We start from the raw sequence: 57,671 nt of genomic DNA on the forward strand, positions 1-57,671 counted from the left end.
GCGCGGTGTCCATGCCCGTTTTGCCGCCGCCGACGATGTAGACCGGCGCGCGCGTGTCGAACACCCCGTCGGCGCTGAGGCGCTGCGGCGTCGTCGACAGGACGTAGTTGCTCTGTAGCGGCAGCGGCTCCAGCGCCGGGATGTCGAACCCGATGGCGCGGATCACCTTCTTCGCCGTGATGATGCGCCGCCGCTCCGGCGCGTCGTTCGGGTGGATCTCGACGCGCACGGCGGTCCGCCCCTCGCCGACCGACACCTCGTCGCACCGCGTGGCGGTGTGCGCGAAGTAGTCGACGAGGTTCACCTTGTCGCGAAGCTGCGTGAAGCAGGCGGCGAGGTGCGCGGCCACCTCCGCCCCGGTCGACAGGTAGTGGGCCGGGCGCGACCAGCCCCAGGACATGTCGCCGACGGTGAAGGCGGGGTGCGGCTGATGGAGGCGCGCGTAGTCGTAGATCTCCGTCCACATCCCGCCCGGCCCGCCCTTGCGGTCGATGAGGATCACCTTGTCGGTGCTGGCGAGATACTGCGCGGCCACGAACAGCGCGTTGAGGCCCGCGATCCCGGCTCCGATGATGCAGAGATCACAGGTTTCGACTTCGACGGTCCCGTTTGAAACGTCGGCCACGGCGCCCCACTCCCATCATTTGAAATCGTGAGGGCGTTCAACCACTCCGGCGTGGCACGGACCGTGGTGCTGAGCGTGGTATTTTCGTTTGAAGCGCGTTGAATTTCGTCTGTGGCGGTTGACCGTTGTCACCACCGTTGGATCATTCCGCCCTGATCATGGGGCGAGGAACCGCCGAATCGCCGCAACGAGGGTCGCCGTCGCAGGTTCGCGGCCGAGCAGCAGGTGATTTTCGCTCTCGAGGCCGACGAACTCGGCGCACGGGATCTCCGCCGCCAGCGCCCGCCCGGCCGACACCGGCACGAACGCGTCGTTGCGGCTGTGTACGACCAGCGTCGGCGCCGCGACGTGGCGCAGGCGTTCGCGCACGTCGATCCGCGCCATGACGTCGAGAATCCGTGCCGCGTTCGCCGGCGAAGTGGAGCAGGACTGCACCTCGTCGAAGCGCTTCAGCTCCGCCGCGCTCGCGCCCGGGATGCGTTCCTGCGAGAGGATGTGGCGGAGGTACGGGTTGGCCCGGCTCCAGCCTCGCTCGGTCAGGAGCATCACCGCCTCGCGCTCGCGGATCTCCTCGGCGCTGGCCGTATGGCGCCAACCGGCCGCATACCCGCCGACGAGGATGAGGTGCGAGACACGCTCCGGATGGCGGGCCGCGAACTCGATCGACACCGCCGCGCCATGACTGATCCCGAGCAGCGGGACGCGTTCGAACCCGGCCGCGTCGACCACGCGCTCCAGGTCGGCGACCGACCGCTCGAAGCTGATCTCCGGCACGGTCCAGTCGGAGAGGCCGGTGCCGCGCTCGTCGTATCGGACGAAGCGGAAGTCGTCGGCGAGCGAACGGTAGAGATCACCCCACACGGGGGTGCCCCAGTCGAGCTCGAGGTGCGAGGGCCAGCAGCCGGACTTCACCAGCGGCATGCACCCGGGCCGGCCGAGCGCGGTCCAGGCGAGCGTCACGGCGTCGTCGCTCTGCGTGAAGCGGATGGTCTGGTGTGGCGCCGGGTTGTCCTCGCCGACGCATAACGCATCCTTCGGCGCGCCGGCGACCTCGTAGACCGGAGGGGAGAAATCCGGCGGTTGCAGCCCGGCCTCGCGGAAGCTGCGGTCCATCGCGTCCGCCATCGTCGTCGCCTCGTGCTCGCGCCCCAGCTTGCGGCGGGCGAGGACCGACTGCTGCGCGGCCGAGGGGTCGAAGGGCGCGTCGGCGCGCCAGCGCTCGGCCCACTTGTCCGCCTCGTCCGGGGTCAGTTCGGTCGACGTGGCGAGGCGCCGGGCGATGCGGATCCGCAGGCGAACCATCTCGGTGCGCTTCTGCTCGAGCCAGGCGGAGAAGGCGGGCTGGTTGGTGAGCTCGCAGTTTTCCAGCAGTAGCCGGCTGGCGCTCTCCCATGCCTCCTCGAGCCTCGTGACCGGGATGTCCTCGCGCGTGGCGCAGGTGTCGATCCGGTGCGCATCCACGCTGATCGGCGCGGTATCGATCGAGACCTGATCGCGGTCGGAGATGAGGAGCGTCTCGCCGGCCGCGTTGACCAAAGGGCGGAGCTTGCTGAGCGACCAGCGCAGCGCCGCGCGCGGGTCGTCCGGAATTTCCCAGAAGAGCTCGCAGAGCCTCTCGCGCCGCTGCGGCCGCCCGCACAGGACGAGGTAGCCGAGGAGCGCTCGCGTCTTGCGTGACGCCGGCAGCGCGAGGATCTCGCCGTCCAGCGCGATCTCCACCGGGCCGCACGTCTGGACCGTGAGGGTCCTGGGCGGCTCGCTCACCGGCTGGGGGCGCCATGCGGGGCGCCGCTGCCGCTCGCGGGGGCGTCGCCCTCCGGTCGTGACACCACCGCCGGCGATGTCTCTCACGCAAATGACCTGGCTCATGGCGCTCGGCCTCTCCGCCCCGCTCAAAGCAGATCGACGCCCCGCCGGGGTGTTCACGGTGCCTGGGCTCGCGAACGCACGGGTCTGTGGTGCGGCCACAATTACGGTCGATCGGGCAGCGTTCGCTGCCCGAGGCACAGGTGGCAGGCACGAAAGGAAAGTGCTGTGCTGACGAGCACGGACCGTTGGCGCGCCGGCGTGCGATCCGATCCGGCCGACGTGCCGGACCGGACCGCGCCGCCTCAGGCCGAGGCGGCGTCGCGGGCGAGGACGATGCCGAGGAGCGCGGGAATGTCGTCGATCCGGTAGGTCGGCGGGCCGGCCATCTCGAAGGTGTCGTGGTAGCCGGCGGTGTGGAGCGCGAACGGGCAGCCGACCGCTTCGGCCGTGAGGGCGTCGATCTCGCTGTCGCCGACGTAGAGCGTATGGCGTGCCGTCCCGCCGAGCGCCTCGATCGCGGCCATCAGCGGCTCGGGCGCCGGCTTGTTCTGCGGCAGTGTATCTCCGGTGACGACGACGTCGAACGACAGCCCGAACGCCTCCAGGACCACATGTGTCGGCGCCTCGGGCTTGTTGGTGCAGAGCCCGATGGCGATCCCCGCCTCCCGCAGGCGCGACAGCGCTTCCGGGACGCCGGGAAAGAGCACGTTGTCCGATGCCGGCGCTGCGGAATAGATCTTCAGAAAGCGGACATAGTGCGCGTCGACGGCATCGTCGTCGGACGGAAACCCCCGCGATTCCAGCGCGCGCTGGCAGAAGCGCCAGCCGCCGTTGCCGATGAAGGAGCGCGTCTCCTCGATCGTCAGCGGCGCGGCGTCGAGCTCGGCGAGGAAGCGGCTGGCGATGCCCTGCAGGGCCGGGGCGCTGTCGATGAGGGTGCCGTCGAGGTCGAAGACGACGGTCCCGAACGTGCGCGGCTCAGGCTGCATCGGAACGCACCACGCGGTTCGCGGCCTCGCGGATGGCGCGGATGTTGGCGCCGTAGGGAGCCGGGTTCGCGACCGACCCGCCCTTGAAGACGGCCGAACCGGCGACGAGCACGTCCGCCCCCGCAGCGACGACGAGCGGCGCGGTCTCCGGCGTCACGCCGCCGTCGATCTCGATGTGGATCGGCCGGTCGCCGATCATCTCGCGCAGGCGGGCGATCTTGGCGAGCATCGGATGGATGAAGCTCTGGCCGCCGAAGCCGGGATTGACCGTCATCACGCAGACGAGATCGATCCGGTCCATGACGTACGCGATCACCTCGGCCGGGGTCGCGGGGTTGAGCGCGACGCCCGCCTTGCAGCCCGCCGCGCGGATCGCCTGAAGGGTGCGGTCGAGGTGCGGGCCGGCCTCGGCGTGCGCGGTGATGACGTCGGCGCCCGCGTCGGCGAAGGCGTCAATGTACGGATCGACCGGCGCGATCATGAGGTGGACGTCCATGACCGTCTTGATATGCCGGCGGATCGCCTTCACCAGCGGCGGGCCGAAGGTGATGTTGGGGACGAAGTGGCCGTCCATGACGTCGACGTGGACCCAGTCGGCCCCCTGCGCTTCGATCGCCTCGCACTCGCGACCGAAGTCCGCGAAGTCGGCGGACAGGATCGACGGTGCGATCTTCGGCGTGCGGTCCATCTTGGGGGTGCGGTCCATGCCTTTGCTTTCGTTGTGGGCGGTCACGTTGGCCGTCCGCGCGTCGAGACCGTCCCAGACGATGCGCGGGGCGAGGCTGTCCCCGTGGTGAATTCTGGTACCGCCGGGCCGGGCGGCCGGACGGTGCGTTGCGGTGCACTCCGCCGATGTCGCGGAGATTGCGGAGCGTGATGGCGTCGACGCGGCGTCCGACCAGATGGCCTACGGTTGGGGTCGCCGGGTTCTCGCGTTGATATAGTCGCCATGGCCCGTGGCGCACCCCCCGGTCAAGGCGCGCGGCCGGCCTCCGCCTCACTTTTCTGTCGCAGGCAGCCGTGCCGGGACCCGGCGCACTCCCGAATCGCCGGGGCCGCGCGCGGGCGACCTGAAGCGACCGTGCCGCGACGCGCCAGGCGCCCGGCGGCGGGCGGTCACGAGGTCAGACGTGGTCCTTGGGGTTCCGGCCGGCGACGGGGGCCGGCGGGGCCGGTTCGGGTTCGGGTCCGACCGCGGCGGCGCCGACACCTGACGCGGCCTGGAGAGCTATGACCGCTCGCATCGCCTTTTGCTGGTTCTGCCAGTAGATGGCGCGGCGCCGTATCGCGCCCGGCGATGTCGGATACAGTATCATCGTCCCTCCCACGAGCGCGATCCGGCGGGTTCTCCTGTCCCGGCCGGACCTCTCCGCGCCCTTCCCCAGTCACCGTCCTGTCCGGCCCGCGAGCCTCCCGGAGGCCCGCGGCTATGAACGCAACCGCACGGTGCGGCCGGTGAAGTTCCACCGGCAGCGCCACGGCGCGATCAATCGAACCCACGCTCAGTGGTCGGGCCGATCGGCCCTCGACGGTGCGCGGCCCGATCAGGATAAAGGTTCGCCGGGCAAGTTCAACTTACGATTGCTTCTTTGCTCGAGGATTTTCCGTCCCGTGCGTGACGCGAGGTCAGCCCCGGCGCAGCTCCGGCAGGATGACGTCGAGGAAGGCCGCCGGGTCGGTCTGTGACACGGCGTGGCCGCCCCACTCGAGGAGCGCAAGCCGCGCACCGGGGATCCCGGCGGCCATCGCCTCGGAACAGTGCGGCGGCGTCAGGATGTCGTCCCTCGCGCAGACGATCAGCGGTTCGCCCCCGGTCAGCGCCAGCCGGTCGCGCCGGTCGAACCTCACGATCATGTCGATCCGCGCCAGCATCGTCTCGACCGGCGGGCTGAGGGCGATCAGCCCGTCCACCACGGCCCGGCACATCTCGATGTTCTCGGCGATCCAGCGCGGCGGGTAGAGGAAGATAGGGGTGCTGCGCTGGTAGGGCTCCATCCCGCTGTCGGCCAGCATGTGCCGGCGCATCTCGAAGCACATGTCGAACACCGGATCCGGTCCCGGCCAGCCGGCGAAGAGGATCAGCCGCCGGAGCCGCTCCGGCGCGGTCTCGCCGAGGACCTGTCCGACCGCCGCGCCGGTGGAGTGCCCGAGGACGTGGGCGGCATCGATCTTCAGGTGGTCCATCAGCGCGACGACATCCTCCGCCAGCGCCTCGACGGTGTGGGCGGTGCGACGGGAGATCGTCTCGCCGGTGCCCATGTGGTCGTGCGTGACCACGGTGAACTCGGCCGTCAGCGCCGGGAGGAGATTGTCCCAGTAGCGCCGCGAGCCGCCGAGGCCGGAGACGAGGAAGAGTGGCGGCCCCTCCCCGGCGACGTCGTAAACCAGGGTGCCGTCGGGACGTTCGAGCGTGGCCATTGTTCGGTCTCTCGCTGTCTGCAGGGCCGCGCGGGGTGGTCCGGTGGTCCACCCCGGCGCGAGCACACTGCACCCTGACCGCGCTTTACAGGAAGATAAAGTGCAGTCGGGGCGAGGCGAGCGTCAGGCGTTCTCGTATTCGGGCACCGGCGGCGGCTTGGGGAGCGGCAGGTCGTCCAGCGTGATGCCGCTGTTGAGGACGAGATAGACGGCGATGAAGACCAGAACCGAGATCACGGTGGTGACGATCACGCGCCGCCGCAGCCCCGTCCGGGCCGGCGCGCCGGGGTCGGCCCCGGCGACGAGGTCCTCGTCCGCCACAGTGCGGCGGTCCCCGAAGGTCAGCACCGGGAAGAAGACCAGCCACCAGATGATGAAGAAGATGGCGATGGCGCTGACGGGATCCATCAGACCTGTTCGAGCTCGGTCAGAACGCCGGACACGTCCTTGGGGTGGATGAAGACCACGGGCTTGCCGTGCGCACCGATCTTCGGCGGGCCGAGCACGCGTGCGCCGCCGGCGGCCACCTGCGCGGCGGCGGCCTCGATGTCCTCGACCTCGTAGCAGACGTGGTGCAGGCCGCCGGCGGGGTTCTTGGCGAGGAAGGCGGCGATGGGCGAGTTCTCGCCGAGCGGCTCCAGCAACTCGACCTTGGTGTTCGGCAGCTCGACGAAGACGACGCGCACGCCGTGCTCGGGAAGGTCCTGCGGCTCGGTGACCTTCGCCCCCATCGCGCCGCGGTACACCTCGGAGGCCGCCGCGACGTCCTGCGTCGCGATCGCCACGTGATTGAGCCGACCGATCATCTCACCCTCCCGTCTGATGGGCCGCGGGGGACGAGCCGAGCCCGCCATACGCCTGTCCCATGGGTCATTTTCCATCGGACTTAGAGAGAAACCGGCCGGACCGGAAGAGGCAGGTCCCTAGGGCGCGCTCACCACGAACACGTGACACAGCGGCTTCTTGCCCCAGTGCTGCGACATGTGGGACCGGATCGCCCGGCGCGCGGCCTGGACGACGGTGTCCCGGTCGCGCCGGCGGTGACGCGGGATCGACTCGACCGCGCCAGCGATCTCGTCGACGAGCTGCTCGCGGAAGGTTTCGCCCTCGTCGTCGCGCGCGGGAATCCCCATCAGCACCACCAGCGGGTCGTCGTCGAGCTCGTAGCGGTCGTCCAGCGTGACGACGGCGGTGACGACGCCGGCGAAGGCGAGCGCCCGCCGCTCGCGCACGTTCGCCTCCTCCGGCGTACGCAGAAGGCGCCCGTCCATGAGAAGGATGTTGGGCTCGATCTCGTCGACCACGGCCGCCGGCGCCGGGTCGAGGCGCGCCATCTTGCCGTTGGAGATCATCACCACGTTGTCGATTCCGTTCGCCTTGGCGAGGCGCTCGTGCGCGGCGAGATGCACCGGCTCGCCGTGGACGGGGATCAGGACCTTCGGCTTCAGCCAGCCGTAGAGCTCGACCAGCTCGTCGCGGCGGGGGTGGCCGGAGGTGTGGACGAGGCCCTGCGAGTCCGTCACCACCTCGATCCCCTGCAGGGCGAGGCCGTTCATCACCTCGTTCACCGCCTTCTCGTTGCCCGGGATCGTGCGGGACGAGAAGATCACGCGGTCCCCGGCCGAGAGCGCGACGCGGGGGTGGTTGTCGCTGGCGATGCGGGCGAGCGCGGCGCGCTCCTCGCCCTGGCTGCCGGTCAGGAGCACCAGCACCTTGTCGCGCGGGAGATGGCCGACGTCATCCTCGCTGAGGAACTTCGGCAGTCCGTCCATGAAGCCGCACTCGGTGGCGACCTCGATCACGCGGCGCATCGCCCGGCCCATCACCACCACGTGCCGGTCGGTGGCGGCGGCCGCCTCGCACACCGCGCGGATGCGCGCGACGTTGGACGAGAAGGCCGTGACGGCGACGCGGTGTGGCGCGCTCGCGATGAACGACTTCAGCCCCTCGGCGACATCGTGTTCCGACGGCGAGCGTCCCGGGCGCTGGGCGTTGGTGGAATCGCACATCAGCGCGATCACCCCCTCCTCCCCCAGCTCCTTGAGGCGCTCCACCCCGATGGGGATGCCGACGCCCGGCTCGGGGTCGATCTTCCAGTCGCCGGTGTGGACGATGAGGCCGTGGTCGGTGCGGATCGCGAGCGCGTTCGGCTCCGGGATCGAGTGCGACACCGGCACGAACTCGACCGAGAACGGGCCGATCTGCAGCGTCTCGCCCTGCGTCACCACGTTGACGTCCGGGGTGACCAGCTTGCCGTTCTCGATCGCCTTGGCCCTGAGGAGCCCGGTGGTGAACTGCGTCGCGTACACCGGCGCCTGAAGGCGTGGCCACAGGTCGAGGAGCGCGCCGTAGTGGTCCTCGTGCGCGTGGGTGATGACGATGCCGACGAGGTCCCGCCGTTCCTCCTCGATGAAGGAGATGTCCGGCAGGATGAGGTCGACGCCGGGGAACCAGCGCCCTTCCGCGAAGGTGACGCCGCAGTCCACCATCAGCCACTTGCGCGCGTGGGGCGGCCCCACGCCGTAGAGGCCGAGGTTCATGCCGATCTCGCCGACGCCGCCCAGCGGAAGGAAGACGAGTTCAGATCCCGGTGCCGTCATGATGCCGCCCGCAGAAAGACGTCACCCGCGGCGATCCGCTCGGACGTGTCGTCGGCGTGGCGAAGGATGAGATGCCCGTCCGCGTCGAGCCCTTCGAAGACGCCCGACCGGGTCTCCGCCTCGAGGCGCACGTCGATCGGCTGGCCGATCCCGGCGGCACGGTCGAGCCAGCGCTGCCGCACGCTCGCGACGCCGTCCGGACGGCCGAGCGCCTCGAGGACGTTCGCGAACGCCGGGAGCAGCGCGCCCTGCATCATCGCCACATCGATATTCGGTTGAAATTCGGCCAGATGCGCCGACGGGGCGGCCGTCGGGTGATGCGTAACGTTCACCCCGAAACCGACCACGACACGCCGCACCGTCCCCACCCATTCGCTCTCGATCAAAATCCCGGACACCTTCAGGCCGTTCACGAGCACATCGTTCGGCCATTTAACGCGCGCGCTGACCCCGAGCGAATCGACCGCATCAGCGAGCGCCACCGCAGCAGCGAGTGGCAGCAGGCCAAACGCGGTCTCAGACCATGTCGGTGAAAACGCGAATGAAGCGTAAAGGTTGCCCGGTTCGGAAACCCATGGGCGTCCCCGACGGCCCCGCCCCGCTACCTGGCGGTCGGCGATGACCCACAATGGCGAGGCGGTGGCGCGCAGGCGTGCCATCGCCTCGTCGTTCGTCGAACCGACGTCGCCGAGATGGACGATCGGCGCCGACTGGGGGTCGGCTCCCATCATCGTCAAAAGAGGCTCTGCGCCGCTGCCGTCGCGGCCGACAGGATCGGCGTCCACACCAGGAAGAAGAGCAGCGAGAACGCGCCGGACACCGCCAGCACCGCCCGCAGCTCACCCGCCATCGGCTCGAAGTGGTCGCGCGGATCGTCGAACATCATGATCTTGATGACCCGCAGGTAGTAGAAGGCCGACACCGCCGAGGCCAGGACACCGATGATGGCGAGCGGGACGAGCCCTGCCTTCACCGCCGCGAGGAACACGTAGAACTTCGCGAAGAAGCCGACCAGCGGCGGGATGCCGGCGAGGGAGAAGAGCAGCAGCGTGAAGGCCGCCGCCATCCACGGCTTGGTGCGCACCAGGCCGGCGAGGTCGGTGATGTCCTCCACCATGCCCTCGTCGGCGCGGCGCATGCCGAGGATGCAGGCGAAGGCGCCGAGCGTCGTGATGAGGTAGATCGTCATGTAGACGACGACGCCGACGACGCCCTCCTCCGACCCCGAGGCCAGGCCGATCAGCGCGTAGCCGATGTGGCCGATGGACGAGTAGGCCATCAGGCGCTTGATGTTGGTCTGGCCGATCGCCGCGAAGGCGCCGAGCAGCATCGACATCACCGAGATCAGGATGAGGATCTGCTGCCACTCCACGAAGGCGGGGCCGAAGGCGCCCATCACCACGCGGGTGAAGAGCGCCATGGCGGCCACCTTCGGCGCGGCGGCCAGGAAGGCCGTGACCGGGCTCGGCGCGCCCTCGTAGACGTCCGGCGTCCACATGTGGAACGGCACGGCCGACACCTTGAAGGCGAGTCCGGCGATGATGAAGACGAGGCCGAAGACCACGCCGAGCGACACGCCGTCCTCGCCGAGGACGCGGGCGATGTCGGGGAACACCGTCGCGCCGGTGAAGCCGTAGACGAGGCTGATGCCGTAGAGCAGCATGCCCGACGACAGCGCGCCGAGGACGAAGTACTTGAGGCCCGCCTCGGTGGAGCGCGTGGAGTCGCGGTTGATCGAGACGGCGCAGTAGATCGCCAGCGACTGCAGCTCGAGGCCGAGGTAGACGCCGATCATGTCGTTGGCCGAGATCATCAGCATCATGCCGACGGTCGAGAGCAGGATCAGCACCGGATACTCGAACCGGGCGAACGACTGGTGCCGCGCGTAGCCGATCGTCATGGCGATGCAGACCCCACCGCCGATGAGCGTCAGGATCTTCAGGTACTGGGCGAAGCCGTCGACGATGAAGGCGCCGTTGAAGGTGACGCTGCCCGCGGAGGTCAGGGCGACGGCGATGATGGCGACGAGCATAGCGACGATCGCCATCACGTTGATCGTCGGGGACGACTCGTCATCCGAGAAGGCACCGGCCATCAGAAGCACGATGGCGGAGACCGCCAGGATGATCTCAGGCAGTAGCGGGGCGAGCGCAGGGAGATCGATATGGTTCATCATTCGCTCGTTTCGGTCTCGTGCGTCTCACCCGTTGAATCGCTGGCGCCGTGGCTCTCGTCCGCGGCACCGTGTTCCGTCCCGGCGGCGCCGTGGGCGGCGGCTTCGCCGTGCCCCTCGCCTGCCGTCGCCATCCCGGCCGCCTCGAGGCCCCGCTCGACCGCCTCGGCCGAGGAGCCTGTGAGGACGGTGAAGGGCGAGGCGTCGATCTTCGGCCCGGCCGGGACGCCGTTGGCGACGGCGACATGGCCGACCAGCTCGTTGATCGAGGCTTCCGTCACGTTCAGCACCGGATTGGGCCAGATACCGAACACGATGGTAAGCACGATCAGCGGCACCATGATGACACGCTCACGCATGTCGAGGTCGACCATGCGGCGCATCGACTCCTTCTCGAGCGGCCCGAGGACCACCCGGCGGTAGAGGTAGAGCGCGTAGGCCGCCGAGAGGATCACGCCGGTGGCGGCGACGACGGCCGTCACGACGGAGGTCTTGTAGGTCCCGACCATCGTCAGGAACTCGCCGACGAAGCCGGACGTGCCGGGCAGGCCGACGTTCGCCATGGTGAACACCATGAAGGCTGTCGCGTACCACGGCATCCGCTGGATCAGGCCGCCGTAGGCCGAGATCTCGCGGGTGTGGGCCCGGTCGTAGACGACGCCGACGCAGAGGAAGAGCGCGGCCGAGACGATGCCGTGGGACAGCATCAGGTAGACGGCGCCCTGGATGCCCTGCGTGTTCATCGCGAAGATGCCCATGGTCACGAAGCCCATGTGCGCCACGGACGAGTACGCGATCAGCTTCTTCATGTCCTGCTGGGCGAGCGCGGTGAGCGAGGTCACCACGATGGCGATGCAGGACAGGGTGAAGACCAGCCACGCGAGTTCCGCCGAGGCGATGGGGAACATCGGCAGCGAGAAGCGCAGGAAGCCGTACCCGCCCATCTTCAGCAGGATGCCCGCCAGCAGCACCGAGCCCGCCGTCGGCGCCTCGACGTGCGCGTCGGGGAGCCAGGTGTGCACCGGCCACATCGGCATCTTCACCGCGAAGGAGGCGAAGAAGGCGAGCCACAGCCAGATCTGCATGCCGGCCGGGAAGTCGTGCTGCATGAGCGCGGGGATCGAGGTCGTCCCGGCGTTCCAGTACATCGCGATGATCGCGATGAGCATCAGCAGCGAGCCCGTCAGCGTGTAGAGGAAGAACTTGAAGCTCGCGTAGATCTTCCGGGCACCGCCCCACACGCCGATGATGATGAACATCGGGATCAGGCCACCTTCGAAGAAGATGTAGAAGATCACGATGTCGAGCGAGCAGAACACGCCGATCATCAGCGTCTCGAGGACGAGGAACGCCACCATGTACTCGCGCACACGGTCGGTGATCGACTTCCACGAGGCGAGGATACAGAACGGCATCAGGAAGGCCGTCAGCACCACGAACGGCATCGCGATACCGTCGACGCCGAGGTGGTAGGAGATCAGCCCCGGGATCCAGTCCGACTTCTCGACGAACTGGAAGCCGCCGTCGGTCGGGTCGAAGCCGAACCACAGTCCCAGCGACAGGACGAAGTTGAAGACCGTCGTGATCAGCGCGACGCGGCGGATGTTCTCCAGCGAGGCGGCGTCGTCACCGCGCACGGCCAGGATGAAGACCACACCTACCAGCGGCAGGAAGATCAGGATCGAAAGGAGCGGCCAGTCAGTCATCGGTCAGCCTCGGCCCGGAACCCAAGCGACGGGCGGATCATAGGTAGCCCCTGTCGAAAGCGATCATGACGGTCACGAACACGGCAATCCCGGTCAGCATCACGAAGGCGTAGTGGTAGAGGTAGCCGGACTGGAAGCGGTGGGCGAGACCGGCGAGGTCCTTCACCCGGGACGCGATGCCGTCCGGTCCGACATTGTCGATCACCCGCGTGTCGTTCTGCCAGAAGATCCGGCCGAGCCAGCGTGCGGGGCGCACGAAGATGACCTCGTAGAGCTCGTCGATGTACCACTTGTTCAGGAAGAACCGGTGGAACCCCGGGGCGCTCTCGATGAACTTCTTCGGCAACGAGGGTTGCAGCACGTAGAACACCACGGCGACCAAGAGGCCCAGCACCATCGCCACCGTCGGCGACAGCACCACCCAGGTGCCGACCTCGTGCATGGCGTGCAGCACGTGGTTGGCAGCCGACTGGAACAGCGCGCCGTTCCAGAACGCGCCGGTCGGCGCGGTCAGGAAGTCGTGCACGAAGATGTAGCCGGCGCCGAGCGCCCCCAGCGACAGGACGGCGAGCGGGATCAGCATCACCAGCCCGGACTCGTGGGCGTGCTTGAAGGTGTCCGCCGGCGCGCGGGTCTGACCGTGGAAGGTCATGAACACCAGGCGCCAGGAGTAGAAGGACGTCAGTGCCGCGGCACCCACCAGCATCCAGAAGCCGTAGAGCGCGAAGGCGTTCTCGCCCACGAACGAGGCCTCGATGATGGCGTCCTTGGAGAAGTAGCCGGCCGTCATTGGGAAGCCGGTCAGCGCCAGCGTGCCGATCATCATCGCCGCGTAGGTGTACGGGATCTTCTTCCAGAGGCCGCCCATGTTCCGCATGTCCTGCTCGTCGTGCATCGCGTGGATGACCGAGCCGGCGCCGAGGAACAGGAGCGCCTTGAAGAAGGCGTGCGTGAAGAGGTGGAAGATCGCGATGCCGTACGCGCCGACGCCGAGGGCCACGAACATGTACCCGAGCTGCGAGCAGGTCGAGTAGGCGATCACGCGCTTGATGTCGTTCTGGGCACAGCCGATCGTCGCCGCGAACATCGCCGTGGTGGCGCCGATGAAGGTGACGAAGCCGAGCGCGTGCGGCGCGAACTCGTAGAGCGGCGACATGCGCGCCACCATGAAGACGCCCGCCGTCACCATCGTCGCCGCGTGGATGAGCGCGGAGACCGGGGTCGGGCCTTCCATCGCGTCCGGCAGCCAGGTGTGGAGGCCGAACTGCGCCGACTTACCCATCGCCCCGATGAAGAGGAGGAAGCAGGCGAGCTCCAGCGCCGGCACGTTCATGCCGAGGAAGTTGAAGGTCGTCTGGCTCATCGCCGGTCCGGAGGCGAACACCGCGTCGAGCTGGACGACGCCGCACAGCGCGAAGATGGTGAAGATGCCGAGGAGGAAGGCGAAGTCGCCGACGCGGTTGACCACGAAGGCCTTGATCGCCGCCGCGTTGGCGGATGGCCGGTCCGACCAGAAGCCGATGAGAAGGTAGGAGGCGAGGCCCACCCCTTCCCAGCCGAAGAACATCTGCAGCAGGTTGTCCGACGTTACGAGCATCAGCATCGCGAACGTGAACAGCGACAGGTACGAGAAGAACTTCGCCTTGGCCGGATCGTGGCTCATGTAGCCGAAGGAGTAGAGGTGCACGAGCGCGGAGACCGTGCACACCACGACGAGCATGACCGCGGTCAGCGTGTCGACCCGAAGCGCCCAGGCGACTTCGAAGTCGCCTGAGATCATCCAGTCGGCGAGCATGACGCGCTCGGTCGGAGCGTCGTTGAACCCCCAGGCGATCAGGATGATCCACGCGAGGATCGCGGAGACGAAGAGCAGACCCGTGGTCACCACCTGGGCGGCGGTGGGGCCGAACTTCCGACCCAGCAGGAATGCGAAGAGGAAGCCGAAGAGCGGCAGGAAGACGAGAAGTTGGACCACCGGTCAGCCCTTCAGCGTGTCGATGTCCTCAACCGCGATGGAACCGCGGTTTCGGAAGAAGGCAACGAGGATGGCGAGGCCGATCGCGGCCTCCGCCGCCGCCACCGTCAGGACGAAGAGCGCGAAGACCTGGCCGACCAGGTCGTTGAGCTCCGCCGAGAAGGCGACGAAGTTGATGTTCACGGCGAGGAGGATCAGCTCAATCGACATCAGGATGACGATGACGTTCTTGCGATTGAGAAAAATGCCAAACACACCGATGACGAGAAGGATCGCCGAGACGGTCAGGTAGTTCGAGATGTCAATCACAGTTGCAGCCCCCTGCCGGATGCGACGTCCCGCACCTCGATCGACTCCTCGCGGGTCCGCTGGACCTGCGCACCGATATTCTGCCGCTTTGCAATCTCCCGGTGCCGCAGCGTCAGGACGATGGCTCCGATCATCGCAACCAGCAGGATGAGTCCGCACACCTGGAAGTAGAAGGCGTAGCGCGTGTAGAGCACGAGGCCGAGCGCCTCCGTGTTCGAGATCTCCGTCGGCGGCGGGATGGGCACGACCACCTGATCGGCGACGGTCGGCGCCAGCGTGTAGGCCCCCAGGACGAGGATCAGCTCGACGAGCAGAACCACGCCGACCAGCGCCCCGACGGGCAGGTACTGCATGACGCCCTGCCGCAGTTCGGCAAAGTCGACATCCAGCATCATGACCACGAAGAGGAACAGGACGAGGACCGCGCCGACGTACACCACGATTAGGATCAGCGCGAGGAATTCGGCCCCGGTCATCATGAAGATACCGGCGCCGTTGAGGAATGCGAGGATCAGGAACAGAACAGAGTGAACCGGATTTCGCGACGAGATGACCATCAGCGCCGAGGCCACCATGACCACGGCAAAGAGGTAGAAGAACAGAGATGCAATTGTCATCAGTCTCTCGCGCGGCACGAACGTGACGGAGTGCGGCCTAACAGCGACCCAAGCGGATACGCCCTCTTAGCGGACGCCAAGTAGCGCGTCCACCGCCCCGATCGCTGCGATCCCCTCTTGACCATTATCGCGCCGCTTGCAAGGGGATCTCAACCTTGACGCGAGCACGGTTGCGTAAAACGGTGAGTTGTACCTTGTCCCCCGCCCGGCGGCGGTCGAGGGCGGCGCGCAGATCGGTCGTGTCGTCGAGCGGCTCGTCGTCGAGGGCGACGATCACGTCCCCCGGCACGACCGCGCCGTCGGGGGTCAGCCGGGCCGGCACGAGGCCGGCGTCCGCGGCCGGTGTCCCCGCATCAACGCCCAGGACCAGCACGCCTTTAACCCCCTGACGCGCAAGGATCTCGTCCGCCCTCGGGTCCGACGACACACCGAGGACCGGAGGCCGGTAGCGCCCCGAGGAGAGGATCTGCGGCACCACGCGATTGACGGTGTCGACCGGCACCGAGAAGCCGATCCCTGCATTAGAACCAGAAGGACTATAGATTGCGGTGTTCATGCCGATGAGGCGCCCCGCACTGTCGATCAACGGTCCACCGGAATTTCCGGGGTTGATCGCCGCATCGGTCTGAATCAACCCGCGAATCAGCCCTCCGCTGTCGTTCGGGAGCTCGCGGTCGAGCGCGGAGATGATCCCGGTGGTCAGCGTCCAGTCGAGGCCGAACGGGTTGCCGATGGCCAGAACCGACTGCCCGACCTTGAGATCGCCGCTGGTGCCGATGGGCAGGACCGGCAGGTCCGCGTCCCGGACGTCGATCCGCAGCACCGCGATGTCGTGGGTCGGATCGGCCCCCACCAGGTGCGCGTCGAACACTCGCCCGTCCGCCAGGCGGACCGTCGCCGAGGAGGCGCCCTGGATCACGTGGTTGTTGGTGACGACGTGGCCGGCCTTGTCCCAGATGAAGCCCGACCCGGTGCCGCGCGGCACGTCGTAGGCGTTGCGGGACCAGTAGTCGACGACGCGGCGCGAGGTGGAGATGGAGACGACGCTGTCCCGGCTCCCCTCGAACGCCTCGATCGTCGAGGTCTCCGCGTCGGAGAGAGCGCCGCGCGGGCTGACGACTCGCGGCTCGACGGACGACTGGAGCAGCGCCACGCGAAGCGCCGGACCGAGATGCCAGGCGAGGATGACGACGGCCGCACACGCCGCGATGACGAGCAGCCTGCGGTTAAAGGGATCGTTTTGCATGGACGGATCAACGGTTGGTTCTCGAGACCGAACGGAAGGTCCCGGCCGATTGTCACCGCATCGGCACCGTTCTGTCCCGTTACGTTCCGTCCACGTGCCGCCGGCGGCACTCGCCGGCACGCGGAAATGGCGGCTTCGCCGGGCCGGAGCGTCAGCCGCCCCGACGCTCAGTGGCCTCGCTCCCGGCTGGCGCCGCGTCGCCGGAACGGGGCGGCTTGCCGGCCGGATGGCCATGCTCCGATCCGCCCTCCCCGCCGTCCGAAGCGCCCAGGGCGCCTTGAGGTCCGGCGCCGTGCGGATGCTTGGAGTGGACCTCCTCGGACAGGGCCGTCGCGACGAGCCCGGTCGGCACCGCGATGACGCCGAGGGCGAGGATGAGGACGATGCCGGTGAAGATGCGCCCGCCCACCGTCACCGGATAGACGTCGCCGTAGCCGACCGTCGTCAGCGTCACGATCGCCCACCACATCGCCTGCGGGATCGAGGAGAAGGCCTCCGGCTGCGCGTCGCGCTCCAGATAGTAGATGGCGCTGGCACAGAGATAGAGGACGACGATGGCGATGCCGGCGAAGACGATCAACTCCGCCGAGACCCGCGCCACCGCCCGCCCCAGCCGGTCGAACGCCCGCACGTAACGCATCAGCTTGAAGAGCCGCAGGATGCGGAATGCGCGCAGCGCCCGCAGCGAGCGCACGTCGTAGCCCATGAGAAGGAGTGTCGGCGCCACCGACATGAAGTCGACGATCCCGTAGAATGAGAAGACGTAGCCGAGCCGCCTGGGCGCCGCGTAGACGCGCAGCACGTACTCGACCGAGAACAGCGCGATCACGATCCACTCCTCGATGATGAGCGCCCGGTGCAGCCATGCCGGGATGCCCTTCATCGTCTCCACCGCGATGGAGACGACCGAGATGATGATCAGCGCCTGGATGGCGAAGGCGACGGCCCGTCCGAACACGGGGTCGTAACCGTCGAGGATCGCCTGGATCCGCCGACGTGTCCTGCTCCTGCGGTCGGACTCGACCGCCGGGTCGGTGACTTCCTCCAGATTTTCCTCCTGCCGTTGCGTGCCGACGCCGGACCCGCCCGATCGAGACGGCGCCACCGAATGCGGCGGGCCCCATGTCATTCCGTGGCCCTCGCCGGCGTCAAGCGCGCAGGCGCGCTCCCCCCTCCTTTGCGTGCGTTGCGTCAGGAATAACTACCCCTGCGCGCAAATGCCGAATTTGTGTGCGCCCGTTTCGATGCCCATATGCCAGCAAACCGACCCCCTCACCGAGGTGACTATGCGCTTCTTCAATTCCATGAAGGCCCTGCTGGCCCTGGCCGTGATCGGCATGAGCGTTTCGCTCGTGGCCGTCGATCACGCCGAAGCCCGCCGCGGTGGCTCGTTCGGCAGCAGGGGTGCCCGCACCTACAGCGCGCCCTCGCCGACCACCACCGCGCCCCGGACGACGAGCCCCGTGAACCGCTCCATGACGCCGCAGCAGCAAGGCACCCCCGCCTCGCAGGCCGCGCGCGGCACGCAGGGCGCACAGCAGGGTCGCCGCGGCATGTTCGGCGGTCTCGCCGGCGGCCTCCTGGGCGGCCTCATGCTGGGCGGCCTCATCGGCATGCTGATGGGCAACGGCCTCGGCGGCATGGCCGGCTTCCTCGGCCTCATCCTCCAGGTCGGTATCGCGATTCTCGTGGTGTCGCTCATCATGCGCTGGTTCCGCAGCCGCCAGCAGCCGTCCTACGCCGGCGCGAACGGCCCGCAGCGCTACGACGAGCCGCCCCAGCCGCAGAACGACATGCGCTACAGCGCCAATGAGAGCGCGTCCGCCGGCGGCGGCGCCTCCTACGGCGCAGGCTCCGGCCTCGGCGGCTCGTCGGGTCTGGGCGGCGGCGCGGCCATGCCCCCGTCCGGCGGCGGCGACGAGATCGGCCTCACCGAGCAGGACTACGACGCGTTCGAGCAGCTCCTGACGGAGGTCCAGGCCGCGTTCACCCGCGAGGACTACGCGGGCCTGCGCGACCGCTGCACGCCGGAAATCGTCTCCTTCCTCTCCGAGGAGCTCAGCCAGAACGCGGTGAACGGACTGCGCAACGAGGTGCTGGACGTCAAACTCCTCGAGGGCGACCTCTCGGAAGCCTGGCGCGAGGGCAACGACGAGTACGCCACGGTGGCGATGCGCTACGAGAGCATCGACATCATGCGCGACCGCGAGAGCGGGGAGATTCGCGAGGGCGAATCGCACCCGACCGAGACCGTCGAGCTCTGGACGTTCGTGCGCCCGATGGGCGGTTCCTGGAAGCTGTCGGCCATCCAGGAGGCCTGAGCCCTCCGCCATTTCAGGCCATTCGGCCCTGCTGACACGAAAGCGGCGCTCCGGCGCCGCTTTTTTTTGTCCTCCCCCTCGCCAAGCGACACGCTCTGCGACAGTTTAATGACACTCCCCCGCATAAAAGACGCACACGGTGCGGACACAAGAATGTCATTGCGCATTGAGTGCGCTTTTGCTATATACAGGATCAGCCGCGGGGTTGTCCCGCGGCGGTATCGCAGTGGCGGGGGCGGAGTGAACACGACACCGCCCACGCGACCCCGGTGATCAATGGAGGGCCTCATGTGGAAGTTTCTTTTCCTCGCGAACTACGAGGGCCGTCTGGACCGGAGTTACGCGGACAACGGTTTTGAAGGGGCCCGCCGGGCCAACCGTGCGCGCGAAGACGACGAGCGTCGTGCCCGTCGCCTGACGAGCGCCGGTGGCGGGCGTGCCGCTCACCCGCGAGGACTCACGCTGGTTCGGAGCCCGAACGAGGTTCGCTGAGCGAACCTGAAGCGCGATCCGGCTGGGCCGCACCCCGGCCCGGCCGGATCATTTCCGCCCGCTAAGGCGGGGCATCACGCGGCATAGCGGTGAAGGACGATCCGGCCCCGGAACGACAGTTGGCAGAGGCGCAGGCCTCCCCTCAGGCCGCACCGCAACGCACCCCGCGACCCGGAAGACACTCCCGACCACGACGGCAGCACCCACCGGCCCGGCCATCGCGCCCGAGGTCGTCGTCCCGGCCGTCAGCCCTGCCTCATTCTCAAGTCATTGAATCGGTGGGGGAGCCGGTCCGGCTCTCACGCCTGCGAACGCGCCGCCCGCAGACGCCTCGCTCAACGCGGGGCAGGACGCGCGACCGTGCGCGCTGCGACCCGCAACGGGGCGGAACGCGATGTGGATCGGGCGCGGCGGGCCGTGACCAGCCGCGCCCGGACTGCCAGACGCCTTCAGCGCTGACGGCAGCTGTACTGCACGAGCGTGGAGGTGACGACCGAACTGGTCCTCATCTTCCAGGCCTCGCACTCCGACTCGTCCGGGAAGCAGCCCACGAACGAGACCGGCATGCTGTTGCCAGCGATCCCCTCGGCATTACCGGCGACGCGTCCGATCCAGGGGAAGTTCGGATGCTCGTCGCAGTTGGGCGCGCTGTCCCGGATCCGCGTGAGGTCGGCCGGAGACAGAGCCTCCTGCGCACTGACCGCCGTCACACCGGCGGTCGCCAGCCCGAACGCCAGCGCCGCCACGATCGCTTTCCTAGCCATGGTCCTCAGGTCCTCCATTTGACCGCAGTGTCGCACAAAAACGGCACCGCACCTTATGAAGGAGCACGTTCGCACGGCCTCAAGCACTCAAATCAAAGTTAGAATAATTTAATTTTTGATCACGCGTTCGAAGATGGTCTCCACGTGCCGCGTGTGGGCCTTGTCGTCGAAGGCGCTTGCGAGCGCCTCGGGTGTCAGCGTCCTGACGATGTCCTCGTCCGCCTCGACGAGGTCGCGGAAGACCCCCTCCCCGGCGTGGGCGCGCATCGCGTTGCGCTGGACCCAGCGGTACGCCTCCTCGCGGGCGACTCCGGCGACGGTGAGCGCCAGCAGCACCTGCTGGGAGTGGAAGAGCCCGCCGAGCTGGGCGAGGTTGGCGGCCATCCGGTCGGTCTTGACCACCAGCCCGTCGACGACGCCGGTGAGGCGCGACAGCGCGAAGTCGAGCGTGACAGTCGCGTCCGGGCCGATCATCCGCTCGACGGAGGAGTGCGAGATGTCCCGCTCGTGCCAGAGGGCGACGTTCTCCATCGCCGGCATCGCGTAGGCGCGGACCATGCGGGCGAGACCGGTGAGGTTCTCGGTCAGCACCGGGTTCTTCTTGTGCGGCATTGCGGAGGAGCCCTTCTGGCCCTTGCCGAACGCCTCTTCCGCCTCGCCGACCTCGGTGCGCTGCAGGTGGCGGATCTCGGTGGCAAGCCGCTCCACGCAGGACGCGACGACGCCGAGCGTCGCGAAGTACGCGGCGTGGCGGTCGCGCGGGATCACCTGAGTGGAGATCGGCTCCACGGTGAGGCCCATCTGGGCGGCGACGTGCGCCTCGACGCGCGGATCGATGTGAGCGAACGTTCCGACCGCGCCCGAGATGGCGCAGGTCGCGACCTCGGCCCGCGCCGCGACGAGACGGGTGTGGCAGCGGGAGAACTCGGCGTACGCCTGCGCAAGCTTCAGGCCGAAGGTGGTCGGCTCGGCGTGGATGCCGTGGCTGCGGCCGATGGTGGGGGTGAACTTGTGCTCGATGGCGCGGCGCTTGATCGCCGCGAGGAGCGCCTCGACGTCGCTGATGAGGAGGTCGCTGGCGCGCGCGAGCTGAACCGCGAGCGTGGTGTCGAGAACGTCGGAGGACGTCATGCCCTGATGCACGAACCGCGCGTCGGGCCCGACGATCTCGGCGAGGTGGGTGAGGAAGGCGATGACGTCGTGACGCGTCTCGCGCTCGATCTCGTCGATCCGGTCGACGTCGAAGGTGGCGGCGCCGCCGCGCTCGCGGATGTTGCGCGCCGCCTCCGCCGGAATGGCGCCGAGCTCGGCCATCGCGTCCGCGGCATGCGATTCGATCTCGAACCAGATGCGGAATTTTGTCTCAGGCGACCAGATGTTCGCCATTTCGGGGCGGCTGTATCTCGGGATCATGGGCTCTCCTTGTCCGCCCCTGGGGTTTGGGCCGGGTCAATCAGTTGCCCATCACAAAGAGGGAATGTGCGCTGAGAACAAGACCGCGGAGCTCAATCCACGCCATCCTTTTTTGGATGGCCGATTCCCGCTGCAGCCCCGTCCTCCGCCGATCCGCGACGAATTGCCGGCATGAAAACGGCGGCAAAATGACCGTCGCGCCGGAAATTCTTATTCGCATCAAAAAAAATTATGCAACGACTCCATATATCGGCAGTCTGACGGGCGTATCGTTCATGCTGGCCGGGAGAGGCCGACGCGGCGATTTCTAAAGAAATTCAGGGGCGAACGTGTGAGGTTCGCAACGCACGGTCAGGCGCACGATCGGAAATTCGGCCATAGGTTGCCTGCAAATTTGTCTATGTTAAGATTTCCGAACCTGTTCTGTCACGATAGAGGCTTTCGTTCCCTTGCGCCGATGGCACAATGGCCGAAGCGATGACGAGGACGTAGACTTGCAGAACCAAATCAGCCCCATAGACGTCAGCGACTGGCGGTTGCGATTGCGGAGCTGCCTCGCAGCAAGCGGCAAGACACGATCCCAGGTGTGCAGCGAAGCTGGGCTCAACCCGGCGTATTTAACCCAAATCCTGGAGCAGAAAGGGGCCACGCCCCGCATCGACAACCTCCAGAAGTTGGCCAATGTGCTCCAGACCACGGTCACATATCTGGTCGACGGCGTGGATATGGGTCCGGAGGCGACCGAGTGTCTCTCCCTCTACACGGCGATGACGCCCGAACGTCGGGACGCCGTGATGTGCATCATGCGCGACATGGCAGCCCGCTCGTCCATGATCGACGCTTGAAAGTTGCGCCCGGACGGCCCATCCGTTGCCGGGGCGCCGAATCGATGTTGCTTTTCCTGGACCGGCGGCCTCAAGAGGGGTCATGAAAGCCGCGCCACAAACCGTCGTGTGCATGAAGTGGGGCACCGCTTACGGGTCCGACTATGCCAACACACTCTTCAACATGGTGCGGCGCCACACCGCCCGGCCCCTTCGCTTCATCTGCTTCACCGATGACACGCGCGGTCTCGATCCGGCGATCGAGACCCAGCCGCTGCCGCCGATCGACCTGCCGGCGACCCACATCAAGAAGGCCTGGCGCAAGATCGCGCTGACCCAGAAGGACGTCGGCGGCCTCAGCGGCAACATCCTCTTCCTCGACCTCGACGTCGTCGTCACCGGCAACATCGACGACTTCTTCGACTTCGAGCCGGATGCCACGTACTGCGTCATCGAGAACTGGACCCAGAAGGGCTCGGGGATCGGCAACACGTCCGTGTTCCGCCTCACTGTGGGCGCCCACACCGAGGTCTACGAGACGCTGATGTCGGACCCCGCCGGCACCGTCGCCCGGCACCCCAACAGCCAGACCTACAAGTCGCGCACGATCAGCTCGAAGCTGTTCTGGCCGCGTCCGTGGTGTGTCTCCTTCAAGCACTCGCTGATGCCGCCCTTCCCACTGAATTACGTGGTGACGCCGCGGCTCAGCCCCGGCGCCAAGGTCGTCTGCTTCACCGGCTACCCCAACCCGGACCACGCCAGGGACGGCGTCTGGCCGGAGAAGACCTGGTACAAGCGGATCCACAAGCACGTCCGCCCGGTGCCCTGGATCGCGCAGCATTGGCAGTGACGCGGGTCATCGTTCTGACCGACGGGGTCGCCGGTCACGACCGCACGTCGGCCGGCGTCCTCGCCGCGCTGGCCCGTCACCGCACGCTCGACACCAGGTGGATCGCGATGCGCGAACGGCGGCCGATGTCGCGCCGCCTCCACCGCATCACCGCCGCTATGCGTGCCCCCCAGGCATGGCTGAAGCGCAACGTGGACCTCGCCGAGGCGCCGCCGGAGACGGCCGACATCGTCGTCTCCACCGGCCCGTCGACGGCCGCCACGAACATCGCCCTCGCCCGCCTGCTCGGCGCGAAGAACATCTACTGCGGCTTTGCCAAGCGGCCGCAGTTCGGCGTCACCGCGCTCCTCACGCCGGTCCCGTCCTCGGCCCGCTGCGCCATCCTGACGCCGCGGCCGACCGACATCGACGCCACGGCGCTGCGCCAGCCGACGCCGCTGCGCGAGCCCGGGCCGAAGCGTCTCGCGCTGCTCTTCGGCGGGGAATCGAAGCACTACGCCTACACCGAGCGGGACATGCTGACCCTCGCGCGGGCGCTGCGCGGGATCCTCGACGCGGAGCCCGAGTGGTCGCTGATCGCGTTCGATTCGCGCCGCACGTCGACCGCGCTCTTCGAGACGTTCGCCACCACACTCGCCCCGGACGGCGAGCGGGTGCGCGTCGTACGCTACGCCGAGGCGGGCCTTGCCTCCAACACCGAGGCGTTCGAGGCCGACATCGTCCTCGTCACCGCCGACAGCCTCTCGATGGTCACCGAGGCGGTGGCTTCCGGGCGGCCGACCCTCGTCATCGCCGCCGACGACTACCTCGGCCCGCGGCGCGACCGGAGCGAGCTCGACGCGCTCGAGCAGCAGCGCCTGATCGCCCGCACCCGCTTCGGCGCGCTCGACCGCAAGTCCCTGACTTTGCCGCCGGCTCCGCCGCCGCAGTCGCAGCCGGTCGCCCTCAGCGCCATCCTCGCGTCCCGCGGCCTGTAGCCGCGCGACAGGGGCCTGCCTTGGCCCGCCCCGTGCATCGTTGCTATCCGCGCTCACCGGCTGGTGATTTCAGCCCGCATTCATCTTGTCACGCGATGCTGCAATGCCGTTGCCGGTGTCCCCAAACTGGCGCAATAGTTGATCAAGGTGGCCGAATGGCCCGCCGGGCCGCGCGCTCGGCCTGGAGGCATGCATGAGCGTCTCACGACAACTGGTCCTGCTGCTGTTCCTGGCTGTCGCCGGCGGACTGGGATACATGATGTATCAGGAGCGCCCGGCCGCAACGGAAAGCGCCGACGCCGGAGGCCAGTCGGGAGCGCCCCGGCCCGCCGCCGCGGTCGACGTCGCGACCGCTGCGACGCGCGTCCTGGAGCGCTCGGTCGAGGCGGTCGGCACCACGCGCGCCCTCCAGTCGGTCGACATCGTGCCGCTCACCGACGGCCGCCTCGTCGAGCTCAACATCACGCCGGGCGCCGCGATCGACAGGGGCGACGTGATCGCAAGGCTCGACCCGGGCATCGAGCAGGCGACGCTCGCCGAAGCCGAGGCGACGCTTGCCGAGCGCACCGCCGCGCTCGACCGCTCGACAACGTTGCGCCAGACCAACGCCTCAACGGTGAGCCAGGCGACCCTCGACAGCCTCAAGGCCGAGGTCGCGGCGGCCGAAGCCGCCGTCCAGCGCGCCCGGCACAACCTGCAGGACCGGACGATCTCCGCCCCATTCTCGGGCGTCCTCGGCATGCGCGCGGTCGACCTCGGCGCGCGCGTCGAGACGTCGATGGTCCTGACCACGCTCGACGACCTCTCGGAGGTGGAGATCGAGTTCCGCCTGCCGGAGACGGTCTACGGCCAGATCCACATCGGCCAGCGCATCCACGCCGAGAGCGCCGCCTTTCCGGGCCGCACCTTCAGCGGTTCCGTCGCCGCGATCGACAGCCGCATCGATTCGGTGAGCCGCTCCTTCCGCGTCCACGCCCGCCTTCCCAACGAGGACCGGGTGCTTCCGGTCGGCATGTTCATGCGCCTCGACCTCGCGCTCGACGACCGCCATGCCGTCGTGGTTCCCGAGGAGGCCGTGATGGTCGAGGGCGGCAAGACCGAGATCTTCGTGGTCGTCGACGGCGTGGCCGAGCTGCGCTCGATCGAGACGGGCCTGCGGCGAGCCGGCATCGTCGAGGTGCTCGACGGCGTGGCGGACGGCGACACCGTCGTCAGCCGCGGCATCCAGTCCGTGCGCGACGGCGGCGCGGTGAGGATCATCAGCCGCATTCCCCTCCCCGGCCATTCCACCGAGATCGAGGTGCCGGGGACGGCCGACGCGCCCGCATCGCCCGCCGCCGCGGCCAACCCTGAACCGGCCGGCACGGGGAGCCGCACCTAGTGCTGTCCGACCTCGCCATCCGCCGCCCGGTGCTCGCGGCGGTCGTCAGCCTCCTCATCATGGTCTTCGGCATCGGTGCCCTGACGGGACTGCCGATCCGCGAGCTGCCGGACATCGACACGGCCGTCGTCACCGTGCGCACCGAGTACACCGGTGCCTCGCCGGAGATCATCGACACCGACATCACCGAGATTCTGGAAGCCTCGATCTCCGGGATCTCCGGCATCAAGACGCTCTCGTCGCAGTCCCGCCGCGGCCGGTCGTCCATCACCATCGAGTTCGAGGTCGGCCGCAACATCGACGAGGCCGCCAACGACGTGCGTGACGCCGTCGCCCGCGTGCGCGGCGACCTGCCCGACGACGTGGAGGAGCCGCAGGTCGTCAAGTCCGACGCGGACGGCGACCCGGTCATGCGCCTCGCCGTCACCTCGACGCGCATGACGCCGGCCGAGATCACCGACTATCTCGACCGCTACGTCGTCGACCGCCTCGCCACCGTGAACGGCGTCGCGTCCATCGACCTTTACGGCGACCGGCCCTTCGCCGTTCGCATCTGGCTCGACCGGCGCGCGATGGCCGCACGCAACCTCACCGTCGCGGACATCACCACTGCGCTGCAGCGCGCCAACGTCGAGCTTCCCGCCGGCGAGATCGAATCGACCGCGCGCCAGCTCCAGGTCCGCCTCAACAGCCGGCTGCCGACCGTCGAGGCGTTCGCCAACGTCACCGTCGACCGGGTCGAGGGCTACCCGATCCGCCTGTCCGACGTCGCCCGCGTCATCCCCGGCGTCTCCGACGACACCACCATCGTGCGCTCGGACGGCAAGCCCGCCGTCGGGATGTCCGTCATCCGCCAGAGCCAGTCCAACACCATCGCCATCAGCCAGGGCATCCGCTCCGAGATCGAGGCGATGAAGCCGTCGCTGCCACGCGGCATGGAGATCACCGTCGGTTCGGACGACGCGATCTTCGTCGGCGCCTCCATCAAGGAGGTGGTCACCGCGCTCGGCATGTCGCTCCTCCTCGTGGTGGCGGTGATCCTGGCGTTCCTGCGCTCCTGGCGCGCGACGCTCATTCCGGCCATCACCATCCCCATCGCCCTCATCGGCACCTTCATGCTGATCGGTGCGATGGGCTTCTCGATCAACGTCCTGACGCTCCTCGCCCTGCTCCTCGCCATCGGCCTCGTGGTCGACGACGCGATCGTGGTGCTGGAGAACATCCAGCGACGGATCGACAACGGCGAGTCCGTGCTCGTCGCGTCCGTGCTCGGATCGCGGCAGGTGACCTTCGCGGTCATCGCCACGTCGCTGACGCTGATCGCGGTGTTCGTGCCCATCTCCTTCCTCGGCGGTCAGGTCGGGCGTCTTTTCACGGAGTTCGGCTTCGTGATGGCGAGCGCGGTGCTGATCTCCACGTTCGTTGCGCTGACGGCCTGCCCCGCCCTCGCCTCCAAGGTGTTGCGCAAGGACATGGGCGTCTCGGAAGGCTCCGAGGGACGGGTGCTGCGCGGCTTCCGCAGGATCGTCAGCACTGCTCTCTCGTTGCCGCTGATCGTGATCGCCGCCGCCATCGGCATCGCCGTCGTGGGCGGCGTCGTCTACCAGACCATCCCGTCGGAGCTGACCCCGCGGGAGGACCGCGGCGTCGCCTTCGTGCCGCTGACCGCCCCCGTCGGCGCGACGGTCAACTTCACCGACGAGGCTGCGCAGCAGGTGGAGGCGATCGCCGAGCCGCTGCTCCAGTCCGGCGACGTCGCGACGATCTTCACGCTGTCCGGCTCCTGGGGACGCGCCAACCGCTCGTTCGTCGTCCTGCGCCTCTCCGACTGGGAGAACCGCGACCGCTCCGCCCAGGAGATCGCCGCCGCGCTCCGCCCCGGCATGAGCGGGGTCACCGCCGCCCGCGGCTTCCCGATCACCCCGTCCGGACTCGGCCTCCGGGGCAACCGCACGCCGCTGCAGGTCGTCGTCTCCGGGCCGGACTTCCCGAGCGTGCAGCGCTGGGCGGCGACGCTTCTGGAAGAGGCACAGGCGAACCCGAACCTGCAGAACATGGAGATGGACTACGAGGAGAATCAGCCGCAGCTCGACATCACTGTCGACCGCCAGCGCGCCGACGACCTCGGCGTCTCCATCGAGACCATCGCCTCCTCGCTGCAGACCCTCCTCGCCTCGCGCGAGGTGACGAACTTCGTCTACCGCGGCCGCGAATACCCGGTTCTCCTCCAGGCCGAGCGGAACGACCGCTCCTCGCCCTCGGACATCGACTTCATCTTCGTGCGCGCCGGGGACGGGACGAGCCTCGTCCCGCTCTCCACCCTCGTCAGCATCAAGGAGAGCTCGGCGGCGTCCGAGCTTCGCCGCTTCGACCGCCTCCCGTCGATCACCATCGAGGGCGCGGTCGCCGACAACTACACGCTCGGCGAGGCGATCGCGTTCATGAAGGACGCGGCCGCGCGGACGCTTCCGCCCGAGGCCCGGATCAGCCTCAGCGGCCAGTCGCAGCAGTTCGAGGAGACCTCGAGCGGCGCCGCCTTCACCTTCGGCCTCGCCCTCCTCATCGTCTTCCTGGTGCTCGCCGCGCAGTTCGAGAGCTTCGTCCACCCGCTGACGATCATGCTGACGGTGCCGCTCGGCGTCGCGGGCGCGGTGTTCTCGATGGCGCTCGCGGGACTGACGTTCAACATCTACAGCCAGATCGGCATCATCCTGCTGATCGGCCTGATGGCGAAGAACGGCATCCTCATCGTCGAGTTCGCCAACCAGCTCCGCGACGAGGGCATGTCGGTGCGCGAGGCTGTGCTGGAGGCGACGGTGCTGCGCCTGCGCCCGATCGTGATGACGATCGTCTCCACCGTCCTGGGCGCCGTGCCGCTGGTGCTCGCCACCGGCGCGGGCGCGGAGAGCCGTATCGCCATCGGCACGGTGATCGTCGGCGGACTGGTCGTCTCGGGCGTCCTCACGCTGGTCGTGACGCCCGTGCTGTACGACCTCCTCGCGCGCCTGACGCAGCCGCGGTCGGCCATCGAACGGGCGCTCAACGCGGAACTCTCGTCCCTCTCCAAGCCGCGCGATCACACCGCCCCGGCTGAATAATACCCAAATTCCGGTACAATCCTTCCCCGCGCTCGGCTCTGCGGCCGGATGCGGGGTGGCCCGGCCGGGCGTGCTCGCCAGCACAGCGGAGCGCGGACCGGTTCATACGTTCGGTTTCGGGGCCATCGTCGTATTGCCCAATCCAAGGAGTCCTTTTGTGCGGATGACATTCAGCAGGCGCACGATCCTCGCCTTCCTCGCGGCCATCGGCTCCGGCGTCGCCTTTCCGCGCTTCGGCCAGGCGGCGGAGAGGGCCGGCGCCGTCAACGATCTCACCGGCAAGGCGACCGCCACTGCCGAAGGCGCTGAGGCGCGCAGCCTGAAGATCGACGATCCGATCCACCTTTCCGAGACCGTGCGCACGGGTGTCGAGGCCCGTGCCGTCCTCGGCCTCGGCCAGCGCACCGTCCTCAACCTCGGCTCCGACACTGAGGTGCGCATCGACCGCTACGTGGTCGACGCTGGCGGCGAGCTGACCCTCGGCGGCGGCGCGATCCTCTTCAGCCGCGATGGGCCGCCCGCCGACGACACGCTGTCGATCAGCTCCGAGTACGGGCTCATCGTGGTGCGCGGAACGACGTTCTTCGCCGGTCCGAGCCGGGATGTCTTCGGCGTGTTCGTCGAGACGGGCCGCGTCAGCGTCACGGGTGGCGGCAAGACCGTCTCCGTCGGCCCCGGCGAAGGAACCAACATCGCCGAGCCCGGGGCGGAACCGACCGACCCGGTCGAGTGGGGTCAGGGCCGTATCGACGAGGCGCTCGCGAGCGTCCGCTGACGCCGGCGGCCGGGCCGGGCGCCGCCGCGCGGCGATGCGCCGTGGAGCCCGGTCCCGGCTCACGAGGCTCCATGCTCAGGAGGCGATGCGGGGCTCCTCGCCCGCCAGCAGGGCGCGGTAGGCCTGCGGCGTCAGCTTGTCGATGACGAGAGGGGTGGCCGACAGGGCCGCCACCGCCCGCCGGACCTCGGCCTTCTCGTCCTCGCCCGTTTCCTCCGGCCAGACGGTGTGCAGCGCCAGCGGTTCGGGGAAGCCGCGCACGATGAACCGGCCGAGCGGCTTCAGGTCCAGCGCCAGACGCTCCGCCGTTCCCGGCCCGATCACGATCTGCGTTCCCAGGAACTTGTTGGCCTGCTCGAACCGCGATGCCGCGTTCACCGCCGCGCCGTGGGCGGTGTAGTCGAGCTTTCGTGCGCCGCCCACGTCGCCGACGATCGCCCGCCCGGTGTCGAGCCCGATGCGGGTGCGCCCGAGGCCGAGGAGCCGCGCCTCCGGCGTGGCCTCGAACCGTGCGCTCGCCTCGGCCAGCGCCAGCGCGCAATCGAGCGCCCACTGCGGGTGATTCGGCAGGTCCACGGGCACGTTGAACAGGACGTTCATGCTGTCGCCGATGAGCTTGGCGACCATCCCCTCGTGCGCGACCGCAACGCTGGTGATGACGTCGTAGTAGGCGTCGAGAAGGCCGATCAGCGCCTCCGGCTCGGCGGCCGAGGTCATCGCCGAGAAGCCCTCGATGTCGGTGAAGAGCGCCGTCACCTCGCGTGCCTCGCCCTTGAGGCGGATGGTGTCCGGGCTCGCCGCGATGCGCCGCACCACCGCCGGCGAGAGGTGCTGCTCGAACGCGGCCTGCACCCGGCGCGCCTGGCGCCGCGCCTGCGCTGCCACCAGGAGCGAGCCGAGCGCGAAGGTGATCGTCGCGCTCGCGGCCGGAAGGATCGGGTCGACGAGGACCATCGAGACCGTCGCCACGGAGGCGCCCGCGATCCACGCGAGCGCCAGCGCCCCGATGACGATCGCCCCGGTGAGCGGTGCGAGGAACCGGGCCGCGAGAAGCGCCAGGACGGACGCGACGGCGACCGCCACCCGCTCCCACGTCAGCGCGTCGTCGGCGCGGATCGGGAAGGCTCCGGCGGACATCTGCGCGTAGCCGTCGGCCTGGAGGTCGATGCTGGGAACGAGCGATCCGTCCGCGCCGGTGCGCAGGCCGCCGAGCTCCGGCGCCGAGCTTCCCAGGATCACCGCCCTGCCGGCGAGGCGCGCGATCTCGGCCGCGTTCCCGGCGATGACGTCCGCAGCGCTCACGTGACGGGCGGCGCGATCGGCCCGCGAGACCGGGATGAGGCGCATCAGCCCGCCCGTTCCCAGCGGGACCCGACGCTCGCCGACCTGCATGACGTCGGCGTCCGGGTCGATCAGGATCGGCGGGGCGCCCTGTGCGTTCCGCTGCAGCTCGACGGCGAGGCCCGGTAGCGCCTGCCGCCCGGCGACGACGAGGAGTGGTACATTGCGGATCGTCCCGTCGAGGCTGCCGGGCAGCGCCAGCGCCCCGAAGCCCGCCGCGCCGTCCCTCAGCGCCGCGATGGGGCCGGCGATTCCCTCGCTGCGCCACAGCCCGTCCGCCACGAACGTGCCGCGCACGATGATCGGCGGCGAGCGCACCGGCGTCCCCTCCTGCGGCGCGAGGCCGACACCCAGCACGGTCGGAATTCTCGCCATGGCCTTTGCGAGGCTGGTGTCCCCGTCGGCCAGTGTCGCCGGATCGACGTCGAGCGGAACGCCGAATTCGGTGAGACGGCGCGCGAGTCCTGCGGGGGAGCGGTCGTCCGGCTCGTCGAGGAGGATGTCGATGGCGAGCGCCTTGCCGCCCGCGTCGGCGATGGCGCCCACCAGCGTCGCAAGGTCGGCGCGCGGCCACGGCCACGCCCCGACCTCCGAGAGGGAGCGGCGGTCGATGTCGACCACCACCGGCTCGTCGATGGTCGTGACGCCGGCGAGCGCGGTGAGCTGGTCGAAGGTGCGCTCACGCAGGGTGTTGCCGCCGGTCGTCCCGGAATAGGCCGCGAGGACCAGCGTCACGAGCGCCGCGATGGCGACGAGGCCGAGGTCCGTCGTGCCCCGGGCGCGGGCGCGCTCGATGGCCCGCCAGGCATTCACTCGTCGGCCAGTCGCGCCACCGCGGGTTCGTCGATCACGACGAGCGTCGCGCCTTCCGCGCGGAGGATGCCGGAGCGGGACAATTTGGCGATCTGGCGGCTGGCGTTCTCGCGCGAGAGGCCGAGATAGGCGCCGAGGTCGGTCTGGTTGGCGGCGAGGTCGATCACCACACCGTTCGCCGTGCGCCGCCCGTACGCCTGGCAGAGGCGCAGGAGGCCGCCGGCGAACCGCGCGTCGAGTTTACGCATGTTGGTCTCGACGATGTCGGAGGTCGCGCGCAGCTTCTCGCACAGAATGCCGACGACCTCGACCAGCGCGTCGGGCGATTCGCGCAGCGCCGGCATCAGGTCCCTCCGGTCGATGCGGAAGATCTCCCCAGCCTCGATCATGGAGGCCGACGCCGTCCGGGGGCCGCCGTCCAGGACGGCGATCTCGCCGACGAGGTCGCCGCCACGCAGGAAGTTCAGCACCACCTCGCGGCCCTCGCCGGTGGTATTGTGCACCTTTACCGTGCCGCTGATGACGACGTGGAGCGCGTCGCCCGGATCGTCCCGCTGGAAAAGACGCTCACCCTTGGCGTAGCGGATCGCTCGACCGTGCATCACCACCCGGTCGATCGCGACCTCCTCCATCGCCCCGATGAACGTATTCGCCACCAGGAAGGCCCGCACTGGACTGGAGCGAACTACAGTCGCCATGTGAAACTTCTCCGCAAAAGCGTCACCTAAATAGGCTAAGATCGTCATATTAGCCATGTCCATACTTATGGGAACCACACCCGGAGGGGTCATCGGGCGCTGAAATTGCGGCGCGGTGGGCTTGCTCGCGGACCCCGTGTCGCCCAAACACGGTGGCGCGCCCTGCCGCCGGCACGGTCGTCGCCCCGCAGTCATGACGTCGAGGAGACCCTTGCAGAACCTTGCCGGCCGTCCGGGTCCATCGCGCCCAGCTCCCCCGCGCGCCGCTTCGCCGGAGAGGCGTGGCCCCGCGCATGCTTGAGAGCGTCCTGCCGTCCGGTGCGCCTGATACCGTGCTGATCGCGGTGCCGTCCTGGTACGCGCACGCGCCGGCCGTCGCCCGCCTGACCCGCCTCCTCGGCGCGGCCGCCACCGTCGACGTGGTGGAGCCGTCGCAGCTCGACGCGTGCCTCTGGTCCGCCCCCGGGGCGCATGCGCTGGTCCTGCACCCCTCCGCCGAGGACTTCGCGACACGCGCGGTCGCGGACGGCGCAGCGCCGAGCGACGCCATCGCCGCATGGACGCGGCATTCGGCGGCGCTGGTCCTGCAGTGCCGCCGCCTCGCGCCCCGCATCACGCTCGTCGATCCGCACGGGGCGAGCGACGACGACGCCCTCGCCGAATCGCTCGGCGCCCGGCTGGGGTTGCGGCTCGCCGGCGACGGCGACGGTCCCGCCCGCTCGCGCGAGGACACGGGCGAGGCGAGCGTGGCGCGCTATCTCTGCCGCCTCGTCGCGCTGGAGTCGCCGGCGGTCGCCACGCTCGCCGCACAGCTCCGCCCGCACGCCCTGGCGCTGTGGAGCGCGCCGATCCGCACCTCGCCCGACGAGGCGGTCGCCGCGTTCCGGTCGCTTCAGGCCGGCTCCGCGCCGGGCCCCGCCGCATCGACGTCCGGCGAGGCCACCCTGCGCCACCGTCTCGCCGAGGCCGAGGCGCAGAACGCCCTGCTCCTCGAGCAAATCGCCTTGCTGCAGGAGGCGGTCGGCGCCAGCATCTTCGACACCGCCACGCTTCAGCACCAGACGATCTACGCCGACGACGGCCTCACGCATCCGGCTTTCTACCCGCCCGAGCGGCGCCCGTCGGACGGGCTGTCGCTGCGCTGGATCGGCAACGCGGACGACGCGGTGCTCCCGACCGAGATCAGCCGCACGCGCCCGATTCGCGTGGACGTGCAGCTCGCCGTCGTCATCAACGCCGCCGCCCTCGACGGCTTCTCCGTCACCTGCGACGGGCTGCCGGCCGTGAAGGTCGAGCGGACGCGGATGGACGACGGGAGCATCCTGCACAGCTCGACCTTCGACGCGCCCGCCAGCCCCGATCCCCTGGCCCTGGTGCGCATCGGGCTGCACATCGCCTCCAAGGTGGACCTCACCGCCCGGGGCGATCCGCGCTTCGTGGCCGTCGCCATCCACAAGATCGACGTCTGGCAGCTGGAGGCGGAGGCCGGCGTGGTCGAGATCGCCGCCGACACGCTGGACGCTCCGGCGTTCTATGGCGTCGAGGCGCTCCCCGACGGGAGGCGCTTCCGCTGGATGGGGCGCGAGACGGCTGCCGTCGTCCCCGTCGGCGGCGCGACCGCGGGGGCGATGCGGGTCGAGGTCCACATGCCGCTGGTGATCCACCGCCGGTGTCTCGACGGTCTCGAACTGAGCCTCGACGGGGTGGCGCCGGAGGTCACCCGGATCGAGCCCGCCGGCGACGGGGGCGCGATCAAGTCCGCGGTGTTCCCGGACGGCGGCGTCCCGGGCGAACTGGCGCTGAGCCTCGGTGCCACGGTCGAAGCCGAGGGGCGGCCCCTCGGCGTCGCGATCGAGCGGATCGTGATACGCCCGGCCTAGAGCTGCCGCACCACCAGTTTGTGGAGACCGACCGAGAGCGTGCGGCCGTCCCCCTTGTCCGTCAGGTCGACGGCGTGCGTCGCCTTCAGCACCACCTGGACGGGCTCGGAGAGGGCGCGGGTGGGGTCGATCGGGGCGAACACGGCGCTCTTCACGATGCAGCCGCCCTCGCCGGATGTCTCGACCGACTGCGGCTCCTCCTGGTCGAACTCGATCTCGAGCCCCGAGAGGGCCTCGTCGTCGATCACCACGGCGAGGTGAGCCTCGACGCGGACCGGGCGGTCGAGCGGGATCGTCACCGTGAAGGCCTGCTCGTCGCGCACGCCCATCCAGGCGAAGGGGAGCCTGTCCGGGCGGTGCTCCAGCGGGTAGAATGCGGCCTCGTCGAAGCCCTCGTCGACGAGGATCACCACCGACAGGGGAGCGCCTGGGGCGCCGACCGTGCGCGTCGCGGGGCGCGGCACGACGGGCTTCGGCGCCACGCCCATCGGGGCGCGCGGCGCGACGGCGACCGCTTCGGGCACCGCCGGCACGGGCTCGTCGTCATCGGCGTCGGGCGGGGGAGCGACCTTTTCAGCCGGCGGCTCGGGCGGGACCGGCACAACGGAGAGGCCGACAAGTCCGCAGCCGAGTGTGCGCGTGTCACCGTGCGGCGTGCAGTCGAGCACGTGCCGCTGGCGCAGGACGACGTCGAGCGTCTCGCTGTCGGGCGGCAGGCCGGTGAACTCGGCGGACTTCACGATCTGACCGTTCGGCTGCATCCTGGTCTCGTACCGGGTCGCGATCTGGCCGCCGAGGCCGATCTCCAACCCGTCCAGCGCGTCGCCGTCGATCACCAGCTCGATCGTCACGGCGACCTTCACCGCATTGCCGGGTGTGATGGTGACCGGGATGACCGCCTCGCTCTCACGGCCCATCCAGCGGAAGGCGCGGCCCTTCGCGCTCGTTTCGAGAGCGTAGAAGGCCGGATGGACGAAGGTCGGCCCGAAGCCGACCGTCGCGCCCAGCAGCGTCGCCGGCTTTGCAGCGAGCGCGGCGCGAAGTCTGGCGACCTCCGCCCGCAGCCGGTTGCGCTCGCCGGATATCTCCGCGAGCGACGCGGCGGCCAGCTCCTGGGCCGCCTGATCGCGGTTCTTCAGGATGCCGGAATAGTACAGGAAGGCGGTGTCGGCGTGGGTGCCGTCCGGCGCGGTGAGCAGCGCGGCGGCGTTGAGGTCGCGGATCAGCTTGCGTGCCTTGGGCGTCTCGGCCGTCGCGGTCCGCGCCAGCGCCCGCAGCACGGGGTCGCCCTTGGCGGCGCGGCGGCCCCGCCGGCGCGGGCGGTCGGTCTCCGCGAGGACGTGCTCGACCACCGCCGGCGCGCTGAACTCGAGGTCCGCAAAGTCGACGAGGAGCGCGGACGGAGCGCGCGCCGCGTGGGCATCGAGGATCGCCGTTGCCGACTTGAACCATGCGTTGACGGGGCTCGAGGGCTGGACCCCCCGCGTCATCGCCTCGACGAGCACGGCCTCGAGACTGCGGAACACGAACACGGCACGCGCCCCCGGCGGCGCGCCCGCGACATGGTCGAGGTTCGACACGGTCGTCTCGCAGCCCTGCTGGCGCAGAAGCTCGAGGAGGTCTTTGATCGAGCGGGAGCCGTCGAGGTCCGGCGGGGGGACGACGACCACATGTCGTTGGGCCATCCTGCGCTGATAGGGCCTGACGGCGGGTCCGTCCACAGCGGCGTTGGCCTCGCGTGCGGGACATGAACAGGCGCGACACTCCGGCAGCGCCGGGAGAGCGCCGCGCCTTGCATCTTCCCGCCCGAACGCCGAAAGGTTGAGCACGCGAGCGGGCGTAGAGGAGCGCGAGTTGGACGGCGATCGAGTGGCAGAGGACAGACCTGCGGCCGGCAAGGCCCATCCCGTCGTCGTCACGTCGCTCAACCCGTTCGCCAAGCTGGAGCGGCAGCTGAAGTGCTGGACCCGCTGGAGCGACCTCGGCTTCGCCGTGCGCACCGCCAACGTCGCCGCCGAGGCCGAGCGGCTTCGGGCGGCCGGCGTCCCGGACGAGGCGATCATCGAGATCCCGGACGAGGCGAGCGGGCGCGCCCTCTTCGGCAAGCCGACGCCGCTCGTCCTCCCGCTCCTCACCCGCTTCGCCGAGGCGATGCCGGGACGCGACCTCCTGCTGACCAACTCCGACATCTTCGCCGCGGCCCGCAGCGCCGAGGTGACGACGATCTACCGCGCTCAGGCTCCCGCCGTCGCGCTGGTGCGCGAGGAGACGCCGACGCACGAGGCCTCGTCCTTTGCCCGCCGGGCGCCCTACCGCGGCGGCCTCGACACCTTCCTGATCGCCGCCGACACGTTCGGTGGCGTGGTCGGATCGCTCTCCGCCCTCCCCGCGTCGGAGCGGATGTGCTTCGGCATCCCGGGGTGGGACTACCTGATGGGCGCGGCCGTGCTGTCGCTGGGCGGTGTCATCATGGATTCCGGCCTCCTGCTTCACGAGAGCCACGAGACGACGTACGCGAACGTCGACGAGTTCCTCGCCTACGTTCCGGCGATGCAGGCGTTGGGGATGGCGACCGGGCCGAGCGCCGCCCAGGCGGCCTTCCAGTTCTTTCAGCGGATCGACCATGAGTGCCGGCTGACCGCCGCCGCTTCCCGTCTCGCGCGGCTGAAGTACTACCGCCAGCCGCTCGCCGCCACGACGCCCGAGGCCCGCGCCGCGACGGCCCGCTTCCTCGCCGCCTGTCCGTTCGCGGCGGCGACGACGAGCTTCGCCGTCCTCGCCGCGCTCGCCGACGACCTCCGCTCTGCCGGGACGCCGGACATGGAGCGCGCGCTCAACGTCTTCGCGACCGGCGCGGGCGTTCATGCCGATTTCCGTGAGGCGCTCCTTGCGACGCTCTTCGCCCGCCTCTGCCGCGACGGCGTCGGGGCCGGGCCACGGCCGCCGCGTGCGTCCGACACGCGCCATGTCCGCGCCGTCGCGGCCCTCCGCCAGGCCGGGTACAAGGACGATGCGCTGGAGCGGCGGGCGGCGGCGCGGGTCTACGCGGTGGAACTCATCGAGCACGGCATCGCCAATGCCGCGCTTCACGACTACCTGGTGCTGGCCGCCGACAACGACGTGGAGCGCGCCCTCCTCGCCATGATCCAGTCCGATGCCGAGGGCCTTCCCGATGCTGCCTGAGCCCCTCTCCGCCACTGCCGTGCTGCCGTTCGAGAAGGGGTTCCGCCTCGAGAAGGCGGACCCGGACCTTCCGGGCGTTTCCATCGTCATCCCGGTCTGGAACGCGGGGCCTTTCCTGGAGCGAACGATCCGCAGCCTCCTGATGAACGACCTCGCCGGCTGCGAGCTGATCCTGATGGACGGCGGCAGCACCGACATGACGATGCAGGTCGTCGAGCACTACCGCGAGCATTTCACGGTGGTGGTGTCCGAGCGGGACGAGGGCCAGTCCGACGCCATCAACAAGGGCATGGCCCGGGCGAAGAAGCCGATCCTGACCTGGCTGAACGGCGACGACCTCATCCTTCCGAACCGTCTCAAGGTGGTGCGGGAGGCGTTCCGCGACCGTCCGGGCACGAAGGTCGTGGTGGGGAACGCGTACCTCACCGAGCTCGACCTGACACCGATCCACCGCTTCAACTACGCGCCGGAGCGGCTGACGTTCGGGAAGCTCCTGAACTACACGATGCACCACCTCGTACAGCCGTCGGTATTCTTCTCGCGCGAGGCGTGGCAGGCCTGCGGGCCGGTCAAGCACGAGCTGCACTACGCGATGGACGCGGACCTCTTCCTGTCGATGGCGGGACGCTTCGCCTTCGAGCACGTGCCGGTGGACGTCGCCTACAGCGTCTATCATTCGGAGTGCAAGACGCTGAAGAAGCGTGCCGAATCGCTCGCCGAACTGGCCCTTGTGCAGACCATGCACGGCGGCTTCAAGGAGGCGGAGATCACGCTCGGCCAGCTCGTCGCCCTCTACAACGAGACCAAGGCGCGGGCGGAAGCGCTGGAGGCGTCGGCCGGCGCGGGGAACGACGTCGCCCTCCTCCACCGCAAGCTCAACGCCATGGCGCGCGAGCGGCGGCACGCCCGCGACGCGCTGCTGTCCGCCAGCGCGGACCTTCCGGCATGACGCGCCCCGCCTCGATCGCGGTGCTGTCCAGCGCGCCGCACGGCGGGGCCGGGATCGCCGCCAGGCGGCTGGCGGACGCGCTCGCCGCGACGGGCGCATCCTGCGACTTCATCGACATCGAGACGCTCGGCGAGAGCGTGCCGGAGGATGCCCGCCCGTCGCGCTCGTTTTCCAACCGCACGATCTCCGACGCGCACTTCACGGTGGAGCACCCCGGCTTCTGCCGCGGCTGGTTCGTGGAGATGCTGAGCGGGTACGACATCGTCAACGTGCACTGGGCGCTCGGCCTGATCGGCCTCGAGGAGATGGCCGAGCTTGCTCGACGCGGCCGCACGCTGGTCGTCACGATGCACGACTTCCACTACGTCACCGGCGGCTGCCACTATCCGGCGACGTGCGGCAGGCTCGGGATCGGCTGCCACGCCTGCCCGCAGATCGACCGTTCCCTGGCGAGCCTCACCGTGCCGCCTCGCTCCCGGCGCTTCAAGGCGGCGCTGTTCGCGCACACGAACGTCCACCTCACCGCCCCGAGCCACTACGTGCGCGACGGCGCGGTCGCGAGCCGGATCGTCCCGCCGGGTCGCGCCCACGTCGTCCGGAACGCCTACCTGCCGCTGGCGACCGGTCCCGCGCCGCGTGACCCGGAGGCGGTCCACCTGATGCTGATCGCCGATTCGCTGTCCGAGCAGCGCAAGAACATGAGCCTCGCGCTCGAGGCGCTCGCCGAGCTCGGCGCCAGGCTCGACGCGCGCACGGACGCCCCCCGCGTCGTCGTCGACCTCGTCGGCGCCGGGGACCCGCAGACGGCGCGGCTCATCGAGAGGACCGGCCTCCCGGCCACGCAGCACGGCCGTATCGGCGACCACGCGGCCCTCAGCGAGATCTACCGCCGGGCCGACGTCCTGATGACGCCATCGCTGGAGGACAACTGGCCCAACATCCTGGTGGAGGCCGGCGTCTACGGCGTCCTGCCGGTCGTCGGGCCGGGCCACGGGTGCGAGGAGTTCGTGCGGACCTTCAACCACGGCGTCGTCGCTGAGGCCTACGCCGTGGACGCCTTCGCCGACGCGCTCGAACGCGCCATCGCTCCCCGTGAAGGCCGTGCCCGCGCCGAGGCGGCCGCCGCCATCCGCGCCGCGCATGCGCCGGAGCGCATCGCGGGCCAATTCATCCGCCGCTTCATGCCGGGCGCCGCCCCGGCCGAGGCGCTCCCCGTCCCCGAACTCGCCAACTGATCCGTGACGACAACAGCCGATCTCGACGCCATCCGCGCCTCTCTCCTTGAGACGTTTCCCAATCACCCGCTCTGTACGCCGGAGACGGAGATCCTGATCGAGGGTTACCCGCGCAGCTCCAACACGTTTACGATCGACATGATCAACGTCCTCTCGGAGCGCACGGGGACCCACCGGCGGACGGCGCATCACACGCACAACCGCCGCCACGTGGACCTCGCGCTGGGTTACGGCGTGCCGACCGTGATCCTGGTGCGCAGGCCGCTCGACGCCATCGTGTCGTACCAGATCTACTCGGGCCGCCCGGTGACCGCGTGCATCGCCGACTACGTTCGCTTCTACGAGGGGCTGCCGGAGCGCGAGGGCTACATCGTCGGCGCGTTCGACGAGATCGTCGGCGACTTCAACGCCTTCCTGGCGCGCCTCAACCCGATCATCGCCCGTCCCGTTCCACTCTCGACCGACCTCTCCGCGGACGCCGCGACCGCCCACCAGCGCGACCTCGGCCGCGCCGAGAAGGTCCATGGCGAACACGCGATGCGCCGGGTCGGAGTCCCCGATGCGCGGCGCGACCCGTTGAAGGCCGAGATCAGGGACAGTGTCGCGGCCGCGCTCGACGCCGATCCGGCGCCGGACCGCCTCTACGCGGCGATGATGGCCCGCCGCGGCTGACCCTCTCCGCGCGCCGGCGGCTTCCGCTCAGCGCGGCCTCCGGGCGGGCCCGCGCTACTTCGGCAGGGCCGCGCGCAGCTCGTCGAGCCACACCTGCGCGACCGCGTCGGACGGTGCGCGCCAGTCGCCGCGCGGCGACAGGGCCCCGCCCGGCGAGACCTTCGGCCCGTTGGGGATCGCCGAGCGCTTGAACTGGCTGAAGGCGAAGAAGCGCCACAGGAACGTCTCCAGCCACTTGGCGATCGTCGGCAGGTCGTAGGAGCGGCGGGCGTCCAGCGGGAACGCGATGGGCCACAGCCCTTCGTCGACGTTGCGCCAGGCATGCCAGGCCATGAAGGCGACCTTGGACGGCGGCAGGCCGTAGCGCATGGTGTGGAACAGGAAGAAGTCGTGCAGCTCGTAGGGGCCGATCTTCGCCTCGGTGTCCTGCAGCTCCTCGCTCTCGTCGGCGGGGACGAGCTCGGGCGAGAACTTCGTCGCGAGGATGGCGTCGAGGACCTTCGCGGTCGCCGCATCGAACTGCCCGGTGCGGATCGTCCAGCGGATGAGGTACTGGATCAGCGTCTTGGGAACGCCGGTGTTGACGGCGTAGTGGCTCATCTGGTCGCCGACGCCGTAGGTGCACCAGCCGAGCGCCATCTCCGAAAGGTCGCCGGTGCCGATGACGAAGCCGCGCCGCTGGTTGGCGAGGCGGAACAGGTAGTCCGTGCGCAGGCCCGCCTGCACGTTCTCGAAGGTGATGTCGTAGACCGGCTCGCCGCCCGCGAACGGGTGGCCCATGTCGGCGAGCATCTGCCGGGCGGCCGGACGGATGTCGATCTCGTCCGCCGTGACGCCGAGCGCACGCATCAGCCGCCAGGCGTTCTCCTTCGTGGCCTCCCCGGTGGCGAACCCTGGCATCGTGAAGCCCAGGATATTGCTGCGGGGCACGCCGAGACGGTCGCAGACCTTGGCCGCCACGATGAGCGCGTGGGTCGAATCGAGGCCGCCCGAGACGCCGATGACCATGTTGCCGCCGCCGGTCGCCTCGTAGCGGCGGCGCAGGCCCTCGACCTGGATGTTGAAGGCCTCGTAGCAGTCCTGGTCGAGGTGGCTTTCGCGGTTCGGCACGTACGGGAAGCGGCGGATCGGCCGCACGAGGCCGATGTCGCCGTACGCCGGCTGATGCTCGAAGCGGACCCAGCGGAACGTCTCGCCCTCGCCCAGCGCGAAGTCCGCGCCGTCACCGAACGTCGGCGTCGACATCCGCTCCGAGAGGATGCGCCCCGTGTCGACGTCGGCGATGCAGAGCTGCGGCTCGAGGCTGAAGCGCTCCGCCTCGGCCAGCATGTCGCCGAGTTCGTATATGGCGCCCTGCCCGTCCCAGGCGACGTCCGTTGTGCTCTCGCCGGGGCCGGCGGCCGAGTAGGCGTACGCGGCGACGGCACGCTGGGACTGCGAGCGGCAGAGCGAATGGCGGTCGTCGGCCTTGCCGATGACGATGTTGGAGGCCGACAGATTGGCGAGGATCGTCGCCCCGGCAAGCGCTCCCTTGGAAGACGGCGGGATCGGCGCCCAGACGTCCTCGCAGATCTCGACGTGGAAGACGAAGCCCGGCAGGTCGCTGGCGGCGAAGAGGAGGTCGATGCCGAACGGCACAGTGCGCCCTGCGACCTCGATCTCCTCGCCGACGCGGAAGCGCCCGTGCGAGAACCACCGCATCTCGTAGTACTCGCGGTAGTTCGGCAGGAACGCCTTCGGAACCACGCCGAGGATCGCCCCGCGCGAGACCACGACGGCGCAGTTGTAGAGCCGCCCCTTGTGGCGCAGCGGCGCCCCCAGGAGGAGCACCGGGGTCAGCGACTCGCTCTCGGCGACGATGGTCGCGATGGCGTCCTCCACGGCATCGAGGACCGCGGCCTGATGGTGCAGGTCGTCGATCGCGTAGGAGGAGATGCAGAGCTCGGGGTAGATCAGGAGGTCGACCGACGACTGATGCGCGCGGCGCGCCTCGGTGATGATGGCGTCACGATTGAAGGGAACGTCCGCCGGGCGGCCGTTGGGGGTCGACGTCGCGACGCGCACGAAGCCGTGCCGGTGCATGGCGTAGAAGTTGGCGGTCGACACGGCGTTCACCCTCGTGATCGTCAGAACGGTGCGGGCGTTCCGCCCGGCACCCGGCTCAGGGACGATCGGTCCCCCAACCGGCCGCTCGAGGCAACCCCTTAGCGCCGTTGTTAAACGCCGAGCCGGCGGGTTCGTCCAGAGGGGCGCGTCCGGCCCCCCGTCGGAGCCCGGCGCTGTGCTGCACCGGGGCCCGGATACGTCCTCAGGCCGGGTCGAGGATTGTCGCCGGTGCGACGGGCGGTGCGGCGGAGACGGTCGGGCCGAATCGCTTCTCGAAGGTCTCGCGCAGGACCATGTCCACCTCCTCCATCGTGACGATGCGGCCGAGGGCGGCGAGGCTCGTCACCCCGTGCTCGCGCACGCCGCACGGGACGATGCCCGAGAAGTGGGAGAGGTCCGGCTCCACGTTGAGGGAGATGCCGTGGAAGGTGACCCAGCGGCGGACCCGCACTCCGATGGCGGCGATCTTGTCCTCGCCCATCCCGCCGGGGCGCTGGACCCAGACACCGACGCGCCCGTCGCGGAGCTCCCCGCGCACGTTGAAGGCGTCGAGGGCGTCGATGATCCAGGCCTCCAGGGACTGGACATAGGCGCGCACGTCACGCCCGCGCTCGCGCAGGTCCATCATGAGGTAGGCAACGCGCTGTCCGGGGCCGTGATAGGTGTACTGGCCGCCGCGCCCGGTCTTGATGACGGGGAAGCGGTCAGGCTCGACGAGGTCGGCGTCCCTGGCGCTGGTACCGGCCGTGTAGACGGGCGGATGCTCCAGGAGCCAGACGGCCTCGCCGGCGCGGTGCTCGGCGATCGCGGCCGCGCGCGCTTCCTGCGCGCGAAGCGCGTCGTTGTAGTCGACGAGGTCGTCGGAGATCATCCATTCGGCTGGCATGGTCCGAATGTCGAGCACCGGCGCCCCGATTGCAAGATCGGACCGCCGCGCTCCGGGCGCTTTCGCGACCGACGGCCGGTCCTAGCTGAAGAGCCCGCGCATCGGCTTGAGGTCGGCGTCCTCGAGCGGCACGCGGTGCGCGACGTCCTCGTCGACATAGTTGCCGTCCGCGAACGCTCCCCTTGGCCCGCCGAACAGCCCGTCGGAGCTCGGCGGGTCGAACGGCATCGTCTCGAAGAACATTCCGTCCAGCACCGAGGCGAGGTCGGCGGCGGAGTTCGCAAATGCGTTCATCGATCGTCTCCCGATCCTTCCGGATTGCCGGGGATTGCAGCAATCCATGTCTGAACCCGGGATGTAGGGCCGGGCGGCGGAAACGCGTGTGTTCGGCGTCACAGTCGGAGCGTCAAACAGAATGCTGGGGCATGGGTGTTGAAATACGTTCACACAGCGCTTGAAACCCCGAACGGAGGATGCTACTTGCCGCCCATTCCGACGCGGTCGTGGCGGAATTGGTAGACGCGCAGCGTTGAGGTCGCTGTGGGGCAACCCGTGGAAGTTCGAGTCTTCTCGACCGCACCATCAATCAATTGATGGTATCGTCATAGGTCCGGCTGGTTCCCAGCGGACCCACAATCAGCAGATCCTCAATCCTCCCCTCGCCCGCCGGCCGGCTGGCGTAACCCGAGGTTTGTACCTGCTGGCATCCGCGATCCGGATGCAGGGCATCCACCGCAGGATCTCCATGGATTCTGCGACGAATCGCCCGAGTGCCCGCCCAACCTGTGGCTTCCACTCCTCGCAAAGAGCCAAAAAACTACAGTGAACTGGCAACTTTCGTCGGGTCATTGAGCGTTCGTTCGGCACGGCGTGTTATCGGCTGTGAACGAATGTCGCCGCACGAGGGGAGGACCGCGTCTCGATGGCCGATCAGTTGACCGACGACGAAGTGTCCGTCTCCGACGACCTTCTGGTTGAGGTCCGCGCACTGATCGGCGCGGAGGACAAGGAAGGTCTGACCCAGCTCGTCGACGGTCTGCACGAATCCGACGTCGCCGAGGTCATCTCCCGCCTCGAGCCGGACGAGCGAATCGAGTTCGTGCGTCTCCTCGGCCGCGACTTCGACTTCACCGCCCTTACCGAGGTCGACGAGAAGGTCCGCCTCCACATCCTCTCCGAGCTCGCCCCGACGGACGTCGCGGACGGTCTGGCGGACCTCGATTCGGACGACGCGGTCTACATTCTGGAGGACCTGCCGGACGAGCAGTCCGAGGCGATCCTGGCGCAGCTCCCGTTTGCAATGCGCCACCGCCTCAAGCGCTCGCTGGACTTCCCGGAGGAGTCGGCCGGCCGGCGCATGCAGACGGATTTCGTCGCCATGCCGCCGTTCTGGACGGTCGGCCAGGTGATCGACACCCTGCGCGAAGAGAAGGACCTGCCCGACCACTTCACCGAGATCTTCGTGGTCGACGCCGCCTTCCGCCTGCTCGGGACGGTCAAGCTCGACCGCCTGCTGCGCAGCCTGCGTCCGGTGAAGATCACCGAGATCATGGACGAGGATCCCCGCACCATCCAGGCGGACGAGGACCAGGAAGAGGCCGCGCGCATCTTCCAGCGTTACGACCTCCTCTCGGCCGCCGTGGTCGACGATTCCAATCGCCTCGTCGGTATCCTGACCATCGACGACATCGTCGACATCATCGAGGCCGAGGCGGAAGAGGACATCCGCGCCCTCGCCGGCGCCGGTGACGCCGAGCTTTCCGATACGCCGCTCTACGTCGCCCGCACGCGCATCCCGTGGCTGATGATCAACATGATGACGGCCTTCCTGGCCTCCGGCGTCATCGCGATCTTCGACGGGACGATCCAGGCGATGGTGGCGCTCGCGGTGCTGATGCCGGTCGTCACGGCGCTCGGCGGCAACGCCGGGATCCAGGCGATGACCGTCACCGTGCGCGCCCTCTCCCAGCGCGAGATCACCAAGCGGAACGTCGCCAGGGTGATGGCGCGGGAGACCATCGTCGCGCTCATGAACGGCACGGCGGTGGCGGTGGCGGTCGGCATCGTCGCGGCGATCTGGTTCGCGAACATCGAGCTCGGCGGCGTCATCGCCTGCTCGATCGTCTTCAACATCATCTGCGCCGGCTTCTTCGGAGCGACGCTGCCGATGCTGCTCGACCGGATCGGAGTCGACCCCGCTGTCGCCTCCTCGGTCTTCCTGTCGACACTCACGGACGTCATCGGCTTCTTCGCCTTCCTCGGCATCGCCAGCTGGTGGTTCGGCCTCGGCTAGCGCCGTCCCCACCCGCTCCAGGCCCTCCGGAAGCCTCCCCCGCCGTCCCGAAGTCCGGGCATGCCGCCGGTGCCGGATCGAACGCAAGTCGGTCTGGCGCCGCGGGTGGATCGCCCGTAACACTCAGCGCCTACGGCGGCCGTGCGCCAGGCGCGGTTCCGTTCGAGTGCCGAGTTGAAGCGAGGATCTGGCCCATGATGCGGCTCCTGCGAATCCGCGATCTGGAATATTTCATCGCCATCGCGGAGAACGGCTCCTTCTCTCGCGCGGCGCAGGCGTGCGGCATCTCCCAGCCCACCCTTTCGGCACAGGTCCGGCGGATGGAGGACCTTCTGGGCGTGACGCTCGTGGAGCGGCGGCACGGGCAGGTCACCATCACCACCGAGGGGGCGGAGGTGCTGGTGGCGGCGCGCGAGATCATGGACGCCTTCCACCGCGTCCAGCGCACCACGAAGGGTGACGGCGTGATGCTGGGCCGGCCGATGCGGTTCGGGATCCTCCCGACCATCGCGCCCTACCTCGCGCCCCGGTTCCTGACGACGGTTGCCGAACTCTCCGAGACGTCCGACCTGACCTTCATCGAGGACCGGACCGACCAGCTCGAGGCCGGCGTCGCGTCCGACCACCTCGACTTCGCGATCACCGCGACCCTCCCCCGCGCCAACGCGCTGACGGCGATCCCGCTGGGCGACGAGCGCCTCGTCGTCGTCTCGCGACATCCGCTTCCGGAGCGGATCTCGCTCGACGGCCTCGACCGCCCGGTGCTCCTGATGCAGGAGGGGCACTGTTTCCGCGAGGTGGTGTCGGAGGCGATTCGGCGTTCGCAGCTGCGCAGCGACGGGGCGAAGAGCGCCCGCATCGGCCCCTCGTCCTTCGCGACGCTGGTGAGCCTCGTGCGCTCCGGCGTCGGCGACACCATCCTGCCCGAACCCTACGCACGGCATAGTTGCGAGGCTGTCGCGGGGCTGTCCGTCGCGCTGATGGAGCCGGTGACGGAAGGTCGTCAGCTATATGTGATCGTGCGTGCCGGACGGGAGCGTTACCGCGATGTGATCCGGTTGGTTGAGGCCGCCCGCGAGGCGCACCGCCAGGTAGGGGGCGATATAGTGCAAGGTGGAGATGCAGTTGCGCGCAGCGCTTCACCACACGCGTCGAAGTTGTGAACGGATGTGATAGCTCGCGCTCCAAGCAAGCTTGCTAGGCTACGCTACATCGGACGCAAGACCCGTATGGGAGTGCCCCAAGCGGGTCTCAATCGCCGGTGCAGGAGCCGCTCGCGGCTCCGAGCCCATGCAGGGAGCGATCGATGCACGTTCTGATCGTGGTAGCGATCATCTTGGTTTGCGGAGTGGCCCTGTGGCTGCGCATGCGCGGGACGGGCACTCACTCAGCGCTGACATTCGCGCCAGCCCACCGGGGCGAACAATCCTCGCAGGGGGCCGGCCCCGCGCCGTTCATGGCGGACGCCGGGCCGGGCCGGGCCGCGCTCGACCGGCTGACCGGACCGCTCGAGAACGTCGCCGCGCTCCTCTGCTTCGTCGCCGGCGACGGGTGGGACGAGGCGCGGGCCGACGTCATCGTCCGGCTCCATCAGGTCGGCAACCGGCGGGATGTCGCCGACGCGATCCGCACGGCGGAGCGTACGGTCCGGGCGGAGATCGACGCGGCCACGGCGATCGACCATCTGGCAGACAAGCTGCGGCGTCGGCTCGACGGTGCCGAGCGGGCGTGCATCACGGACATGGTGAGCAAGGTCGCCTACGCGGGGTCGAATTCCTCAACCCGCGCCAGCCGCGCCGTGGCGCGGCTCCTCAAGGGCTAGGCGGCCCGGCACTTGCGGTGAGCGGTGCCGGACCGGATCGGCGCCTACTCGATGCCGAGCTTGGCGCGCACGATCTCCTGCACCGCCTTCGGGTTGGCCTTGCCGCCGGTCGCCTTCATGACCTGGCCGACGAACCAGCCGGCGAGATTCGGCTTCGCCTTCGCCTGCTCGGCCTTGTCCGGGTTGGCGGCGATGACGTCCTCCACCGCGGTCTCGATGGCGCCGGTGTCGGTCACCTGCTTCATGCCGCGCGACTCGACGATCTCCGCCGGGTCGCCGCCCTCGGACCACACGATCTCGAAGAGGTCCTTGGCGATCTTGCCGGAGATCACGTCCTGGCCCATCAGGTCGAGGATGCCGCCGAGCTGCTGCGCGGAGACGGGCGAATCCTCGATGTCGATGCCTTCCTTGTTGAGGCGGCCGAACAGCTCGTTGATCACCCAGTTCGCGGCCGCCTTCGAATCGCGCCCCGTCGCGACGGTCTCGAAATAGGTGGAGGCGGCGACGTCCGTCACCAGCACCGACGCGTCGTAGGCTGAGAGGCCCAGTTCCTCGATGTATCTGGCGCGGCGCTCGTCCGGGAGCTCCGGCAGGCTCTCGCGCAGGCGGTCCACCGTCTCCTGGCTGACGACGAGGGGCAGCAGGTCCGGGTCCGGGAAGTAGCGGTAGTCGTGCGCCTCCTCCTTGGAGCGCATGGACCGCGTCTCGCCGGTGCGCGCGTCGAACAGGCGGGTCTCCTGGTCGATCTTGCCGCCGTCCTCGATGATGCCGATCTGCCGGCGCGCTTCGTACTCGATGGCCTGACCGGCGAAGCGGATGGAGTTGACGTTCTTGATCTCGCAGCGGGTGCCGAGCGGGCCGCCGGGCTTGCGGACCGAGACGTTGATGTCGGCGCGCAGGTTCCCCTTCTCCATGTCCGCGTCGGACGTGCCGAGGGTGCGCAGGATGAGGCGCATCTTCGTGAGGTAGGCCTTCGCCTCGTCCGAGGAGCGGATATCCGGACGCGAGACAATCTCCATCAGCGCGACGCCCGAGCGGTTGAGGTCCACCGAGGAACGGCCCTGGTGCAGGTCGTGGACGGACTTGCCGGCGTCCTGCTCGAGGTGGAGCCGCTCGATCCCGACGACGATGCGCTCGCCCGACAGCATGTCGACGATGACCTCGCCCTCCCCGACGATCGGGTGGGCGAACTGGCTGATCTGGTAGCCCTGCGGCAGGTCGGGATAAAAATAGTTCTTCCGGTCGAAGCGCGAGACCATGTTGATCTGCGCCTTCAGGCCGAGGCCGGTCTTCACCGCCTGCTCCACGCACGCCTCGTTGATCACGGGCAGCATGCCGGGCATCGCCGCGTCGACCAGCGAGACGTGGTCGTTCGGCTCGCCGCCGAACGCGGTGGACGCGCCGGAGAAGAGCTTCGCGTTGGACTGGACCTGCGCGTGGATCTCCATGCCGATGACGACTTCCCAGTCGTCCAGCGCGCCCTTGATGAGCTGATGCGGCTCCGCCTGGCGGGCGCCGAGTACCTTCGGCTCAGAGACGTTGATGTTCATGAAACCCTCCACCGGACGCATGGGCACGGACGCAACGGCGCCGCCCATGGCCGCGCCCGGGTTTGACTTAGTGCCAGTGACCGCCCGCGCGCAACCGTCCTGAAGGGGTCTGGGCGCTACTGCAGCCCGGCCCTGTCCACGACGGCGCGCGCACAGCCGGATTCGGCGGTGTCGGAGGCGGGCGGGGCCGCCAGGATGAGGTCGCCGAGCGACGCCGCGTCGTCGATCCGCCCCCGCAGCGCGATGCGCAGCTCGATGTAGATGTCGCGCCGGCCGTCCGCGTCGCACTCGAACTGGACCCGCCTGCCGGCCCCCGGCCCGAACGCGGTGTCGAACGCCGCCTTGACGTCCGCCGGCGACAGGCGCTCGCCGATGTGGTCGCGAAAGAGTACGGCGACCGGAGAGGCGTTGAGCTGGTCGAACAGGTTGATGGCGTCGCGGAAGTATTCCTCCGCTCCACCGGCGGCGAAGAAGCAGGAGCCGTGCTTGTAGAACTGGTAGCGCTGAAACTCGCTGTGGGTGCCGGGCATCACGTCCGCCAGCGCCTCCCGCGTCGCGTCGGAGAGGGCGAGCGGGAGCATGTCCTCGTTGTCGATGCCCTTCTGCCGCAGGGCCTCGTCGGTGCACCAGAAGTTGCCGTTCGGCTGCGGCCAGAGGCCGTGCATGGAGAACCGGTCCGCCGCGTCCGGCAGCTGGCCGGCGTTGAGCAGCATGCACTCGGTCTTCGGCCGACCGGCACCGGTCTCGCAGAAGCCGGGCTGCCAGCTCGCGGCCAGCAGATTGTCGGTGGACTCGCGGCTGTCGTCGCCGGTCGGAAGGCCGCCGAGCTCGGTATCGCCGCCACCGCCACCACCGGGCTCGCCTCCGCCGGGCCGGCGCGGCGGGCCCGCCGCGACGACATGCGTCCCGCAACGCACCGCGACCCAGCGCTCCTCGATCTGCGGCGCGCCGGGAATGCGGATGCGGTAGAAGTCACCGCCGTCCCTGTTGATCTCGAGGATGTCGTAGGCGACGCGCGGCTCCGTCGCGACGTTGCCGGGGTTGGAACCGTCGATCTTGCGGGTCGCCGGGCACGTGTCCTCGGCGATGAACCAGCCCTCGAGCATCGGCCCGGCCCAGCCCGGGCCGCCGCTCCACAGTCCCGCACCAGCCGCCAGCGCGACTGCGGACACGATCGTGCGCATCCCGTCCCCCTTCGTATCGAACGGCGGGACGATGCGCTGTGCCGGCGGGCGCGACAACACCCAAACAAGGTGCGCCAAGCGCCCGGCGGTCACACCTTCACGAGGTTTTCGTGTTTCGCCTTGTGAGGCGGCTCGACGTGGATGGAGATGACCGACTCGCCCATCTCCCGGCGGATCGCCGCCTCGATGCGGTCGCAGATGACGTGCGCGCGGGCGACGGTCATGTCCGCCGGCACCACGAGATGGAACTCCACGAAGGTCCGCCGGCCGGCATGGCGGGTCCGCAGGTCGTGCGCCTCGATCGCGTCATCGCAATGCTCGGCGATGGCGCGGCGGATCCGGCTGAGGTCGGCCTCGGGGGGCGCGGCGTCCATCAGGCCCCCGACGCTCTCCGTGACGAGGGTCCAGCCGGACTTCAGGACGTTGACCGCGACCATGGCGGCCAGCAGCGGGTCGAGGATGCTCCACCCGGTGACCACCGCGAGAACGAGCCCCAGTGCGACGCCCGCCGAGGTGACGACGTCCGCCATCAGGTGCCGCCCGTCCGCCTTAAGCGCCGGGGAGCGATGCCGCTCGCCGTAGCGGATGAGGACGAGCGCCCACACCGCGTTGAGGACGCCGGCGCACAGGTTGATGGCGATACCGAGCCAGGGCGCCGTGAGCGGCCGCGGCTCCAGGAAGCCGACGGCGGCCTCGCGCAGGATCAGCAGCGCGGCGAGGACGATCAGCGCGCCTTCCAGGACCGCCGACAGGTACTCGGCCTTGTGGTGCCCGTAGGGGTGGTCGTCGTCGTCCGGACGCTGGCTCCAGCTCACGGCGACGAACGCGGCGAGGGCGGCACCGATGTTGACGATGCTCTCCAGCGCGTCGGAGAACAGCGCCACACTGTCCGTCACCCACCACGAGAGCAGCTTGATCGCGAAGACGACGCAGCCGACCGCGATGCTCGCGGCGGCCAGCGTCTTGGGCGCGGTCCGCACGGTCTCCGGCATAGCTCAGCCTCACACGTTGCCCAGGTTCGGGCGGCCGTGATTCCACGCCCCGCCGACGAACCGACCGGCGCGCCGCATCGGCGACACGCCCAACGACAAAGGGGCCGGCGCCTCGCAGCGCGGCCCCCCTGGGATCCCTGGCGGCCGGAGCCGCCGGTGGTGCGTTAGCGCGAGTAGAACTCGACGACGAGGTTCGGTTCCATCTTGGCCGGGTACGGCACGTCGCCGAGGTTCGGCACGCGCGCATAGGTCGCGGTCATCTTGGTGTGGTCGACGTCGAGGTAGTCCGGCACGTCACGCTCGGCGAGGCCGATGGCCTCGAGGAGGGCGAGCATGTTCTTCGACTTGTCGCGCACCTCGATCACGTCGCCCTGCTTGCAGCGGAAGGACGGGATGTTGACGCGGCGGCCGTTCACCTTGACGTGGCCGTGCGAGACGAACTGGCGCGCGGCGAACACGGTCGCGACGAACTTGGCGCGGTAGACGATCGCGTCGAGACGGCTCTCGAGGAGGCCGATCAGCTGCTCGCCGGTGTCACCGCGGCGGCGGACCGCCTCGTCGTACACGGCGCGGAACTGCTTCTCGGAGATGTTGCCGTAGTAGCCCTTGAGCTTCTGCTTGGCGCGCAGCTGCGTGCCGAAGTCGCTCATCTTGCCCTTGCGGCGCTGGCCATGCTGGCCGGGGCCATACTCGCGGCGGCCGGGGCTCACCGGGGACTTCGGGCGTCCCCAGATGTTCTCGCCCATACGGCGGTCGATTTTGTACTTCTGTGAATGTCTCTTCGTCATTCCAAACGTCTTCTTGGCTCCGCACGGGCCCATCCCGCACGGGTTGCCGGCAGCTGCCGGTCCAAAGACGCCCCTCCTTTGTGCCCGCTGCCTGTCCTATAAGGGACACCTCGGCAAAGACACTGACAGGGCCTTGGCGGACGTCCGCCGCGACCCACGGGTGCGTTCTCGTCTCCTGAGAGAGCGCCTCACATAGCGGTCCGACGGTGGAAGGTCAACTCCACGACAAGACAGCAGCATCTTGCCGGTTTAACAATCGCGTGGCAGTACCGACGACCTGACCGGGAGAGTAACCGTTCATGCACATGTCCGACGAGACCATCGCCCAATACGGACTGGCTGACAGCTTCATCCCGCCGTACCCGCACCGCTACACCGAGCGCCTCTCGGTCTGGAAGCGAATCGAGCTCGGTTCGAAGAACCTTCTCGCCACGTTCCGCGAGTACGATTTCCAGAACAAGCGCATCAAGCAATCGTTCCTCGGCCAGACGCTCCACGTCTGTAACCAGCCCGAAGGCGTGCGCGAGACGCTGCACCAGCAGGCGGCTGCGTTCGAGAAGAAGTCCCCGGTCCAGCGCCACACCCTGGAGCCGCTCCTCGGCGACGGGCTCTTCGTGTCGGACGGGCGCACCTGGGCGGAGCGGCGCAAGATCGTGGCCCCGATCGTCCACGGGCGCCGGGTCGACACCTTCGCCCCGATCATGAGCGACGTCGCCGCCGAGTGGTGCCAGCAGTGGGAGAAGGCCGGCGACGGCGCGACGCTCGACGTCCTCTTCGAGATGGGCGAGCTGACGGCCGAGATCATCTCCCGCACGATCTTCGGCGCGAAGCTCGGCCGCGAGAACACGCAGCAGATCATCGCCGGCTTCGCCGCGTACCAGAAGTCCATCCAGGTGCTGGACTGGCTGACGCTTCTCAACCTACCGGACTGGCTGCCGCGCCTGCGCAGCCCGCGCACCCTGCGGGCGCGCAACAAGGTGCACCGCGTCATCGACGACATCATGCGGCGCTTCCAGGCCGGCGACGTCGACGAGCGCGCCGTCATCCGCAGCCTCTTCGAGGCGCGCGACGCCGACGGCAGGCCGCTCACCAAGACGGCGATCCGCAACGAGGCGATCGTCATCTTCATGGCCGGCCACGAGACGACCGCGAACACTCTCGCCTGGGCGTTCTACTGCGTCTCGCAGAGCCCGCGCGTGCAGGAGCGGCTGAAGGCCGAGTTCGATTCGGTGCTCGGCGGCAGGACGCCGGAGCTGTCGGACGTGGCGAACCTCGTCTACACGCGCGCGGTGGTCGAGGAGACCTTGCGTCTCTACCCGCCCGTACCGCTTCTCGGCCGCGAGGCGACCGCCAAGGGCACCCTTCTCGGCAACGAGGTTAACCCCGGCGACATCCTCATCGTCGCGCCCTGGCTGCTGCAGCGGAACCGGGACATCTGGTCCCTGCCCGATCACTTCGTGCCGGAGCGGTTCGTCCCCTCCATCGCGCAGCGGCCGAACAAGTACGCCAACATCCCCTTCGCGAGCGGGCCGCGTGTCTGCCCGGGCATGACCTTCGCGCTGACGGAGGCGACCATCTGCCTCGCCGCGCTGCTGCAGCACTTCGACGTCCGGCTGCAGGACGGCCTCGAGGTGGAGACGGACTGCCGCCTGACCCTGCGCCCGACCTCGCCGCTGTCGATGACGATCCACCGCCGTTCGCCCGCCCCGGCCGGGGCGGGCGCGGCGACGGTTTCCGCGGTCGCGGACACGAGCGCGGGCGCCGTGCTGGCGCGCGAGCACGACAGTGCTCAATAGCGAGATCCCGTGGTCGGCCACCTACGCGCCCGAGCCGACCGCGCCGCCGCTCAAGGACCTCTTCGGCGACGAGGGCGCCCGCAGGAGCGCGATGCGCTTCCACCTGCAGGACCGCGTCTACGGCGGCGGCAAGATGGCGCTCCACTCCCTCTTCCGCATGCTCTCGCCCGAGGCCGGCTCGAACTTCGCCGGCCGCATCGTCGCGCCGCGTTCGCGCGCGTACTACCGCGGCAAGCCGTTCATCCAGCGGATGGACCGGATGATCGCCCGGCTGCGCCCCGAACTCGCCGACGACCCGGCCGCGCGCGAAGCCGTCGTCGACCGCTGGTTCGAGAACACGGCGCGGGCGATGGCCGAGTTCTCCCACCTCGAGGCCGTCTCGACGCCGCCGCGCACCACGGTGGAGGGACTGGAGATCGTCGAACGGCTGCAGGCCGAGGGCCGCTCCATGGTGCTGACGACGGTGCATACGGGGATGTGGGAGATGATCTCCTACCTCTCCTCGCGGCATTTCGGCGACAAGGGGACCGGGGCCTGGGCGCCGCAGTCGAACCGGTTCGAGAACCGCATCGTCGCCGACACCCGCCGCAAGCTCGGCATCAAGGTGCTGCCGGCAACGCCGAAGCTGGCGCGCCAGCTCTACAAGAGCCTCGCCGTGCCGGGGCAGACGATCGTGCTGGTGATCGACGAGTTGTCCGAGAAGCAGGTGAAGTTCCCGCTGTTCGGGCGTCCGGTGGAGGACCGCTGCAACTTCGCCTTCGCGCTCTACGCGGCACAGCGAACGGGCGCGGCGATCGTCCCGGCGGTCATCACGCGTACGGGGCCGACGCGCTTCACCTTCAGATACAACGAGCCCATCGACGTGCCGAAGGGCAATGACGGATTCCACTCCGCTGCGCTCGCGCTCAACGCCGTCTACGAGCCTCACGTCCTTGCCCACCTCGACCAATGGTACATGCTGCACGAGGTGAAGGTCCCCTGAGCCGGGGTGGTCCCGGGCGAGCGTGGACACTGGGACGGGGCCGGGCGAGCGTGGAAGCGTGGAAGCGTGGAAGCGTGGAAGGACGCAAGTATGATCCCGGGCGCAAGGCAAATCCCGGCACCCTCGCCATCGGGCCCGCGCCGACTTCGCTGCCTACGGCGTCGCCTTGGGCTACGGGTTGGCGATCGACGGCCTGACGCGGCAAAGCGATGCCTTTCCCGCCCGACCACGGCATCAGCAATCGGGACCTGACCGACGCGATGCCGACGTCGGCCTCGACCGTCGGCCTTCCGCGGTCCGGTGTCGCGGTCGACCGAGACCACGCCTCCCGCGGGTCGGCCCTGCGCTGACAGGCGCCTCTGGTCGGGGCCGGCGCCGGCCCCGTTCCGATCACCTCGCGCAGTAAGGATCGGGGCCAGCGGCGGACCGGCCTTGCGCGATCATGCGGGCACGTCTGACGGGACGGAGCAAAAGCCGTGGAGCCGCGCCGCGCGCGAAGCGGCGGAACGCGGTGGACTCCTCCTGGGCGAGGGCGGATGTCGCCCGGGAGGGTCGTCGGACTCGATCACCCGTGCTTGCCGGGACCCGGCAAGCGCGCTGTCGTCAGCTCCGGTCCACGAACTTGTGGAAGCGGCTGGTCCGGCCGGACTTGGTCTTCTCGCGGAAGAGGAAGGCGAGGCCCTTCTCGTCGAACGCGGAAAGGAAGCTCTCCCACGAGACTTCTTCGAGGCCGGTGTCCGGCTCCTGGAAATCGATACGCAGGATCCCGAGGTGGTCCTTGTCCGACGCGGTCTCCGTGACGTGGCAGGGACGGCCGCCGCGGGCCTCGACCCACTCGCGGATGCGGGTGTGGTCGGTCGTCGTGACCGCGTCGTCGTCCGGATCGGCCTTGGCCTTGCGGGCGGCTCCGGCTGCGGCGTCGGCCTTCGCCTCGGCCTTGGCTTTCGCGGAGCCGTTGGCCTTCGCGCTCCCGTTCGGTTTCGCGGCGGCTGGCTCGCTCTTCGCCTTCGCCGGCGCGCTCGCCTTCGGGGGCTTGGCGGCGGCGGTCTTGGCGGTTCCGCTCGACTTGCTGGCGGACGCCGCCTTGGCCGGCTTGGCGGTCTCCGTCGAGGCCGCCTTCGGCGTTGCGGACTTCGCCTTGGCCGCGCTCGCCTTCGCCGGTGCGGCCTTGGGGCTCGCAGCCTTGCTCGGCGCCGCCTTGGCGGGCGCTGACTTGGCTGTTGCCGGTTTCGCCGCAGCGGACTTGGTCGTGGACCTGGCGGGCGCCGACTTGGCCGTCGCGGACTTGGCGGTGGCGGTCTTGGCGGTGGCGGGCTTGGCTGCGCTCGCCTTCGTCGTGGACTTGGGGGCGGACTTCGCCGGTGCCTTCGCCGCGGCCTTGGGCGCAGCCTCGGCCTTGGTGCTGTCCGGCGTGGTCGCCGCCTTGGCGGACTTCGCAGGGGCGGACTTGGTCGCGCTGCCCGCCGACTTCGCCTTGGTGGTCTTCGGTGCCGGCTTTGCGGCCGCCTTCGGCGGCGCCTTTGCCTCGGCCGTCCCGGCGCTGGCCTTGACCGGTGCCTTGGCCTTCGGCGCGGCCTTGGCAGTCTCGGCCGGCTTCGCACTCGACTTGGCGGCGGCCGACTTTGCGGGTGCCGACTTCGTGGCGGCGGACTTGGCCGTCGCGGACTTCGTCGTGGCGGACTTCGTCGTGGCGGACTTGGCAGCGGTCGGCTTCGCGGCCTTCGCGGGCGCCGCCTTCGGCTTTGCCGCCGACGCTTTCGATGCATCAGACTTCGACGCATCGGACTTCGGCGCGGTCGACTTGGAGGCCGACTTCGACGCGGCGGCCTTTGTCGCCTTCGCCGGTGCCTTCGCCGCCGGAGATTTGGAAGCCGGGGATTTGGAAGCCGCCTTCGTCGCGGTCTTCGCGTCCGATGCCGCGGACTTCGCCGTGGCCGTCTTCGCGGCCGGCTTGGCCGTGCTCTTGGCAGGCGCCTTCGTCGCGGAGCCGGCCTTCGCGGTCGCCTTCGCCGGCGCCTTGGCGGGGGCCTTCGCCGTCACGGCCGGTGCCGCCGCGTCCGCGGTCGCCGGAGCGTCGGTCTTGGCGGGGGCGGACTTCGTCGCCGCCTTCGCAGCCCCCGTGGACTTCGCCTTGGCCGGAGCCTTCGCCGCGGCCGGCTTCGCCGCCGCAGTCTTGCTCGCCGCAGGCTTGGTGGAGGCGGACTTCGTGGGCGCCGGCTTGGTCGCGGCCGCCTTCGTCCCGGAAGCCTTGGCGGTGGACTTGGCGGCCGGCTTCGACGCGCTCGCGGCCTTCGCCTTCGACGCCTTCGCAGGGGCGGCCTTGGGGGCCGGCTTGTCCGCGGCCGCGTCGTCCGCCGCCACGAACTTCACGAACTTGCTCGTCTTGCCCGACTTCGTCTTGTCCTGGAGGAGGACGGCGAGTTTGTACTCGTCCATCATCCGGAAGAAGTCATCCCACGAGATGGGGGACAGGGACGCGTTCGGCGCGCCGAAGTCGAACCGCAGCAGGGCGCCGGGTGTCCCGTTGTTGGTCGTGTCCGACACGACGGCGGGACGGGCCTTGCGGGCATCCGCCCACGCCACAATCCGGTCCCGGTCGCGCGTCAATTCAGCATCGCTCATGAAGCAAGCCCTCCGCCGATGGCTCCAGGTGCGGGATCGTCCGCACCGCATAGTGAAGAATGACAGATTTCCCCGGTAAGAACAGATATCGGGCCGTTAAGTTCGCCAGAGACGGCAAATTTCACTGTCAGTGGCGCGCATAAGCGATGTAGCCTCTCGCCCCACAGCCACCATTGTAGGTCCTGACCACACCAAAGCCCAGTCCCGCCGAGTCCCGTCACTTCTGTAGTGCTCACCGCTTCACGTCATCACCGCACAGCAGTGATCACAGGTTATCGAGAAAAACGGTATCGCTTATATTCGCTGAGTACCGTCCGGGGCTGGGCCGAAGCTTGCTCCCGAATCTCGTCCTGATTGAGACAATATTCGTTCGAACGACTTTCGTCCCACGTGACATTCAGTCTTTCGGCGGTCCGTTCACAGTATAATGGAGCCGGCGCGCGACAATTCCCCGCGCAATCGGCGGGGAAACGCGTCCCCGCCGCTGCGACAGTTCCTGTGGATAGGAGCGCGGACG

The 57,671-nt window shown here is 69.1% G+C and carries 48 protein-coding genes and 1 tRNA gene (1 of these 49 only partly in view); 20 read left to right on the top strand and 29 right to left on the bottom strand.

Annotation, left to right across the window (positions count from 1 at the left end):
- The 16 genes from DLJ53_RS15555 to DLJ53_RS15630 all read right to left on the bottom strand — a co-directional run.
- On the bottom strand, window positions 1-625 hold the 5' portion of the coding sequence (locus tag DLJ53_RS15555) for an FAD-dependent oxidoreductase (RefSeq protein ID WP_111346805.1). 863 nt of this gene lie to the left of the window's left edge; 625 of the gene's 1,488 nt are visible here — the first part of the coding sequence; it begins with the start codon at window positions 623-625; the stop codon falls past the left edge of the window.
- Between the two features lie 156 nt (window positions 626-781).
- The gene (locus DLJ53_RS15560; protein WP_146619971.1) at window positions 782-2,494 is read right to left on the bottom strand and encodes a bifunctional AfsR/SARP family transcriptional regulator/alpha/beta hydrolase; all 1,713 of its coding nucleotides are present in this window, start codon (window positions 2,492-2,494) and stop codon (window positions 782-784) included.
- A 242-nt stretch (window positions 2,495-2,736) separates the two neighbouring features.
- Complete coding sequence (gene gph / locus DLJ53_RS15565; protein ID WP_111346809.1) at window positions 2,737-3,423, bottom strand: phosphoglycolate phosphatase; 687 nt, start codon at window positions 3,421-3,423, stop codon at window positions 2,737-2,739.
- Window positions 3,413-4,111, bottom strand: coding sequence for a ribulose-phosphate 3-epimerase (gene rpe / locus DLJ53_RS15570; RefSeq protein WP_111347813.1), 699 nt, complete (start codon window positions 4,109-4,111; stop codon window positions 3,413-3,415). The genes gph and rpe overlap by 11 nt, the downstream gene beginning before the upstream one ends.
- Before the next feature lie 938 nt (window positions 4,112-5,049).
- Window positions 5,050-5,841, bottom strand: coding sequence for an alpha/beta fold hydrolase (locus tag DLJ53_RS15575; RefSeq protein WP_111346811.1), 792 nt, complete (start codon window positions 5,839-5,841; stop codon window positions 5,050-5,052).
- A 123-nt stretch (window positions 5,842-5,964) separates the two neighbouring features.
- A complete protein-coding gene (locus tag DLJ53_RS15580; RefSeq protein ID WP_111346813.1) occupies window positions 5,965-6,249 on the bottom strand; it encodes a DUF1467 family protein in 285 nt (94 codons plus the stop codon).
- Entirely contained in the window at window positions 6,249-6,647 is a 399-nt protein-coding gene (mce, locus tag DLJ53_RS15585) for a methylmalonyl-CoA epimerase (RefSeq protein WP_111346815.1), read from the bottom strand. The genes DLJ53_RS15580 and mce overlap by 1 nt, the downstream gene beginning before the upstream one ends.
- A gap of 117 nt (window positions 6,648-6,764) precedes the next feature.
- Window positions 6,765-8,441: a ribonuclease J gene (locus DLJ53_RS15590; protein WP_111346817.1), complete on the bottom strand. Its 1,677-nt coding sequence runs from the start codon at window positions 8,439-8,441 to the stop codon at window positions 6,765-6,767.
- Window positions 8,438-9,172: a biotin--[acetyl-CoA-carboxylase] ligase gene (locus tag DLJ53_RS15595; protein ID WP_111346819.1), complete on the bottom strand. Its 735-nt coding sequence runs from the start codon at window positions 9,170-9,172 to the stop codon at window positions 8,438-8,440. The genes DLJ53_RS15590 and DLJ53_RS15595 overlap by 4 nt, the downstream gene beginning before the upstream one ends.
- A 2-nt stretch (window positions 9,173-9,174) precedes the next feature.
- The gene (nuoN, locus tag DLJ53_RS15600) at window positions 9,175-10,614 is read right to left on the bottom strand and encodes an NADH-quinone oxidoreductase subunit NuoN (protein ID WP_162409251.1); all 1,440 of its coding nucleotides are present in this window, start codon (window positions 10,612-10,614) and stop codon (window positions 9,175-9,177) included.
- Window positions 10,614-12,320, bottom strand: coding sequence for an NADH-quinone oxidoreductase subunit M (locus DLJ53_RS15605; RefSeq protein WP_202913186.1), 1,707 nt, complete (start codon window positions 12,318-12,320; stop codon window positions 10,614-10,616). The genes nuoN and DLJ53_RS15605 overlap by 1 nt, the downstream gene beginning before the upstream one ends.
- A gap of 37 nt (window positions 12,321-12,357) precedes the next feature.
- The gene (nuoL, locus tag DLJ53_RS15610) at window positions 12,358-14,295 is read right to left on the bottom strand and encodes an NADH-quinone oxidoreductase subunit L (protein ID WP_111346823.1); all 1,938 of its coding nucleotides are present in this window, start codon (window positions 14,293-14,295) and stop codon (window positions 12,358-12,360) included.
- A 3-nt stretch (window positions 14,296-14,298) separates the two neighbouring features.
- A complete protein-coding gene (gene nuoK, locus DLJ53_RS15615; RefSeq protein ID WP_111346825.1) occupies window positions 14,299-14,604 on the bottom strand; it encodes an NADH-quinone oxidoreductase subunit NuoK in 306 nt (101 codons plus the stop codon).
- Window positions 14,601-15,221 carry an NADH-quinone oxidoreductase subunit J gene (locus DLJ53_RS15620; protein WP_111346827.1) on the bottom strand — a complete coding sequence of 207 codons (621 nt, stop codon included), beginning with the start codon at window positions 15,219-15,221 and terminating at the stop codon, window positions 14,601-14,603. The genes nuoK and DLJ53_RS15620 overlap by 4 nt, the downstream gene beginning before the upstream one ends.
- Window positions 15,222-15,345: 124 nt before the next feature.
- Window positions 15,346-16,467 (bottom strand): S1C family serine protease, encoded by a 1,122-nt coding sequence (locus tag DLJ53_RS15625; protein ID WP_111346829.1) that lies wholly within the window; start codon window positions 16,465-16,467, stop codon window positions 15,346-15,348.
- Between the two features lie 151 nt (window positions 16,468-16,618).
- Window positions 16,619-17,596, bottom strand: coding sequence for an ion transporter (locus DLJ53_RS15630; RefSeq protein ID WP_111346831.1), 978 nt, complete (start codon window positions 17,594-17,596; stop codon window positions 16,619-16,621).
- Window positions 17,597-17,753: 157 nt separating this feature from the next.
- Between DLJ53_RS15630 and DLJ53_RS15635 the strand changes: the two genes are divergently transcribed.
- Entirely contained in the window at window positions 17,754-18,788 is a 1,035-nt protein-coding gene (locus DLJ53_RS15635) for a Tim44 domain-containing protein (RefSeq protein WP_111346833.1), read from the top strand.
- Window positions 18,789-19,076: 288 nt separating this feature from the next.
- Window positions 19,077-19,280: a hypothetical protein gene (locus tag DLJ53_RS34735; RefSeq protein ID WP_146619972.1), complete on the top strand. Its 204-nt coding sequence runs from the start codon at window positions 19,077-19,079 to the stop codon at window positions 19,278-19,280.
- A 449-nt stretch (window positions 19,281-19,729) separates the two neighbouring features.
- On the opposite strand, the gene DLJ53_RS15640 is transcribed toward DLJ53_RS34735, so the two are convergent.
- Both DLJ53_RS15640 and purB read right to left on the bottom strand, forming a co-directional pair.
- Window positions 19,730-20,044 carry a hypothetical protein gene (locus tag DLJ53_RS15640; RefSeq protein ID WP_146619973.1) on the bottom strand — a complete coding sequence of 105 codons (315 nt, stop codon included), beginning with the start codon at window positions 20,042-20,044 and terminating at the stop codon, window positions 19,730-19,732.
- A 108-nt stretch (window positions 20,045-20,152) separates the two neighbouring features.
- On the bottom strand, window positions 20,153-21,457 hold the full coding sequence (gene purB, locus DLJ53_RS15645; protein WP_111346837.1) for an adenylosuccinate lyase: 1,305 nt from the start codon (window positions 21,455-21,457) through the stop codon (window positions 20,153-20,155).
- Window positions 21,458-21,951: 494 nt separating this feature from the next.
- Here purB and DLJ53_RS15650 point away from each other — a divergent pair, with 494 nt between their 5' ends.
- The 6 genes from DLJ53_RS15650 to DLJ53_RS15675 all read left to right on the top strand — a co-directional run bounded on the left by DLJ53_RS15650 (window position 21,952) and on the right by DLJ53_RS15675 (window position 29,362).
- Window positions 21,952-22,302: a helix-turn-helix domain-containing protein gene (locus DLJ53_RS15650; RefSeq protein WP_162409253.1), complete on the top strand. Its 351-nt coding sequence runs from the start codon at window positions 21,952-21,954 to the stop codon at window positions 22,300-22,302.
- An 82-nt stretch (window positions 22,303-22,384) separates the two neighbouring features.
- Complete coding sequence (locus tag DLJ53_RS15655) at window positions 22,385-23,131, top strand: hypothetical protein (protein WP_111346841.1); 747 nt, start codon at window positions 22,385-22,387, stop codon at window positions 23,129-23,131.
- Window positions 23,128-24,108 (top strand): ELM1/GtrOC1 family putative glycosyltransferase, encoded by a 981-nt coding sequence (locus tag DLJ53_RS15660; protein WP_226582164.1) that lies wholly within the window; start codon window positions 23,128-23,130, stop codon window positions 24,106-24,108. Before DLJ53_RS15655 ends, DLJ53_RS15660 begins: the two co-directional genes overlap by 4 nt.
- A gap of 193 nt (window positions 24,109-24,301) precedes the next feature.
- The gene (locus DLJ53_RS15665; RefSeq protein ID WP_111346845.1) at window positions 24,302-25,489 is read left to right on the top strand and encodes an efflux RND transporter periplasmic adaptor subunit; all 1,188 of its coding nucleotides are present in this window, start codon (window positions 24,302-24,304) and stop codon (window positions 25,487-25,489) included.
- On the top strand, window positions 25,489-28,587 hold the full coding sequence (locus DLJ53_RS15670) for an efflux RND transporter permease subunit (protein ID WP_111346847.1): 3,099 nt from the start codon (window positions 25,489-25,491) through the stop codon (window positions 28,585-28,587). Before DLJ53_RS15665 ends, DLJ53_RS15670 begins: the two co-directional genes overlap by 1 nt.
- 163 nt (window positions 28,588-28,750) lie before the next feature.
- Window positions 28,751-29,362 (top strand): FecR family protein, encoded by a 612-nt coding sequence (locus tag DLJ53_RS15675; protein ID WP_111346849.1) that lies wholly within the window; start codon window positions 28,751-28,753, stop codon window positions 29,360-29,362.
- A gap of 75 nt (window positions 29,363-29,437) precedes the next feature.
- Here DLJ53_RS15675 and DLJ53_RS15680 read toward each other — a convergent pair whose 3' ends face one another.
- Together DLJ53_RS15680 and DLJ53_RS35205 are read right to left on the bottom strand one after the other, a co-directional pair.
- The gene (locus tag DLJ53_RS15680; RefSeq protein ID WP_111346851.1) at window positions 29,438-31,516 is read right to left on the bottom strand and encodes a CHASE2 domain-containing protein; all 2,079 of its coding nucleotides are present in this window, start codon (window positions 31,514-31,516) and stop codon (window positions 29,438-29,440) included.
- Window positions 31,513-32,214, bottom strand: coding sequence for a Crp/Fnr family transcriptional regulator (locus DLJ53_RS35205; RefSeq protein ID WP_162409257.1), 702 nt, complete (start codon window positions 32,212-32,214; stop codon window positions 31,513-31,515). Before DLJ53_RS35205 ends, DLJ53_RS15680 begins: the two co-directional genes overlap by 4 nt.
- A 293-nt stretch (window positions 32,215-32,507) precedes the next feature.
- Here DLJ53_RS35205 and DLJ53_RS35210 point away from each other — a divergent pair, with 293 nt between their 5' ends.
- Window positions 32,508-34,094: a hypothetical protein gene (locus DLJ53_RS35210; protein WP_162409259.1), complete on the top strand. Its 1,587-nt coding sequence runs from the start codon at window positions 32,508-32,510 to the stop codon at window positions 34,092-34,094.
- Here DLJ53_RS35210 and DLJ53_RS15695 read toward each other — a convergent pair.
- On the bottom strand, window positions 34,091-35,779 hold the full coding sequence (locus DLJ53_RS15695) for a hypothetical protein (protein WP_146619974.1): 1,689 nt from the start codon (window positions 35,777-35,779) through the stop codon (window positions 34,091-34,093). The two genes, DLJ53_RS35210 and DLJ53_RS15695, sit on opposite strands and share 4 nt — an antisense overlap.
- Window positions 35,780-35,963: 184 nt before the next feature.
- On the opposite strand from DLJ53_RS15695, the gene DLJ53_RS15700 reads away from it, so the two are divergent.
- From DLJ53_RS15700 to DLJ53_RS15715, 4 genes are read left to right on the top strand one after another with little or no spacing between them, the layout of a single operon-like run.
- Window positions 35,964-37,277, top strand: a complete 1,314-nt coding sequence (locus DLJ53_RS15700; protein WP_111346859.1) for a hypothetical protein — start codon at window positions 35,964-35,966, stop codon at window positions 37,275-37,277.
- Window positions 37,267-38,226: a glycosyltransferase gene (locus DLJ53_RS15705; protein WP_162409261.1), complete on the top strand. Its 960-nt coding sequence runs from the start codon at window positions 37,267-37,269 to the stop codon at window positions 38,224-38,226. The genes DLJ53_RS15700 and DLJ53_RS15705 overlap by 11 nt, the downstream gene beginning before the upstream one ends.
- The gene (locus DLJ53_RS15710; protein ID WP_111346863.1) at window positions 38,223-39,461 is read left to right on the top strand and encodes a glycosyltransferase; all 1,239 of its coding nucleotides are present in this window, start codon (window positions 38,223-38,225) and stop codon (window positions 39,459-39,461) included. Before DLJ53_RS15705 ends, DLJ53_RS15710 begins: the two co-directional genes overlap by 4 nt.
- A gap of 3 nt (window positions 39,462-39,464) precedes the next feature.
- A complete protein-coding gene (locus tag DLJ53_RS15715; protein WP_111346865.1) occupies window positions 39,465-40,133 on the top strand; it encodes a hypothetical protein in 669 nt (222 codons plus the stop codon).
- A gap of 54 nt (window positions 40,134-40,187) precedes the next feature.
- On the opposite strand, the gene DLJ53_RS15720 is transcribed toward DLJ53_RS15715, so the two are convergent.
- The 3 genes from DLJ53_RS15720 to DLJ53_RS15730 all read right to left on the bottom strand — a co-directional run bounded on the left by DLJ53_RS15720 (window position 40,188) and on the right by DLJ53_RS15730 (window position 43,419).
- Window positions 40,188-42,215 carry an NAD(+) synthase gene (locus DLJ53_RS15720; RefSeq protein ID WP_111347815.1) on the bottom strand — a complete coding sequence of 676 codons (2,028 nt, stop codon included), beginning with the start codon at window positions 42,213-42,215 and terminating at the stop codon, window positions 40,188-40,190.
- 226 nt (window positions 42,216-42,441) lie between these two features.
- Window positions 42,442-43,125: a lipoyl(octanoyl) transferase LipB gene (gene lipB, locus DLJ53_RS15725; protein WP_111346867.1), complete on the bottom strand. Its 684-nt coding sequence runs from the start codon at window positions 43,123-43,125 to the stop codon at window positions 42,442-42,444.
- A gap of 81 nt (window positions 43,126-43,206) precedes the next feature.
- A complete protein-coding gene (locus DLJ53_RS15730; protein WP_111346869.1) occupies window positions 43,207-43,419 on the bottom strand; it encodes a hypothetical protein in 213 nt (70 codons plus the stop codon).
- 203 nt (window positions 43,420-43,622) lie between these two features.
- Here DLJ53_RS15730 and DLJ53_RS15735 point away from each other — a divergent pair.
- Window positions 43,623-43,707, top strand: a tRNA-Leu gene (locus DLJ53_RS15735).
- Window positions 43,708-43,711: 4 nt separating this feature from the next.
- Here the strand turns inward: DLJ53_RS15735 and DLJ53_RS35215 are convergent.
- The gene (locus tag DLJ53_RS35215; protein ID WP_162409263.1) at window positions 43,712-43,858 is read right to left on the bottom strand and encodes a hypothetical protein; all 147 of its coding nucleotides are present in this window, start codon (window positions 43,856-43,858) and stop codon (window positions 43,712-43,714) included.
- A gap of 189 nt (window positions 43,859-44,047) precedes the next feature.
- Here DLJ53_RS35215 and mgtE point away from each other — a divergent pair, with 189 nt between their 5' ends.
- From mgtE to DLJ53_RS15750, 3 genes are all read left to right on the top strand, one after another.
- Window positions 44,048-45,418 (top strand): magnesium transporter, encoded by a 1,371-nt coding sequence (gene mgtE, locus DLJ53_RS15740; RefSeq protein ID WP_111346871.1) that lies wholly within the window; start codon window positions 44,048-44,050, stop codon window positions 45,416-45,418.
- A 194-nt stretch (window positions 45,419-45,612) separates the two neighbouring features.
- Window positions 45,613-46,581, top strand: a complete 969-nt coding sequence (locus DLJ53_RS15745) for a LysR substrate-binding domain-containing protein (protein ID WP_111346873.1) — start codon at window positions 45,613-45,615, stop codon at window positions 46,579-46,581.
- Window positions 46,582-46,724: 143 nt separating this feature from the next.
- The gene (locus DLJ53_RS15750) at window positions 46,725-47,240 is read left to right on the top strand and encodes a hypothetical protein (RefSeq protein ID WP_146619975.1); all 516 of its coding nucleotides are present in this window, start codon (window positions 46,725-46,727) and stop codon (window positions 47,238-47,240) included.
- A 44-nt stretch (window positions 47,241-47,284) separates the two neighbouring features.
- Here DLJ53_RS15750 and gatB read toward each other — a convergent pair whose 3' ends face one another.
- From gatB to rpsD, 4 genes are all read right to left on the bottom strand, one after another.
- Window positions 47,285-48,790 (bottom strand): Asp-tRNA(Asn)/Glu-tRNA(Gln) amidotransferase subunit GatB, encoded by a 1,506-nt coding sequence (gatB, locus tag DLJ53_RS15755; RefSeq protein WP_111346877.1) that lies wholly within the window; start codon window positions 48,788-48,790, stop codon window positions 47,285-47,287.
- A gap of 116 nt (window positions 48,791-48,906) precedes the next feature.
- A complete protein-coding gene (locus DLJ53_RS15760) occupies window positions 48,907-49,974 on the bottom strand; it encodes a ribonuclease T2 family protein (RefSeq protein WP_111346879.1) in 1,068 nt (355 codons plus the stop codon).
- A gap of 89 nt (window positions 49,975-50,063) precedes the next feature.
- Window positions 50,064-50,966 carry a cation diffusion facilitator family transporter gene (locus DLJ53_RS15765; protein ID WP_111346881.1) on the bottom strand — a complete coding sequence of 301 codons (903 nt, stop codon included), beginning with the start codon at window positions 50,964-50,966 and terminating at the stop codon, window positions 50,064-50,066.
- Window positions 50,967-51,130: 164 nt separating this feature from the next.
- The gene (gene rpsD, locus DLJ53_RS15770; protein WP_111346883.1) at window positions 51,131-51,754 is read right to left on the bottom strand and encodes a 30S ribosomal protein S4; all 624 of its coding nucleotides are present in this window, start codon (window positions 51,752-51,754) and stop codon (window positions 51,131-51,133) included.
- 299 nt (window positions 51,755-52,053) lie between these two features.
- On the opposite strand from rpsD, the gene DLJ53_RS15775 reads away from it, so the two are divergent.
- The 3 genes from DLJ53_RS15775 (at window position 52,054) to DLJ53_RS36555 (ending at window position 57,233) form a co-directional block, all read left to right on the top strand.
- Window positions 52,054-53,550 carry a cytochrome P450 gene (locus DLJ53_RS15775; protein ID WP_202913187.1) on the top strand — a complete coding sequence of 499 codons (1,497 nt, stop codon included), beginning with the start codon at window positions 52,054-52,056 and terminating at the stop codon, window positions 53,548-53,550.
- Entirely contained in the window at window positions 53,540-54,532 is a 993-nt protein-coding gene (locus DLJ53_RS15780; protein ID WP_111346885.1) for a lysophospholipid acyltransferase family protein, read from the top strand. Before DLJ53_RS15775 ends, DLJ53_RS15780 begins: the two co-directional genes overlap by 11 nt.
- Window positions 54,533-55,103: 571 nt before the next feature.
- Window positions 55,104-57,233 carry a hypothetical protein gene (locus DLJ53_RS36555; protein ID WP_146619976.1) on the top strand — a complete coding sequence of 710 codons (2,130 nt, stop codon included), beginning with the start codon at window positions 55,104-55,106 and terminating at the stop codon, window positions 57,231-57,233.
- Window positions 57,234-57,671: the final 438 nt, after the last annotated feature.

Origin of the sequence: Acuticoccus sediminis (assembly GCF_003258595.1) — a bacterium.
In the GTDB taxonomy this organism is placed as follows: Bacteria; Pseudomonadota; Alphaproteobacteria; order Rhizobiales; family Amorphaceae; genus Acuticoccus; species Acuticoccus sediminis.

Bases quoted from the DNA above. Each gene is read 5' to 3' on its own strand.
- DLJ53_RS15560 (WP_146619971.1), bottom strand. From the start codon at position 2,494: ATGAGCCAGGTCATTTGCGTGAGAGACATCGCCGGCGGTGGTGTCACG.
- gph (WP_111346809.1), bottom strand. From the start codon at position 3,423: ATGCAGCCTGAGCCGCGCACGTTCGGGACCGTCGTCTTCGACCTCGAC.
- rpe (WP_111347813.1), bottom strand. From the start codon at position 4,111: ATGGACCGCACGCCGAAGATCGCACCGTCGATCCTGTCCGCCGACTTC.
- DLJ53_RS15575 (WP_111346811.1), bottom strand. From the start codon at position 5,841: ATGGCCACGCTCGAACGTCCCGACGGCACCCTGGTTTACGACGTCGCC.
- DLJ53_RS15580 (WP_111346813.1), bottom strand. From the start codon at position 6,249: ATGGATCCCGTCAGCGCCATCGCCATCTTCTTCATCATCTGGTGGCTG.
- mce (WP_111346815.1), bottom strand. From the start codon at position 6,647: ATGATCGGTCGGCTCAATCACGTGGCGATCGCGACGCAGGACGTCGCG.
- DLJ53_RS15590 (WP_111346817.1), bottom strand. From the start codon at position 8,441: ATGACGGCACCGGGATCTGAACTCGTCTTCCTTCCGCTGGGCGGCGTC.
- DLJ53_RS15595 (WP_111346819.1), bottom strand. From the start codon at position 9,172: ATGATGGGAGCCGACCCCCAGTCGGCGCCGATCGTCCATCTCGGCGAC.
- nuoN (WP_162409251.1), bottom strand. From the start codon at position 10,614: ATGAACCATATCGATCTCCCTGCGCTCGCCCCGCTACTGCCTGAGATC.
- DLJ53_RS15605 (WP_202913186.1), bottom strand. From the start codon at position 12,320: ATGACTGACTGGCCGCTCCTTTCGATCCTGATCTTCCTGCCGCTGGTA.
- DLJ53_RS15620 (WP_111346827.1), bottom strand. From the start codon at position 15,221: ATGACAATTGCATCTCTGTTCTTCTACCTCTTTGCCGTGGTCATGGTG.
- DLJ53_RS15625 (WP_111346829.1), bottom strand. From the start codon at position 16,467: ATGCAAAACGATCCCTTTAACCGCAGGCTGCTCGTCATCGCGGCGTGT.
- DLJ53_RS15630 (WP_111346831.1), bottom strand. From the start codon at position 17,596: ATGACATGGGGCCCGCCGCATTCGGTGGCGCCGTCTCGATCGGGCGGG.
- DLJ53_RS15635 (WP_111346833.1), top strand. From the start codon at position 17,754: ATGCGCTTCTTCAATTCCATGAAGGCCCTGCTGGCCCTGGCCGTGATC.
- DLJ53_RS34735 (WP_146619972.1), top strand. From the start codon at position 19,077: ATGTGGAAGTTTCTTTTCCTCGCGAACTACGAGGGCCGTCTGGACCGG.
- DLJ53_RS15640 (WP_146619973.1), bottom strand. From the start codon at position 20,044: ATGGCTAGGAAAGCGATCGTGGCGGCGCTGGCGTTCGGGCTGGCGACC.
- purB (WP_111346837.1), bottom strand. From the start codon at position 21,457: ATGATCCCGAGATACAGCCGCCCCGAAATGGCGAACATCTGGTCGCCT.
- DLJ53_RS15655 (WP_111346841.1), top strand. From the start codon at position 22,385: ATGAAAGCCGCGCCACAAACCGTCGTGTGCATGAAGTGGGGCACCGCT.
- DLJ53_RS15665 (WP_111346845.1), top strand. From the start codon at position 24,302: ATGAGCGTCTCACGACAACTGGTCCTGCTGCTGTTCCTGGCTGTCGCC.
- DLJ53_RS15675 (WP_111346849.1), top strand. From the start codon at position 28,751: ATGACATTCAGCAGGCGCACGATCCTCGCCTTCCTCGCGGCCATCGGC.
- DLJ53_RS35205 (WP_162409257.1), bottom strand. From the start codon at position 32,214: ATGGCGACTGTAGTTCGCTCCAGTCCAGTGCGGGCCTTCCTGGTGGCG.
- DLJ53_RS35210 (WP_162409259.1), top strand. From the start codon at position 32,508: ATGCTTGAGAGCGTCCTGCCGTCCGGTGCGCCTGATACCGTGCTGATC.
- DLJ53_RS15695 (WP_146619974.1), bottom strand. From the start codon at position 35,779: ATGGCCCAACGACATGTGGTCGTCGTCCCCCCGCCGGACCTCGACGGC.
- DLJ53_RS15705 (WP_162409261.1), top strand. From the start codon at position 37,267: ATGCTGCCTGAGCCCCTCTCCGCCACTGCCGTGCTGCCGTTCGAGAAG.
- DLJ53_RS15710 (WP_111346863.1), top strand. From the start codon at position 38,223: ATGACGCGCCCCGCCTCGATCGCGGTGCTGTCCAGCGCGCCGCACGGC.
- DLJ53_RS15720 (WP_111347815.1), bottom strand. From the start codon at position 42,215: ATGCACCGGCACGGCTTCGTGCGCGTCGCGACGTCGACCCCCAACGGC.
- lipB (WP_111346867.1), bottom strand. From the start codon at position 43,125: ATGCCAGCCGAATGGATGATCTCCGACGACCTCGTCGACTACAACGAC.
- DLJ53_RS15730 (WP_111346869.1), bottom strand. From the start codon at position 43,419: ATGAACGCATTTGCGAACTCCGCCGCCGACCTCGCCTCGGTGCTGGAC.
- mgtE (WP_111346871.1), top strand. From the start codon at position 44,048: ATGGCCGATCAGTTGACCGACGACGAAGTGTCCGTCTCCGACGACCTT.
- DLJ53_RS15745 (WP_111346873.1), top strand. From the start codon at position 45,613: ATGATGCGGCTCCTGCGAATCCGCGATCTGGAATATTTCATCGCCATC.
- DLJ53_RS15750 (WP_146619975.1), top strand. From the start codon at position 46,725: ATGCACGTTCTGATCGTGGTAGCGATCATCTTGGTTTGCGGAGTGGCC.
- gatB (WP_111346877.1), bottom strand. From the start codon at position 48,790: ATGAACATCAACGTCTCTGAGCCGAAGGTACTCGGCGCCCGCCAGGCG.
- DLJ53_RS15760 (WP_111346879.1), bottom strand. From the start codon at position 49,974: ATGCGCACGATCGTGTCCGCAGTCGCGCTGGCGGCTGGTGCGGGACTG.
- DLJ53_RS15765 (WP_111346881.1), bottom strand. From the start codon at position 50,966: ATGCCGGAGACCGTGCGGACCGCGCCCAAGACGCTGGCCGCCGCGAGC.
- rpsD (WP_111346883.1), bottom strand. From the start codon at position 51,754: ATGACGAAGAGACATTCACAGAAGTACAAAATCGACCGCCGTATGGGC.
- DLJ53_RS15775 (WP_202913187.1), top strand. From the start codon at position 52,054: ATGCACATGTCCGACGAGACCATCGCCCAATACGGACTGGCTGACAGC.